Source organism: Mesorhizobium sp. ES1-3, assembly GCF_020164795.1.
Lineage (GTDB): Bacteria > Pseudomonadota > Alphaproteobacteria > Rhizobiales > Rhizobiaceae > Mesorhizobium.
This window is the reverse complement of sequence record NZ_JAIUGW010000028.1, coordinates 1-55,994: the sequence shown is the minus strand read 5'-3', so window position 1 is coordinate 55,994 and position 55,994 is coordinate 1. Positions and strand designations below refer to the sequence as shown.

General features: G+C 61.5%; 58 protein-coding genes, 1 tRNA gene and 1 pseudogene (1 of these 60 running past the window's edge). 45 read left to right on the top strand and 15 right to left on the bottom strand.

Features of this window, described 5'->3' with window-relative positions; genetic code table 11:
- The 11 genes from LB536_RS26995 to LB536_RS26945 all read left to right on the top strand — a co-directional run.
- On the top strand, positions 1-229 hold the final stretch of the coding sequence (locus LB536_RS26995; protein ID WP_224597941.1) for a Na+/H+ antiporter. It extends 1,412 nt beyond the left edge of the window; the window shows 229 of its 1,641 coding nt (coding positions 1,413-1,641); its start codon lies off the left edge, out of view; it ends in the stop codon at positions 227-229.
- Positions 230-405: 176 nt separating this feature from the next.
- Positions 406-1,719 carry a serine hydroxymethyltransferase gene (gene glyA, locus LB536_RS26990; protein WP_019857608.1) on the top strand — a complete coding sequence of 438 codons (1,314 nt, stop codon included), beginning with the start codon at positions 406-408 and terminating at the stop codon, positions 1,717-1,719.
- A gap of 80 nt (positions 1,720-1,799) precedes the next feature.
- A complete protein-coding gene (locus tag LB536_RS26985; RefSeq protein ID WP_411966596.1) occupies positions 1,800-2,378 on the top strand; it encodes a hypothetical protein in 579 nt (192 codons plus the stop codon).
- Between the two features lie 198 nt (positions 2,379-2,576).
- On the top strand, positions 2,577-3,056 hold the full coding sequence (gene nrdR, locus LB536_RS26980; RefSeq protein ID WP_015318247.1) for a transcriptional regulator NrdR: 480 nt from the start codon (positions 2,577-2,579) through the stop codon (positions 3,054-3,056).
- A 2-nt stretch (positions 3,057-3,058) separates the two neighbouring features.
- On the top strand, positions 3,059-4,195 hold the full coding sequence (gene ribD, locus LB536_RS26975) for a bifunctional diaminohydroxyphosphoribosylaminopyrimidine deaminase/5-amino-6-(5-phosphoribosylamino)uracil reductase RibD (RefSeq protein ID WP_224597935.1): 1,137 nt from the start codon (positions 3,059-3,061) through the stop codon (positions 4,193-4,195).
- 6 nt (positions 4,196-4,201) lie between these two features.
- Positions 4,202-4,819 carry a riboflavin synthase gene (locus LB536_RS26970; RefSeq protein ID WP_224597932.1) on the top strand — a complete coding sequence of 206 codons (618 nt, stop codon included), beginning with the start codon at positions 4,202-4,204 and terminating at the stop codon, positions 4,817-4,819.
- A gap of 70 nt (positions 4,820-4,889) precedes the next feature.
- A complete protein-coding gene (locus LB536_RS26965; protein WP_224597929.1) occupies positions 4,890-5,150 on the top strand; it encodes a CopG family ribbon-helix-helix protein in 261 nt (86 codons plus the stop codon).
- Positions 5,150-5,425, top strand: a complete 276-nt coding sequence (locus LB536_RS26960; RefSeq protein WP_224597926.1) for a type II toxin-antitoxin system RelE/ParE family toxin — start codon at positions 5,150-5,152, stop codon at positions 5,423-5,425. The genes LB536_RS26965 and LB536_RS26960 overlap by 1 nt, the downstream gene beginning before the upstream one ends.
- Positions 5,426-5,504: 79 nt before the next feature.
- Positions 5,505-5,999, top strand: a complete 495-nt coding sequence (ribH, locus tag LB536_RS26955) for a 6,7-dimethyl-8-ribityllumazine synthase (protein WP_224597923.1) — start codon at positions 5,505-5,507, stop codon at positions 5,997-5,999.
- Entirely contained in the window at positions 5,996-6,496 is a 501-nt protein-coding gene (gene nusB / locus LB536_RS26950; RefSeq protein ID WP_015318243.1) for a transcription antitermination factor NusB, read from the top strand. Before ribH ends, nusB begins: the two co-directional genes overlap by 4 nt.
- Positions 6,493-7,707 (top strand): MFS transporter, encoded by a 1,215-nt coding sequence (locus LB536_RS26945; protein WP_224597921.1) that lies wholly within the window; start codon positions 6,493-6,495, stop codon positions 7,705-7,707. The genes nusB and LB536_RS26945 overlap by 4 nt, the downstream gene beginning before the upstream one ends.
- Before the next feature lie 14 nt (positions 7,708-7,721).
- Here the strand turns inward: LB536_RS26945 and LB536_RS26940 are convergent, their stop codons facing one another.
- A complete protein-coding gene (locus LB536_RS26940) occupies positions 7,722-8,294 on the bottom strand; it encodes an NADPH-dependent FMN reductase (protein WP_140755382.1) in 573 nt (190 codons plus the stop codon).
- On the opposite strand from LB536_RS26940, the gene LB536_RS26935 reads away from it, so the two are divergent.
- The 7 genes from LB536_RS26935 to LB536_RS26905 all read left to right on the top strand — a co-directional run bounded on the left by LB536_RS26935 (position 8,211) and on the right by LB536_RS26905 (position 15,931).
- Positions 8,211-8,459 (top strand): hypothetical protein, encoded by a 249-nt coding sequence (locus tag LB536_RS26935; protein ID WP_224598007.1) that lies wholly within the window; start codon positions 8,211-8,213, stop codon positions 8,457-8,459. The two genes, LB536_RS26940 and LB536_RS26935, sit on opposite strands and share 84 nt — an antisense overlap.
- Positions 8,460-8,512: 53 nt before the next feature.
- Entirely contained in the window at positions 8,513-9,424 is a 912-nt protein-coding gene (locus LB536_RS26930; protein ID WP_224597919.1) for an ABC transporter substrate-binding protein, read from the top strand.
- A gap of 207 nt (positions 9,425-9,631) precedes the next feature.
- A complete protein-coding gene (locus tag LB536_RS26925; protein WP_140809160.1) occupies positions 9,632-10,795 on the top strand; it encodes an ABC transporter permease in 1,164 nt (387 codons plus the stop codon).
- The gene (locus LB536_RS26920; protein WP_224597917.1) at positions 10,792-11,730 is read left to right on the top strand and encodes an ABC transporter ATP-binding protein; all 939 of its coding nucleotides are present in this window, start codon (positions 10,792-10,794) and stop codon (positions 11,728-11,730) included. The genes LB536_RS26925 and LB536_RS26920 overlap by 4 nt, the downstream gene beginning before the upstream one ends.
- Positions 11,727-12,476: an ABC transporter permease gene (locus tag LB536_RS26915; RefSeq protein WP_224597915.1), complete on the top strand. Its 750-nt coding sequence runs from the start codon at positions 11,727-11,729 to the stop codon at positions 12,474-12,476. Before LB536_RS26920 ends, LB536_RS26915 begins: the two co-directional genes overlap by 4 nt.
- A gap of 154 nt (positions 12,477-12,630) precedes the next feature.
- Positions 12,631-13,599 (top strand): hypothetical protein, encoded by a 969-nt coding sequence (locus LB536_RS26910; RefSeq protein ID WP_224597913.1) that lies wholly within the window; start codon positions 12,631-12,633, stop codon positions 13,597-13,599.
- 190 nt (positions 13,600-13,789) lie between these two features.
- Positions 13,790-15,931 carry a sodium-translocating pyrophosphatase gene (locus LB536_RS26905; RefSeq protein ID WP_140755370.1) on the top strand — a complete coding sequence of 714 codons (2,142 nt, stop codon included), beginning with the start codon at positions 13,790-13,792 and terminating at the stop codon, positions 15,929-15,931.
- 118 nt (positions 15,932-16,049) lie between these two features.
- Here LB536_RS26905 and LB536_RS26900 read toward each other — a convergent pair whose 3' ends face one another.
- Positions 16,050-16,565 carry an outer membrane protein assembly factor BamE gene (locus tag LB536_RS26900; RefSeq protein WP_140755368.1) on the bottom strand — a complete coding sequence of 172 codons (516 nt, stop codon included), beginning with the start codon at positions 16,563-16,565 and terminating at the stop codon, positions 16,050-16,052.
- A 114-nt stretch (positions 16,566-16,679) separates the two neighbouring features.
- On the opposite strand from LB536_RS26900, the gene LB536_RS26895 reads away from it, so the two are divergent.
- The 7 genes from LB536_RS26895 (at position 16,680) to LB536_RS26865 (ending at position 21,508) form a co-directional block, all read left to right on the top strand.
- A complete protein-coding gene (locus tag LB536_RS26895) occupies positions 16,680-17,222 on the top strand; it encodes a ubiquinol-cytochrome C chaperone family protein (protein ID WP_224597911.1) in 543 nt (180 codons plus the stop codon).
- 3 nt (positions 17,223-17,225) lie between these two features.
- Complete coding sequence (locus tag LB536_RS26890) at positions 17,226-17,774, top strand: YceD family protein (protein WP_224597910.1); 549 nt, start codon at positions 17,226-17,228, stop codon at positions 17,772-17,774.
- 113 nt (positions 17,775-17,887) lie between these two features.
- Positions 17,888-18,958 (top strand): phosphate acyltransferase PlsX, encoded by a 1,071-nt coding sequence (gene plsX / locus LB536_RS26885; protein ID WP_140755362.1) that lies wholly within the window; start codon positions 17,888-17,890, stop codon positions 18,956-18,958.
- Positions 18,959-18,967: 9 nt separating this feature from the next.
- Positions 18,968-19,939, top strand: coding sequence for a beta-ketoacyl-ACP synthase III (locus tag LB536_RS26880; RefSeq protein WP_140755360.1), 972 nt, complete (start codon positions 18,968-18,970; stop codon positions 19,937-19,939).
- 101 nt (positions 19,940-20,040) lie between these two features.
- Positions 20,041-20,364 (top strand): integration host factor subunit alpha, encoded by a 324-nt coding sequence (locus tag LB536_RS26875; RefSeq protein WP_006201891.1) that lies wholly within the window; start codon positions 20,041-20,043, stop codon positions 20,362-20,364.
- Positions 20,365-20,579: 215 nt separating this feature from the next.
- Positions 20,580-21,119 carry a MerR family transcriptional regulator gene (locus tag LB536_RS26870; RefSeq protein ID WP_127280880.1) on the top strand — a complete coding sequence of 180 codons (540 nt, stop codon included), beginning with the start codon at positions 20,580-20,582 and terminating at the stop codon, positions 21,117-21,119.
- A gap of 86 nt (positions 21,120-21,205) precedes the next feature.
- Entirely contained in the window at positions 21,206-21,508 is a 303-nt protein-coding gene (locus LB536_RS26865; protein WP_224597906.1) for a hypothetical protein, read from the top strand.
- A 72-nt stretch (positions 21,509-21,580) separates the two neighbouring features.
- Here LB536_RS26865 and LB536_RS26860 read toward each other — a convergent pair whose 3' ends face one another.
- The 3 genes from LB536_RS26860 to LB536_RS26850 all read right to left on the bottom strand — a co-directional run bounded on the left by LB536_RS26860 (position 21,581) and on the right by LB536_RS26850 (position 23,817).
- Positions 21,581-22,558 carry an ATP-grasp fold amidoligase family protein gene (locus tag LB536_RS26860; RefSeq protein ID WP_181178256.1) on the bottom strand — a complete coding sequence of 326 codons (978 nt, stop codon included), beginning with the start codon at positions 22,556-22,558 and terminating at the stop codon, positions 21,581-21,583.
- Positions 22,559-22,820: 262 nt separating this feature from the next.
- Positions 22,821-23,018, bottom strand: a complete 198-nt coding sequence (locus LB536_RS26855; protein WP_224597902.1) for a hypothetical protein — start codon at positions 23,016-23,018, stop codon at positions 22,821-22,823.
- A 184-nt stretch (positions 23,019-23,202) separates the two neighbouring features.
- Complete coding sequence (locus tag LB536_RS26850; protein WP_224597900.1) at positions 23,203-23,817, bottom strand: hypothetical protein; 615 nt, start codon at positions 23,815-23,817, stop codon at positions 23,203-23,205.
- A 233-nt stretch (positions 23,818-24,050) separates the two neighbouring features.
- Between LB536_RS26850 and LB536_RS26845 the strand changes: the two genes are divergently transcribed.
- The 4 genes from LB536_RS26845 to LB536_RS26830 all read left to right on the top strand — a co-directional run bounded on the left by LB536_RS26845 (position 24,051) and on the right by LB536_RS26830 (position 26,498).
- Positions 24,051-24,335 (top strand): helix-turn-helix domain-containing protein, encoded by a 285-nt coding sequence (locus LB536_RS26845; protein ID WP_224597898.1) that lies wholly within the window; start codon positions 24,051-24,053, stop codon positions 24,333-24,335.
- Positions 24,336-24,520: 185 nt separating this feature from the next.
- On the top strand, positions 24,521-24,982 hold the full coding sequence (locus LB536_RS26840) for a YbaK/EbsC family protein (RefSeq protein ID WP_140755347.1): 462 nt from the start codon (positions 24,521-24,523) through the stop codon (positions 24,980-24,982).
- A gap of 512 nt (positions 24,983-25,494) precedes the next feature.
- Complete coding sequence (locus LB536_RS26835; RefSeq protein WP_224597897.1) at positions 25,495-26,124, top strand: hypothetical protein; 630 nt, start codon at positions 25,495-25,497, stop codon at positions 26,122-26,124.
- Positions 26,121-26,498 carry a hypothetical protein gene (locus tag LB536_RS26830; RefSeq protein WP_224597896.1) on the top strand — a complete coding sequence of 126 codons (378 nt, stop codon included), beginning with the start codon at positions 26,121-26,123 and terminating at the stop codon, positions 26,496-26,498. The genes LB536_RS26835 and LB536_RS26830 overlap by 4 nt, the downstream gene beginning before the upstream one ends.
- 209 nt (positions 26,499-26,707) lie before the next feature.
- On the opposite strand, the gene LB536_RS26825 is transcribed toward LB536_RS26830, so the two are convergent.
- Both LB536_RS26825 and LB536_RS26820 read right to left on the bottom strand, forming a co-directional pair.
- Complete coding sequence (locus LB536_RS26825) at positions 26,708-27,904, bottom strand: MFS transporter (protein WP_224597895.1); 1,197 nt, start codon at positions 27,902-27,904, stop codon at positions 26,708-26,710.
- Between the two features lie 428 nt (positions 27,905-28,332).
- Positions 28,333-28,409: transfer RNA gene (locus LB536_RS26820), tRNA-Pro, on the bottom strand.
- A gap of 315 nt (positions 28,410-28,724) precedes the next feature.
- Between LB536_RS26820 and LB536_RS26815 the strand changes: the two genes are divergently transcribed.
- The 4 genes and pseudogenes from LB536_RS26815 to LB536_RS26800 all read left to right on the top strand — a co-directional run bounded on the left by LB536_RS26815 (position 28,725) and on the right by LB536_RS26800 (position 31,914).
- Complete coding sequence (locus LB536_RS26815; protein WP_224597894.1) at positions 28,725-29,156, top strand: XRE family transcriptional regulator; 432 nt, start codon at positions 28,725-28,727, stop codon at positions 29,154-29,156.
- A 258-nt stretch (positions 29,157-29,414) separates the two neighbouring features.
- Entirely contained in the window at positions 29,415-29,729 is a 315-nt protein-coding gene (locus tag LB536_RS26810; RefSeq protein WP_224597893.1) for a hypothetical protein, read from the top strand.
- Between the two features lie 393 nt (positions 29,730-30,122).
- Positions 30,123-30,401, top strand: a pseudogene (locus LB536_RS31380) (transposase); the annotation flags it as partial.
- Positions 30,402-30,651: 250 nt separating this feature from the next.
- The gene (locus tag LB536_RS26800) at positions 30,652-31,914 is read left to right on the top strand and encodes a tetratricopeptide repeat protein (protein WP_224597892.1); all 1,263 of its coding nucleotides are present in this window, start codon (positions 30,652-30,654) and stop codon (positions 31,912-31,914) included.
- 293 nt (positions 31,915-32,207) lie between these two features.
- Here LB536_RS26800 and LB536_RS26795 read toward each other — a convergent pair whose 3' ends face one another.
- Both LB536_RS26795 and LB536_RS26790 read right to left on the bottom strand, forming a co-directional pair.
- The gene (locus LB536_RS26795; RefSeq protein ID WP_224597891.1) at positions 32,208-34,094 is read right to left on the bottom strand and encodes an adenylate/guanylate cyclase domain-containing protein; all 1,887 of its coding nucleotides are present in this window, start codon (positions 34,092-34,094) and stop codon (positions 32,208-32,210) included.
- A gap of 109 nt (positions 34,095-34,203) precedes the next feature.
- A complete protein-coding gene (locus LB536_RS26790) occupies positions 34,204-34,800 on the bottom strand; it encodes a hypothetical protein (RefSeq protein WP_224597888.1) in 597 nt (198 codons plus the stop codon).
- A gap of 92 nt (positions 34,801-34,892) precedes the next feature.
- Here LB536_RS26790 and LB536_RS26785 point away from each other — a divergent pair, with 92 nt between their 5' ends.
- Positions 34,893-36,224, top strand: coding sequence for a tetratricopeptide repeat protein (locus LB536_RS26785; RefSeq protein ID WP_224597885.1), 1,332 nt, complete (start codon positions 34,893-34,895; stop codon positions 36,222-36,224).
- Positions 36,225-36,482: 258 nt separating this feature from the next.
- On the opposite strand, the gene LB536_RS26780 is transcribed toward LB536_RS26785, so the two are convergent.
- Positions 36,483-37,064 carry an amino acid synthesis family protein gene (locus LB536_RS26780; RefSeq protein ID WP_208695157.1) on the bottom strand — a complete coding sequence of 194 codons (582 nt, stop codon included), beginning with the start codon at positions 37,062-37,064 and terminating at the stop codon, positions 36,483-36,485.
- Between the two features lie 163 nt (positions 37,065-37,227).
- On the opposite strand from LB536_RS26780, the gene LB536_RS26775 reads away from it, so the two are divergent.
- From LB536_RS26775 to LB536_RS26735, 9 genes are all read left to right on the top strand, one after another.
- Positions 37,228-39,027, top strand: coding sequence for a helix-turn-helix domain-containing protein (locus tag LB536_RS26775; RefSeq protein ID WP_224597882.1), 1,800 nt, complete (start codon positions 37,228-37,230; stop codon positions 39,025-39,027).
- A gap of 176 nt (positions 39,028-39,203) precedes the next feature.
- Positions 39,204-40,181: a flavin reductase family protein gene (locus LB536_RS26770; protein WP_224597879.1), complete on the top strand. Its 978-nt coding sequence runs from the start codon at positions 39,204-39,206 to the stop codon at positions 40,179-40,181.
- A gap of 22 nt (positions 40,182-40,203) precedes the next feature.
- The gene (locus LB536_RS26765; RefSeq protein ID WP_224597877.1) at positions 40,204-41,715 is read left to right on the top strand and encodes an aldehyde dehydrogenase; all 1,512 of its coding nucleotides are present in this window, start codon (positions 40,204-40,206) and stop codon (positions 41,713-41,715) included.
- A 28-nt stretch (positions 41,716-41,743) separates the two neighbouring features.
- Positions 41,744-42,820, top strand: coding sequence for an LLM class flavin-dependent oxidoreductase (locus LB536_RS26760; protein WP_224597875.1), 1,077 nt, complete (start codon positions 41,744-41,746; stop codon positions 42,818-42,820).
- A gap of 2 nt (positions 42,821-42,822) precedes the next feature.
- Positions 42,823-43,650, top strand: coding sequence for an alpha/beta fold hydrolase (locus tag LB536_RS26755; protein ID WP_224598005.1), 828 nt, complete (start codon positions 42,823-42,825; stop codon positions 43,648-43,650).
- A 264-nt stretch (positions 43,651-43,914) separates the two neighbouring features.
- Complete coding sequence (locus LB536_RS26750) at positions 43,915-44,748, top strand: transporter substrate-binding domain-containing protein (RefSeq protein ID WP_224597872.1); 834 nt, start codon at positions 43,915-43,917, stop codon at positions 44,746-44,748.
- Between the two features lie 54 nt (positions 44,749-44,802).
- Positions 44,803-45,777 (top strand): amino acid ABC transporter permease, encoded by a 975-nt coding sequence (locus LB536_RS26745; protein WP_224597870.1) that lies wholly within the window; start codon positions 44,803-44,805, stop codon positions 45,775-45,777.
- A complete protein-coding gene (locus LB536_RS26740; RefSeq protein ID WP_263489373.1) occupies positions 45,774-46,517 on the top strand; it encodes an amino acid ABC transporter ATP-binding protein in 744 nt (247 codons plus the stop codon). The genes LB536_RS26745 and LB536_RS26740 overlap by 4 nt, the downstream gene beginning before the upstream one ends.
- A gap of 478 nt (positions 46,518-46,995) precedes the next feature.
- Entirely contained in the window at positions 46,996-48,831 is a 1,836-nt protein-coding gene (locus tag LB536_RS26735; protein WP_224597868.1) for a hypothetical protein, read from the top strand.
- Positions 48,832-49,053: 222 nt separating this feature from the next.
- On the opposite strand, the gene LB536_RS26730 is transcribed toward LB536_RS26735, so the two are convergent.
- Positions 49,054-49,488 carry a hypothetical protein gene (locus LB536_RS26730; RefSeq protein ID WP_224597866.1) on the bottom strand — a complete coding sequence of 145 codons (435 nt, stop codon included), beginning with the start codon at positions 49,486-49,488 and terminating at the stop codon, positions 49,054-49,056.
- Positions 49,489-50,071: 583 nt separating this feature from the next.
- On the opposite strand from LB536_RS26730, the gene LB536_RS26725 reads away from it, so the two are divergent.
- On the top strand, positions 50,072-50,341 hold the full coding sequence (locus LB536_RS26725; RefSeq protein ID WP_224597864.1) for a hypothetical protein: 270 nt from the start codon (positions 50,072-50,074) through the stop codon (positions 50,339-50,341).
- 1,515 nt (positions 50,342-51,856) lie between these two features.
- Here the strand turns inward: LB536_RS26725 and LB536_RS26720 are convergent.
- From LB536_RS26720 to LB536_RS26705, 4 genes are all read right to left on the bottom strand, one after another.
- Positions 51,857-52,117, bottom strand: coding sequence for a hypothetical protein (locus tag LB536_RS26720; RefSeq protein ID WP_224597861.1), 261 nt, complete (start codon positions 52,115-52,117; stop codon positions 51,857-51,859).
- 1,163 nt (positions 52,118-53,280) lie between these two features.
- On the bottom strand, positions 53,281-53,796 hold the full coding sequence (locus LB536_RS26715) for a hypothetical protein (protein WP_224597858.1): 516 nt from the start codon (positions 53,794-53,796) through the stop codon (positions 53,281-53,283).
- A complete protein-coding gene (locus LB536_RS26710) occupies positions 53,793-54,209 on the bottom strand; it encodes a hypothetical protein (protein WP_224597855.1) in 417 nt (138 codons plus the stop codon). The genes LB536_RS26715 and LB536_RS26710 overlap by 4 nt, the downstream gene beginning before the upstream one ends.
- Positions 54,210-54,245: 36 nt before the next feature.
- Positions 54,246-54,455, bottom strand: a complete 210-nt coding sequence (locus LB536_RS26705; protein ID WP_224597852.1) for a hypothetical protein — start codon at positions 54,453-54,455, stop codon at positions 54,246-54,248.
- A 131-nt stretch (positions 54,456-54,586) separates the two neighbouring features.
- Between LB536_RS26705 and LB536_RS26700 the strand changes: the two genes are divergently transcribed.
- Complete coding sequence (locus LB536_RS26700; RefSeq protein ID WP_224597848.1) at positions 54,587-55,819, top strand: serine hydrolase domain-containing protein; 1,233 nt, start codon at positions 54,587-54,589, stop codon at positions 55,817-55,819.
- Positions 55,820-55,994 lie beyond the last annotated feature (175 nt).

Sequence of the window (55,994 nt, the reverse complement as noted above, 5' to 3'; positions counted from 1 at the left end):
TTACCGCAGGCGCATCGCGGCTTCCGACGAAGCCGACGAGGCCCGCGCCGAGGCTCGCGAAGCCGGCAGGCTGGAACTGGAACTCAGGGCGGCGGGCATCGAAGCCGAGCGCGCCGCGCTACGCGATATGTTCCGCAGCCAAGAGATCAATGATCACACGATGCGCGCCCTGTTTTCCGAAATCACCTTGACCGAGGCCTTGCTGAAGCAGCGGCGGGACAGGAAATAGCGGTCTGCCGGTCCTTTGCCGCAAACCGGCCAGCAAATTTCGCGCCGCAAACGTGGCGAGCCCAAAACAACTGTGTTAATGGCCGGCGAACGCAATGCATGTCGCCCAGAACCGTCCAGTGGTTTGGGACGACGGCATCCAAGAATTTACCCTTCCAACCCCGGGGAACTCAGGCCATGGCAACAGCAGCGGCGGCGTCCAACAAATTCGAATCCTTCTTCGAAACCACTTTGGAAGATGCCGATCCGGAGATCTTCGGCGCCATCCGCAACGAACTCGGTCGCCAGCGCCACGAGATCGAGCTGATCGCTTCGGAGAACATCGTCTCTCGCGCCGTGCTCGAAGCGCAGGGGTCGATCATGACCAACAAATATGCCGAGGGCTATCCGGGCAAGCGCTACTATGGCGGCTGTCAGTTCGTCGACGTGGCCGAGGAGCTGGCCATCGAGCGCGCGAAAAAGCTGTTCGGCTGCAACTTCGCCAACGTCCAACCGAATTCCGGCAGTCAGATGAACCAGGCGGTGTTCCTGGCGCTGCTGCAGCCCGGCGACACCTTCATGGGCCTCGACCTCAATTCCGGCGGGCATCTCACCCACGGCTCGCCGGTCAACATGAGCGGCAAGTGGTTCAAGGTCGTCTCCTATGGCGTGCGCAAGGAAGACCATCTGCTCGACATGGACGCCATCGAAAAGACCGCGCACGAGACCAAGCCGAAGCTGATCCTGGCCGGCGGCACAGCCTATTCGCGCATCTGGGACTGGAAGCGCTTTCGCGAGATCGCGGACGCGGTCGGCGCCTATCTGATGGTCGATATGGCGCACATCGCGGGCCTCGTCGCCGGCGGCGTGCATCCCTCGCCCCTGCCGCACGCCCATGTGGTGACGACCACCACGCACAAATCGCTGCGCGGCCCGCGCGGCGGCATGATCCTGTGCAATGACGAGGATATCGCCAAGAAAATGAACTCGGCGGTGTTCCCCGGCCTGCAGGGCGGCCCGCTGATGCATGTCATCGCCGCCAAGGCGGTGGCCTTCGGCGAAGCGTTGAAGCCGAGCTTCAAGGTCTATGCCGAAAGCGTCGCCGCCAATGCCAAGGCGCTGGCCTCCAGCCTCAAGGAAACTGGTCTCGACATCGTCTCCGGCGGCACCGACAACCACCTGATGCTGGTCGACCTCAGGCCCAAGAACGCCACCGGCAAGCGCGCCGAGGCGGCCCTTGGTCGCGCCAACATCACCTGCAACAAGAACGGCATCCCCTTCGATCCGGAAAAGCCCTTCGTCACTTCGGGCGTACGGCTGGGCACGCCGGCCGGCACCACGCGCGGCTTCGGCCAGGCCGAATTCCGTGAGATCGGCAAGCTGATCGCCGAGGTGCTGGATGGGCTCAAGGTCGCCAATTCCGACGAAGGCAATGCCGCGGTCGAGGCTGCGGTCAAGGCCAAGGTCGTTGCATTGACCGATCGGTTCCCGCTCTATCCCTATCTCGGTTGACCGGGCGCGAAGCGTCATCTTTTATCCACCGGCGGTGCGTCACCCCTGATCGGGTGACGCATGGAACTGGAGAATTGATGATGCGCATTTTTTGTCTTGCCTCATTCGGCGCCTTCGGCTGGCTGGCTGCTTGCGGGCCTGTTTTGGCGCAGACGCAGCCCGCCCCGGAAATGCCAGCCACCAGCACTTTCGGCCGCTGGACCACCATGGTCGATACGCTCGACACCGGCCAGGACGCGCACAAGACCTGCGCCGCCTCCACGGCGTTCTTCGACGCGGGTGGCAATTCGGGCACGCTGACATTGTCGATCTCGACAGGCGATGCGCTGCCGCCCGATGCTTATCCGGCCGTCATGATCACCATCGACAACCGGACCCTGCCGACCGACAAGAAGATCGCGGCCATTTTCGGCGATCCCGGCGTCAAGGTTTCCGCGACGGTTTACTCCAACGATGCCGTCAATGGCCGTCCCAGCTGGACGGTCGACAACCAGGCCAAGACAAGTCTCGCGCTGCTGCGGGCCATGCGAAAAGTCACGTCGCTCGACGTCACCTTCGGCAAGCAGGCCGTTGCCAGCATTCCGATGGACGGTTTCACGAAGGCCTATCGCAATCTCGGCACATCTTGCGGCTTCCCAACCAAGGACGTTGCGCCTTAACGGCTTGGCGGGCAGGGGACGATGGACATTCTCTGGAAAGGGGCATTGCCGTCTGGCTGCTTGCCGCGCTGGCAATCTTCCTCGCGCCTCGCTATCTCTGAGGCGCGGCAGGCCGTCGAAGAAACGGAACTGCTTCAATCCGCACCGGAAAGGCTCTAATCCTTTCACCTCACCAGATTCGCGAACCCAAGGCTCTCCATGCGCTGTCCCTATTGCCAGTCCGAAGATACGCAGGTGAAGGATTCGCGCCCCGCCGAGGACGGCGCGGCGATCCGCCGGCGGCGTGTCTGCCCCGATTGCGGCGGCCGTTTCACCACGTTCGAGCGCGTGCAGTTGCGCGACCTCGTCGTGGTCAAGAAATCAGGGCGAAAAGTACCCTTCGACCGCGACAAGCTGTTGCGCTCGGTCGAGATCGCGGTGCGCAAGCGCAATGTCGACCCCGAACGCATCGACCGCGCGGTGACCGGCATCGTGCGCCAGCTCGAAAGCTCCGGCGAAACGGAAGTGGCTTCCGGCGAGGTCGGCCGGCTGGTCATGGATGCATTGAAGTCGCTCGACGATGTCGCCTATGTGCGCTTCGCCTCGGTCTATCGCAATTTCCGTGAGGCCAAGGATTTCCACGAGTTGCTCGGCGAGCTGAAGGGGGACGAGGAAAAGAGCGAAGAGGACGCCGGCTGAGGATGGCAGGACGGCAACGCAGCGAGGCCGAACAAGCGGCCCTTGACCACCGTTTCATGGCCGCGGCCTTGCGGCTGTCGCGCAAGAACGCAGGTCGCACCTCGACCAATCCGTCCGTCGGCACGATCATCGTGCGTGACGACGGTTCAGGCCCGATGATCGTCGGCACCGGCGTCACCGCGATTGGCGGCCGGCCGCACGCCGAGACCGAGGCGCTGGCCGAGGCCGGCGAACTCGCGCGGGGCGCCACCGCCTATGTCACGCTCGAGCCTTGCGCCCATCACGGCCGCACGCCGCCTTGCGCCAACGCGCTGGTCAACGCCGGCATCGCGCGTGTCGTGGGCGCTGCCAGCGATCCCGATCCGCGGGTCTCCGGCAAGGGCTATGCCATCCTGCGCGAGGCCGGTGTCGAAGTGGTGGAAAAGGTGCTGGCCACCGAAGCTGCCGAACAGATGGCGGGTTATTTGATTCGTTCTCTGAGAAAGCGCCCGGAAATTATTCTGAAGCTTGCGCTTTCCAGCGACGGCAAGATCGGCAGGGAAGGCGCCGGCCAGGTCGCGATAACAGGCGACATGGCGCGCCGCGAAGTCTACCTGATGCGCGCCGAGGCGGACGCCATCCTGGTCGGCATCGGCACGGCGCTGGAAGATGATCCGGCGCTGACGGTGCGTTTGCCCGGGCTGGAGAACCGTTCACCGGCACGCATCGTGCTCGACCGCCAGATCAGGCTGCCGGAGGGCTCGAAGCTTGTGTCGGGCGTCGATCGCGTACCGCTTTACGTCGCGGCTTGCCTGGAGGCCGATCCGCAGCGCCGGGCGGCACTCGAGCGCGCCGGCGTACGCTTCATCGGCACGGAGACGCACGAGGGCGGCGTCGCATTGCCGGAGCTGCTTGAGGATCTGGCGGCGCTCGGCATGGCAAGCGTGCTGGTCGAGGGCGGTGCCAAGGTGGCGAGCGCTTTCCTGGCCGACGGGCTGGTCGACCGCATCGTGCTGTTCCAGGGACCCGAAGCGATCGGCGAAGACGGCATTGCATCGCCTGTCGACGCTGACCATATCCCGGCAGGTTTTCGCAAGCTGCGCGAGATGCGGTTCGGCGAAGACGGTTACGCCGAATGGACCAGGGATTTTCAGGGATAGCGATCGATGTTTACCGGGATTGTCACCGATATCGGCACCGTGGCCGCCATCAAGCCGCTGCGGGAAGGGGTGGGACTGCGCATCGACACCGCCTATGATCCCGAGACCATCGCCATCGGCGCCTCGATTTCCTGCGGTGGCGTCTGCCTGACGGTCACGGCATTGCCCCACAGCGGCTCGAATGCGCGCTGGTTCGAGGTCGAGGCCTGGGAGGAGGCGCTCAGGCTGACGACGGCGGCGGGCTGGAAAACGGGCACTAGGATCAATCTGGAGCGGGCGCTGAAGATCGGCGACGAACTCGGCGGCCACATCGTTTCGGGCCATGTCGATGGCACCGCCGAGCTCGTCGAGCGCAGGGATGAGGGCGATGCGGTGCGCTTCACGCTGGAAGCGCCGCGCCATCTGGCGAAATTCATCGCGCCGAAAGGCTCCGTCGCGCTCGACGGCACCTCGCTCACCGTCAACAGGGTCGAGGGCACCCGCTTCGACGTGCTGTTGATCCACCACTCGCTGACCGTGACCACCTGGGGCGAGCGCAACGCCGGCGACCGCGTCAATCTCGAGATCGACACCATGGCCCGCTACGCGGCGCGGCTGGCGGAGGCCGCGAAAGAGGGGCTGTAGGCACAGCCCCAATCTCACCTCGACTTAATCAACTTTAATCGCTATGATTAAACTTGATTGCGAGGCTTGAATGGACACAAAAGTTATCACCGCTCATGTTCCGCTACCGCTTGCGGAGAAAGTGGACCAACTGGCTGCTCGACTTGAGCGTCCGCGCGGGTGGATCATCAAACAAGCCCTTTCCGCTTGGGTCGATTTGGAGGAGGAACGTCGACGGCTCACGCTTGAAGCGCTGGCCGATGTCGACGCTGGTCGGGTTATAGACCACCAGGCCGTTCAGGCATGGGCCGAGAGTCTTGGTACTGAAAAGCCACTGCCGGTACCACGTTGATGGAGCTGAAGTGGACCAGTAAGGCTTTGTCCGATCTGGTCAGGCTTCATGACTTTCTTGCACCAGTGAACAATCAGGCGGCAGCCCGTGCGGTGCAGTCGCTGGTTGCCGCCCCAGCACGGCTAATCGAGTATCCGCGTATCGGGGAGAAGCTGGAAGAGTTCGAGCTGCGCGAAGTCCGCCGCATTTTGGTCGGCAACTACGAGATTCGCTATGAGATAGCGAACGCCACGATTCTGTTGCTGCGCCTGTGGCACACGCGAGAGGATCGATAGGACGACTAGCCCACGGGCAATCTTCCGCTTGCGATCAATCCGGCTTCGGCCTAAGTCACCGGCGACCCCGGAGACATCTATGGCTGGCACATCCCAACACGGCAAGGCGTTCATCCGTCCCAAGACGAAGGCGCACTTGCTTATCATCGAGGCGCGCTTTCACGACGACCTTGCCGACGCGCTGCTCGATGGCGCGACAAGCGCGCTCGATGAAGCGGGCGCGACTTACGACGTCGTCACTGTTCCCGGTTCGCTCGAAATTCCCGCGGTGATCACCTTCGCGCTCGACGGCATGGCCGAAGGCGGGATGGGCTATGACGGTTTTGTCGCGCTCGGCACCGTTATCCGTGGCGATACCTATCATTTCGACATCGTCGCCAATGAATCCAGCCGTGCGCTCATGGACCTGTCCTTGCAGGACTCGGTCTGCATCGGCAACGGCATCCTGACCACCGAGAACGATGCACAGGCGTGGACGCGGGCCAAGCGCTCGGAAGGCGACAAGGGCGGCTTTGCCGCGCGTGCGGCGCTGACCATGATCGCGCTGAAGGAACAGTTGGGAGCGCGATCGTGAGCGAACCCGCTTCGCCAGGACAGCCCGCGGTGCGCCACGCCAACAAGCGCGGTGCTGCCCGTCTGGCTGCCGTGCAGGCGCTCTACCAGATGGATGTCGCCGGCAGCGGTGTGTTCGAGATCACCGCCGAGTACGAGGCGTTCCGTCTCGGCAAGGAAGTCGACGGTGCGCTTTATCGCGAGGCGGACGCGCAGTGGTTTCGTGCCATCCTGACGGGCGTCGTCGAGAACCAGAAGACCATTGATCCGATCATCCGCCAGGCGCTGACCGACGACTGGCCGCTGTCGCGCCTCGATTCCACGCTGCGTGCCATTCTGCGCGCGGGCGTCTATGAACTGATGAAGCGCGAGGACGTGCCCGTGGCGGTCATCGTTACCGAGTATGTCGATATCGCCAAGGCCTTCTACGAGGAAGACGAGCCGAAGCTGGTCAACGCCGTGCTCGACCGTGTGTCACGCCGTGTGCGTGGCGAGGGCCGCGGCAAGGACGCTTCGTGACCGCCATCGCCGTCGAGGCGGGCAAGGAGGCGCGGCGGACCGCGCTGATCCTCGCCGCCTCGCAGGCGATCATTGGCTCGGCGGCTCCCATAGCCATCTCCATGGGCGCGCTGGCTGGGCAGTATCTGCTCGGCGCCGACAAATCCCTGGCGACGGCGCCCATCACTGGCTTCAATCTCGGCGTGGCGCTCGGCGCCTTGCCGGCTGCGGCCATCATCCGATGGCTCGGCCAGCGGGGCGGCTTCATGACCGGAACCGTCGTCACCGCGCTCGGCGGGCTGGTCGCCACCCTGGCGTTGTTCCACGGCAGCTTCTGGCTGTTCGCGTTCGCATTGCTCGTCATCGGCGTCGGCGGCGCCTTCGTCCAGCAGTTCCGTTTTGCCGCTGCCGACAACGCACCGCCGGCGTTCAAGGCGCGCGCCATCTCCTTCGTGCTCGCCGGCGGCATCATCACCGCCATTCTCGGGCCTCAGATCGTCATCTTCACCCGCGAATTGTTCGCGCCAGTCATGTTTGCCGGTTCTTTCGCCTCGATCCTGCCGCTGGCGGCGGCCGGGGCCATCATCCTGTCGTTCCTGCGCTTGCCGGCGAAGGCCGCGAGCAAGGTGGTGGACGTTGCCGACGGCGATGCCAGACCCCTTTCCGAAATCGTGACGAAGCCGCGTTTTGTCGCGGCGCTCTTCTGCGCCGTCGGCAGCTATGCGTTGATGAGTTTCGTCATGACCGGCGCGCCGCTCGCCATGGTCGGCTGCGGCCTGTCCGAGGACGATGCGACGCTGGGCATCTCCTGGCATGTCATGGCGATGTTCGGGCCAAGCTTCTTCACCGGCTCGCTGATCCATCGCTTCGGCGCCGAGCGCATTGTCGCCATCGGCCTGCTGTTGCTGACCGGCTGTGCCGTCGTTGCCTTGTCGGGCCTGGCGCTGTGGCAATTCTGGACAGCGCTGATCCTGCTCGGCCTCGGCTGGAATTTCGCCTTCATCGGCGCCACCGCCATGGTGGCGGCCAGCTACCACCCTTCCGAAAAGGGCAAGGTGCAGGGCTTCCACGACTTCGTCTTGTTCGGCTCCGTCGCCTGCGCGTCGCTGATGTCGGGCATGGTCTACAACGCCTGGGGCTGGACGATGCTGAACTGGATGATCTTTCCGGTCGCCGCCCTCTGCTTCGTGGCACTCGGCGCGCTGAAGATAACGAGCTTGCGACCGGCTTGACGCCGATTTGAAAATTATGCGTCCGGCGGCAGGACCTGAAGCACCCGCGCTATGAACATATGGAACTCGGCCATATAGTTGCGCAGGAAGTCCTCGGTGGATTCAACTGTCACCTCGCCCTCATCCGTGATCAGCCCCGGTGTAAACTGGATATAGGCTTCGGGCGCATTCATCTGCGGCGAGTTGCAGAAACCCAGAACGCTGCGCAGGCTTTGTTGGGCGACGGCGGTCGCGATGGCCCCCGGCGATGTTCCGATGACGGCGGACGGTTTGCGCGCGAATGAATTCTTGCCGTAGGGGCGACTGGCCCAGTCGATTGCGTTCTTCAGTCCGCCGGGGATCGAGCGGTTATATTCCGGGGTGACGAACAGCACGGCCTGAACGGAGGCGATCGCCTTTTTGAAAGCTTGGGCGGCTGGTGGGAAATTGGCGTCATAGTCGTAGCTGTAGAGCGGCAGATCCTTGAAGCCGATTTCCGTCATTTCGAGTTCTGGAGGGGCAAGTTGAACGAGCGCCTTCGCGAGCTTGCGGTTGATGGATTCCCGGGCAAGGCTGCCGATGAGATAACCGACCTTGTGTATGGCCATGACACGCTCTCCGTGTTTGCCGCCCGCACCCTCGGGGCATTATCCGCCGGAAGGCGGCCGATCGCCAGCCCGCTGTTGCCGCCGCGCCGAAATCGGCGCGTCTGGAACAAAAATATTGCGCTGATCGCCTTTCTTATGAAACCGTATGCCCCGACTGGCCGTTGAAGCCATGCTCATATGCGCCCACCGCATTCCGGTTCACAGCAAGGGATTTCACAATGTTTTCAATCAAGCATCTGGTCGGCGCCGCTGTCGCGCTGAGCCTGTCAGCCGTTTCCGCGAGTGCTCAGGTCGTCGTTTCCTCGAAGATCGACACCGAGGGTGGCGTGCTCGGCAACATCATCCAGCTCGTCCTCAACGCCAACAACATCAAGACCACGGACCGCATCCAACTCGGCGGCACGCCGGTAGTGCGCAAGGCGATCATCGCCGGCGAGATCGACATCTATCCCGAATACACCGGTAATGCGGGCTTCTTCTTCGAGAAGGCCGATGACCCCGTTTGGAAGGATGCGGCCAAGGCCTATGAGACGGCCAAGAAGCTCGACTACGACGCCAACAAGATCGTCTGGCTGTCGCCGGCGCCGGCCAACAACACCTGGGCGATCGCCCTGCGCAAGGAAGTCGCCGAAACCAACAAGCTCGCCACGCTGTCCGATTTCGGCAAATATGTCGCCGGCGGCGGCAAGATTGTGCTGGCGGCCTCGGCCGAGTTCGTCAATTCGGCCGCAGCCCTGCCGGCCTTCCAGACCACTTATGGCTTCACGCTGAAGCCGGACCAGCTGATCACCCTTTCGGGTGGCGATACGGCAGCGACCATCGCCGCGGCCGCCAACCAGACCAGCGGCGCCAACGCCGCCATGGTCTACGGCACCGATGGCGGCATCGCGCCATCGGGCCTCGTCGTGTTGACCGACGACAAGGGCGTGCAGCCGGTCTACCAGCCGGCGCCGATCATCCGCGAATCCGTGCTGAAGGAGCACCCGGAGATCGAGACGCTGCTGAAGCCGGTCTTCGCCAAGCTCGACCTCGTCACGCTGCAGGAACTGAACGGACGCGTGCAGGTCGGCGGCGAGCCGGTCAAGAGCGTCGCCGAGGACTTCTTGAAGAAGAACGGGTTTTTGAAATAGTCAGCCTGAACTCGTGACACCGGTGCGAGGCGCCCCCCTCTGGCCTGCCGGCCATCTCCCCCTCAAGGGGGGAGATTGGCAGTTTGTGCGCCTCGCTTCTTTTTACAGCGCCGAAGATTGGCGAAGGCCGTCACGACATCCGATCTCCCCCCTTGAGGGGGAGATGTCCGGCAGGACAGAGGGGGGCGCCTCGCGCAAACGCGCCTTATGACCCTGCGTTTCGACAAGCTCGGCGTAGTCATCGCCGTGATTGCTGCCTATGCGGCTTTCGCGGCGCCGTTCGCCACGTTGCGGGCCAACCGCATCGTCCCCGGCCAGGCGCGTTCGATCCTCGAAGCGCTGCCGGCAATGATAGGACCGTTCCTGCTTGCCATCATTGTCGTTGCAGTGCTCGTCGCGCTGTTCAAGACGCCGCTCATCTTGCGCCTTGCAGCCAGCGCGATCGCGCTTGTCGCGCTTGCGCTGCTCATCGGTGTCGCCGGCACGTTCCTCACTCCGGCCGGCAATAGCTTTGCCCGGGTCTCGCCAGCCTCCGGCTTCTGGATTCTCATCTTCGCCTTCACGCTTTTGCTCGCCGACGTATTGACCCGGCTCAACCTGTCGCCTTGGGCGCGCGTCGGCGTGCTTGTCGTTGCGGCGCTGGCCATCGGCTTGCTGCTGATTTCGGGACGCTGGGACAGCCTCTCGATCCTCAAGGAGTATTTCAACCGCGCCGACAGTTTTTGGGCCGAAGGCTCCAAACACGTGACCCTGGCGCTCGGCTCGCTGCTTGCCGCCGTGATCGTCGGCTTGCCGCTCGGCATCCTGTGCCACCGCGTCGAGAGCCTGCGGGCCGGCGTCCTCAACGTCTTGAACATCATCCAGACCATTCCTTCGATCGCGTTGTTCGGCCTGCTGATCGCGCCGCTCGGCTGGGTCGCAACCCACGTGCCGGGAGCCGCCGCGCTCGGCATCAGGGGCATCGGCACGGCGCCCGCCTTCGTCGCGCTGTTTCTCTATTCGCTGCTGCCGGTGGTGGCCAACACCGTGGTCGGCCTTGCCGGCGTGCCGCGTGCCGCCAACGATGCGGCGCGAGGCATGGGCATGACCGACCGCGAGCGCCTGTTCGGTGTCGAGTTTCCGCTGGCCTTTCCGGTGATCCTCACCGGCATCCGCATCGTCCTGGTGCAGAACATCGGCCTTGCGACCATCGCCGCGCTGATCGGCGGTGGCGGTTTTGGCGTGTTCGTGTTCCAGGGCGTCGGCCAGACGGCGATGGACCTGGTGCTGCTCGGCGCCGTGCCGACCGTGGCGCTGGCTTTCGCCGCCGCCATCATTCTCGACGCGGTGATCGAAATGACCGCCACCAAGCGCAGGGTTGAAACGGCATGATCGAGATCGAAGGCATCACCAAGCGCTATGACGCGACGACGGTCGTCGACAACGTTTCGATGATCATCGAGCCACGGACCATCTCCGTTATTGTCGGCACCTCGGGCTCCGGCAAGACGACGCTGCTGCGCATGATCAACCGGCTGGTCGAACCGACATCAGGCACCATCAAGCTCGACGGCGCCGACAATCGATCAGTGCCCGGTTACGAACTGCGCCGCAGCATCGGCTACGCCATCCAGGGCCACGGCCTGTTTCCGCATCGCACCGTGGCGCAGAACATCGCCACCGTGCCGGTGCTGCTTGGCTGGGACAAGGCTCGCATCAAGGCCCGCGTCGATGAACTGATGACGCTCTACCAGCTCGATCCCCTGGAATTCGGGCCGCGCTACCCGCACGAACTCTCCGGCGGCCAGCAGCAGCGCGTCGGCGTGGCCCGTGCGCTTGCCGCCGAACCCAACGTGCTTTTGATGGATGAGCCGTTCGGCGCGCTCGACCCGATCATCCGCACCAAGGCGCAGGAGGATTTGCTGGCGATCCAGAAGCGCTTCGGCACCACCATCATCCTCGTCACCCATGACATGGAGGAGGCCGTGCACATGGGCGACAGGATCGCGGTGATGGATGCCGGCAAACTCGTGCAATATGCGAGGCCGGCGGAGGTCCTGGCGAAGCCGGCCAACGCCTTTGTCGAGACGTTGGTCGGCGCCAGCGAAAGGCCATTCAGGCTGTTGTCGCTCGGTCGGGTGCGTGACGCGGTGGAGCAGGGCGGAGCCGAAGGCGAAGCGATCCCCGGCGACGCCAGCCAGCGTGACGCGCTTGCGGAACTTCTCTGGTCCGGCAGGCCGGCGCTGCCGGTGAAGGGCGCCGACGGCAAGCCGATCGGCCGCGTCACCGTGGATGGCCTGGTCAAGCGGGCGGCGAGGCCGGCATGAAAGCCTGGCTGCCTCTGCTGCTCAGGCTTGCGCTGGTGGTGTTGCTTGCTGCCTTCATCACCAGCCCGGGTTGGTTCGAGCCGTTGCTGAAGCCGCTGACCGAAAACAACGCTCCCGCGATCTACAACCAAGGCAGCCTGCTGACGCTGACGCTGCTGCATCTGCGCACCGTGTTGATCGCGACCGTCGCGGCCACCATCGTCGCCGTGGCGCTTGCCATCCTCGTCACCCGGCCCGCAGGCGCCGAATTCCTGCCGCTGTCGCGCAGCCTGGTCAATATCGGCCAGACCTTTCCGCCGGTGGCGGTGCTGGCGCTCGCCGTGCCGGCGGTCGGCTTCGGCGAGAAGCCGACGCTGATCGCGCTGTTTCTCTACGGCCTGCTGCCGATCTTCGAGAACGCGCTCACCGGACTGACGACGCTGCCGGCCAATGTCGTCGAGGCGGCGCGCGGCGCGGGCATGACCGGCTGGCAAAGGCTCACCAAGGTCGAACTGCCGCTCAGCGCGCCGATCATCCTTGGCGGCATCAGGCTGTCGGTGGTGATCAGCCTGGCCACCGCCACCATAGGCTCCACGGTGGCCGCCAGGACGCTCGGCGAGGTGATCATCGCTGGGCTGCTGTCGAACAATCTGGCCTTCATCTTGCAGGGCGGTTTGATCGTCGCGGCACTTGCCGTGCTGATCTATGACGGACTATCCGCGGTCGAGCGCTACGCGGCGCGCCGGATGGGGCGTGAGGCGGAATAGCTGTCAGCGCGCGTTGGCAGGGCAAAGTGGTCGAGAATTGCCGCCAGGGGGGCCGCCTTCTCAAGGCCCTTGCCATTGTCTTGAAAATCGCAACGCTTGGTCAACCAAGGTGAGCGCAAGGCACAGGCTCAACGGCACCAGGTGAGGCAGGAAGATGGATTGGCTAGCAGGCCTCGGTCGCAGGCTTTGGCGCTCCGGTGAAGCAAGGCCGGCGCGGCCAGTCGGCTTCCCGATTGCGATCTTGTCGTTCGACAGGCCGGGCTATCTGCGCCAGGTGCTCTACAGCCTTCGCCCGCAGATCGCCGAGCCGGACAGGGTGGTGCTGTTTCAGGATGGCGGCTGGAACCGCTGGAGCGGCCGCCAGAAGGGCAATGCCGAACTGATTGCGCAGTGCGTTGCCGCCTTTCGCCGGATCATCCCGTGGGGGGAGGTAGTCGAGGCGCCGGAAAACCTCGGCATCGCGCTGAATTATGAGCGCGCCGAGCGTTACCTGTTCGAGGATTCGCGGGCAGAGAAGGCGCTGTTTCTCGAGGATGATCTGCTGCTTTCGCCCAACTATCTCGGCGTTGTCGGGCAACTCCTCGATCTCGCCGAGCAAGACCAGCGCATCGCCTATGTCGCGGCCTATGGCGATCTCTGGGCCGGCCGGCGCAGCCAGCGGCACCGAGCACACGACCTCATCCCGATGCACGAGAACTGGGGCGCCGCGCTCACCCGATCCGCCTGGCTGGCCGAGCGGCCTTTTCGCAAGCAATATCTCGAACTGGTCGGCGATTGCGACTATTCCAGGCGCGATCACGAAGCGATCAAGGCTTTCTATTCCGGACGCGGCTGGAAGAATGAGATCACCAGTCAAGATGCCGCCCGCTGGATAGCGTGCGCCGAACGTGGCGCGGTGCGGGTTACCACCTTCGCCTGTCACGCCCGCTACATCGGCATGCACGGCGAACACTCCACTCCCAAGCTGTTCAAGGCGTCGAAGTTTGACAAGACGGTGGTGTTCAGGGGCACTCCGCCTGATTTGACCGCGCCGACGGACGATGAGGTGGCGTTGTGGCTGGGTACCGAGCGCCAGCGCTTTCAGGGCGGCGGCAAGCCGTTCTATGTCGGGCACGGGTTGTGATCCGAATTTAATCGGTTTGCACGAAGCAATGCGGCGAAAGCCGGGCAAAAACCGAACAATATCTTGACGTTCGCAGCCCTGTTTCGCATACACCGATGCGAAGAGGGGGATTCCATGCACGGGATTCCGTCTTTGTCTCAACGGCCCAGGGAGGGGTTCTTTTGGGCCAACAATCGAGGAAAACCCGGCAATGACCATAATTTCCGCCGTCATCGCCTGCGGCTTGCTTTCTGTCCTTTACGCCATATGGGCGACACGTTCGGTCCTTGCGGCCGACCAGGGCAACGCACGCATGCAGGAAATCTCCGCCGCCATTCGCGAAGGCGCGCAGGCCTATCTGGCGCGCCAGTACAGCACCATCGCCATCGTCGGCGTGGTCGTGCTCCTGCTCGCCTGGTGGCTGCTGTCGATCACCGCCGCCGTCGGCTTCCTGATCGGTGCCGTTCTGTCGGGCGCAGCCGGCTTCATCGGCATGCATGTTTCGGTGCGAGCCAATGTGCGCACCGCACAAGCGGCTTCCAACAGCCTCGCCGCCGGCCTCGACATCGCCTTCAAGTCGGGCGCCATCACTGGCATGCTGGTTGCCGGCCTGGCCCTGCTTGGCGTTTCGATCTACTACCTCATCCTCACTCATTTCCTCGGTCTCCAGCCTAACGACCGCATCGTCATCGACTCGCTGGTCTCGCTCGGCTTCGGTGCTTCGCTGATCTCGATCTTCGCCCGCCTCGGCGGCGGCATTTTCACCAAGGGGGCCGATGTCGGCGGCGATCTGGTCGGCAAGGTCGAAGCCGGTATTCCGGAGGATGATCCACGCAACCCGGCCACCATCGCCGACAATGTCGGCGACAATGTCGGCGACTGCGCCGGCATGGCCGCCGACCTGTTCGAAACCTATGCGGTGACGGTCGTCGCCACCATGGTACTCGCCGCCATCTTCTTCGGCGGCACCGCTGTCCTCGGGGCGGCGATGCTGTATCCGCTCGCCATCTGCGGCGCTTGCATCCTGACCTCGATCGTCGGCACCTTCTTCGTCAAGCTCGGCTCCAACGGCTCGATCATGGGCGCGCTCTACAAGGGCCTGATCGTGACCGGCCTGCTGTCGGTCGTTGGCCTCGGCGTCGCCACTTCGGCCACGCTAGGCTGGGGCGAGGTCGGCACCGTCGCCGGCATCACCATCACCGGCAAGAACCTGTTCATCTGCGGCCTTATCGGCCTTGTGGTGACCGGTCTCATCGTCGTCATCACCGAATACTACACCGGCACCAACAAGCGCCCCGTCAACTCGATCGCCCAGGCGTCGGTAACCGGCCACGGCACCAACGTCATCCAGGGCCTCGCGGTCTCGCTGGAATCGACGGCGCTTCCGGCAATCGTCATCGTCGGCGGCATCATCGCCACCTACCAGCTCGGCGGCTTGTTCGGCACGGCGATCGCCGTCACCACCATGCTCGGCCTCGCCGGCATGATCGTGGCGCTCGATGCCTTCGGCCCGGTAACCGACAATGCCGGCGGCATCGCCGAGATGGCGGGCCTGCCCAAGGAAGTGCGTCACTCCACCGACGCGCTCGACGCGGTCGGCAACACCACCAAGGCGGTGACCAAGGGTTACGCCATCGGTTCGGCCGGCCTCGGCGCGCTGGTGCTGTTCGCGGCCTATTCGAACGACCTGAAGTTCTTTGCCGCCAATGGCGACAAGTATCCCTACTTCCAGGGCATGGGCGAAATCTCGTTCGATCTCTCCAACCCCTACGTCGTCGCCGGTCTGATCTTCGGCGGCCTCATACCCTACCTGTTCGGCGGCATCGCCATGACGGCCGTCGGCCGCGCGGCGGGCGCCATCGTCGAGGAAGTGCGTAAGCAGTTCCGCGAGGATCCGGGCATCATGGCCGGCACCTCGAAGCCGAACTATGCGCGTGCCGTCGACCTCCTGACCAGGGCGGCAATCCGGGAGATGATCATCCCGTCGCTGCTGCCGGTGCTGGCGCCGCTCGTCGTCTATTTCGGCGTGCTGCTGATCTCGGGGTCGAAGGCGTCCGCCTTTGCCGCGCTGGGCGCCTCGCTCCTCGGCGTCATCGTCAATGGCCTGTTCGTCGCGATTTCGATGACCTCGGGCGGTGGCGCCTGGGACAACGCCAAGAAGTCGTTCGAGGACGGTTTCACCGACAAGGACGGCGCCAAGCACCTGAAGGGTTCCGAGGCGCACAAGGCTTCGGTGACCGGCGATACGGTCGGCGATCCCTACAAGGACACCGCCGGCCCGGCAGTCAACCCGGCGATCAAGATCACCAACATCGTGGCCTTGCTGCTGCTGGCCGTGCTCGCGCACGGCTGAGACCAGGACTTAAAATCAAAAACCCGCGAGGAGCGATCCTCGCGGGTTTTCGGTCGCCTGAGACTTTCTGTTCCCCAAGTCGGGGAAGCAGGATCTAGGGAAGCAGGAATCCTGGGGATTAGGGGGTGCCGCCGCCGGGAATGCCGGGCGCCAGCTTGCTGGCACCGTTGATGATCTGGCTGAGGAAGTTCTGGTCCTTGCCGCCGGTCGGTGTGGTGCGCGAAATGAAGTCGAAAATCTTGCCGTCCTTCAAGCCGTAATTGGCGATCTGGGTGACGCGGCTGTCCGGGCCGAAATAGACCGCCAGCACCTTCTGGTCGACCAGCCTCGGCTTGTCGAAGGCGACGTAGCGCTTGCGCGTCTGCGAGATATAGTAAAACGCCTCGTTGTCGAAAGTCGCCGTGGTCGACGGCGTGCCGAGCGCCAGAAGCACCTGCTCGCGGCTGGAACCGACCGGCACCGAATCGATCGCCTGCTGATCGAGGACATAGCCTTGCGTGAACGTCTCGCTCGGATTGAGGTCGCCGATCATCTTATTGGTGTGGCAGGCAGACAGCGCCGCCACGATAGCCAGCAAAGAGATCGCACCGGCAGGCCTCGAAATGAAAGTCGACTTGAAATTCAGCGCGCGCAACAACAATTCTCCATTCCATCGCCGCAACTTGCGCTGGGCCGCAAAACCGGTAAACCAGCTTGCTTGCCGATGCAACAAGGCCAATTCAACAAACGGTCCCCGGAGACCATCCCCATGTTCCAGCGCCTTTTTGGCCGCGAACGCCACGCCAACCGCGCCATCACCGAGGCGCTTTACGCACAAATCGTGGCGGCGGCGCGGCAGACTGTTTTTTATTCCCACTGGAATGTGCCGGACACGCCACTTGGCCGTTTCGAGATGCTTTCGCTGCACATGTTCCTGGTCCAGCACCGCATGCGCGGCGAGGACGGTGTAGCACAGGAGATCGCGCAGGTGCTGATCGACGAGTTCTTCCTCGACGTCGATCATTCGTTGCGGGAACTGGGCATTGGCGATGTCGGCGTGCCAAAACGCATGAAGAAACTGGCGAAGATGTTCTATGGCCGCACCGCCGCCTATGATGATGCGCTGGAACGAAACGATCATGACGGTCTGACCGCGGCACTTGCCCGTAACGTCCGTCCCGACGCCGACGCCTGGCCGGAAGCATCGCGTTTGGCCGGGTATGTCGCCAGCGCCAGCCGGCAACTGAGCGCGCAGCCGACCGAATCGATCGCTGCCGGCACTGTGGCATTTCCAGAAGCCAACGGAGGCTGATCGATGAAACACGCCGATATGCAAAGTCCGGTATCCTTTTTCGCCAATGTCGCCCGGCTGCCGCAGAAGGGGCTGCCCGTGGTGATCGACGCTGACGCTGCCCAGCGCGCGGCACTCGCCGAGGCGCACGGGCTGCTGTCGGTCGAAGCCTATCGCGCCGAACTGCTCGTAGCGTCGTGGAAGCGCAATGGCGTCAAGGTCAGCGGCCGTGTCGAGGCGGACATAACCCAGGCCTGCATCGTCACGCTCGACCCCGTCCAGGCGCATATCGATGAGCCGGTCGAGGCACTGCTCTTGCCCGAGGATTCCAAGCTCGGGCGGCAGGGATTCGAAGGCGGCGGCGAGATCCTGCTCGACGCGGACGGGCCCGACAGTCCCGAGACATTTTCGGGCGACATCATCGATGTCGGGGCGCTTGCCGAACAGTTCTTCGGATTGGCGATCGACCCCTATCCACGCAAGCCAGGCGCGTCGCTTGGTGCCGGTGACGACACCGGATCGGCCGAGAATGAATTTCAGCAAAAACTGCGATCCTTGCTGGGAAAATCCTGAAAACCTCGCCCGCGACGGAAAAGTCGGTTGTGCGACAGCCTAAAACCGCTATTTTCGCCGAACCTTTGCGATCGCTAAAACGACTTGCCGCCTAACCGTGAGATGAATACCGCGTGATCAGGATTTCCATCGATGCTATGGGCGGCGATCACGGACCAACCGTGGTCATTCCAGCGCTCATGACGGTCGCGACCCGCCGTCCCGACATCCGCTTCGTCGTCTACGGACGTGAGGAACTGGTGCGCCCGGAACTGGCCAAGTTTCCCAAATTGGCCGAGGTCAGCGAGTTCTTCCACTGCGAGATCGCGGTCAGGATGGACGACAAACCGAGCCAGGCGCTGCGCCATGGCCGGTGGAAGTCGTCGATGTGGAAGGCGGTCGAGGCGGTCAAGTCGGGCGCCGCGGATGCATGCATCTCCGCAGGCAACACCGGCGCGCTGATGGCGATGTCGAAATTCTGCCTGCGCACCATGGCCACGATCGAACGTCCGGCGATTGCGGCATTGTGGCCGACATTGCGTGGCGAGAGTGTGGTACTGGACGTGGGCGCCACCATTGGCGCCGACGCGCACCAGCTCATCGATTTTGCCATTCTCGGCACCGGCATGGCGCGTTCCGTATTCGGCGTCGCCCGGCCCACGGTCGGCCTGCTCAATGTCGGCGTGGAAGAGATCAAGGGCCAGGAAGAGGTCAAGGAAGCGGGACGCATGTTGCGCGAGGCCAACATGGCCTCGATGAACTACCATGGCTTTGTCGAAGGCGACGACATCGGCAAGGGCACGGTCGACGTCGTGGTGACGGAAGGCTTCGCCGGCAACATCGCGCTGAAGACGGCGGAAGGCACCGCGCGCCAGATAGCTGGCTATCTGCGCGCCGCGATGAGCCGCACGCTGATGGCCAAGATCGGCTATGTCTTCGCCAAGGGCGCCTTCGACCGCCTGCGCGAAAAGATGGATGTCGGCCGCTCCAACGGCGGCGTGTTCCTGGGGCTGAACGGCATCGTCGTCAAAAGCCACGGCGGCGCCGATTCGGACGGTTTCGCCGCGGCGATCGAACTCGGCTACGATATGGTGCGCAACAATCTGCTCGACCGCATCGAGGCCGACCTCGATCTGTTTCATGCGCGCAACCCGCATGCCCTGACAGCTAGGAAATCCGACGTCGTTACCGACGCAAAGGAATAGGAAAGAATTTTGATCAGATCAGTTGTGCGCGGCACGGGCGCCGCGCTGCCCCGCCGCATCATGAAGAATGCCGATTTTGAAGGCATGGTCGAGACCTCCGACGAGTGGATCGCCCAGCGCACCGGAATCCGCCAGCGCCATATCGCGGCCGATGACGAGACGACGGCCTCCCTAGGCGAGGCCGCGGCGCGCGCCGCGCTTGCCGATGCCGGATTGACCCCGGACGATATCGATCTGATCGTGCTGGCGACCTCGACGCCCAACAACACGTTCCCCGCTACCGCTGTCGAGATCCAGAACCGGCTCGGCATGCAGCACGGTTTTGCCTTCGACTTGCAGGCGGTATGCTCAGGCTTCGTCTATGCGGTGACGACAGCCGACCTCTATATCCGCGGCGGCCTGGCAAAGCGGGTGCTGGTGATCGGCTCGGAGACCTTTTCGCGCATCCTCGACTGGAGCGATCGCTCGACCTGCGTGCTGTTTGGCGACGGCGCCGGCGCGGTCGTTCTGGAAGCGGGCGAGGGGGCCGGCACGATCGCCGACCGAGGCGTCCTGGCGGCCAGCCTGCGTTCCGACGGCGCGCACAGGGAGAAGCTTTTCGTCGATGGCGGGCCGTCGACGACGGGAACGGTCGGCCATCTGCGCATGGAAGGCCGTGAGGTCTTCAAGCACGCGGTCGGCATGATCACCGATGTCATCGAGACGACCTTCTCGGCCGCTGGCATTACCGCCGACGATCTTGACTGGTTCGTGCCACACCAGGCCAATAAACGGATTATTGACGCTTCAGCAAAAAAGCTTGGGATAGCAGAGCAAAAGGTGGTGGTGACCGTCGATTTGCACGGTAACACCTCGGCTGCCTCCGTACCGCTGGCGCTGTCGGTGGCCGTCGCCGACGGCCGCATCAAGAAGGGTGACCTGGTGCTCCTGGAGGCGATGGGCGGCGGCTTCACCTGGGGCGCCGTTCTGGTTCGCTGGTAAGTGGAGAACGGTCCGGTTTCGGTCCTTGACCTTGCCGGATCAATTACTTAGGCTCTGCTGTTGTTGTGCCGATTTTATGTTTGAACTGATGGGACGGTCGCATGGGGGGAAAAACACTTACGCGCGCCGACCTGGCCGAGGCCGTCTACCGGAAGGTCGGTCTGTCGCGCACTGAATCCGCCGAACTCGTCGAGGCGGTACTTGACGAGATCTGTGAAGCGATCGTGCGCGGCGAGACGGTGAAGCTGTCGTCCTTCGCGACGTTTCATGTCCGTTCCAAGAATGAGCGGATCGGGCGCAATCCCAAGACCGGCGAGGAAGTGCCGATCCTGCCGCGTCGGGTGATGACCTTCAAATCGTCCAACGTGTTGAAGAGCCGAATCTTGCGTTCTCACCAGAACAGCAAGGCCAAGGGCGGCAAATAGTCCTCATTGCACGGTTGAAAACCGGTGCCGCGATGACGGCGGGCTTGAATATTGCTTCACAAACCGCTGAAATAAGGCCCGATTCGGCGGTATGGCCGGATTGGTGTTCTGGCGTATGATCGATTCCGCGATGGCGGAACAAGCTCTTCTCTTCGTTGAGCGTGATCTCGTCTGAAGACCGTTCCGGGCCACGCTCCAGCGTGAGGATTTCGCCCATGGACAAGAGCCCTGACGCCTTCCGCACCATCAGTGAGGTCGCGGAAGACCTCGACCTGCCACAGCATGTGCTGCGTTTCTGGGAGACGCGCTTCAATCAGATCAAGCCGATGAAGCGCGGCGGTGGCCGTCGCTACTACCGGCCGCAGGATGTCGAACTGATCAAGGGCATCCGCCATATGCTCTATGACCAGGGCTACACCATCAAGGGCGTGCAGAAGCTGCTGCGCGAAAACGGCAATCATTTCCTGGTCGCCATCGGCAATGGCGACATGGCCGCCGTCGAGGCGATTTCGCAGCGCAAGCAGGCCGATCAGGTGCCACTGACGCCGGCAGCCCAGCCGCGCGGGGGAGATGACGAACTGGTTGGCCAGCCAAGGGTCAAGCCCAGCCGCCGCTTTTTCGGCCTGGGCAAGAGCGACGAGGAAGGTCCGGTTGCGCCGGATGCGTCGAAACTCTCGCGTGACAATCGCGCGCTGCTGCAGGAGGCGTTGTTCGACCTCCTGGAATGCAAGCGCCTGCTTGACCAGGTGCGCTGACCGCGAGTGGCTTCGACGTCCCGAAAACCGGAACCGGCGGTCGGGTGAGGCGTTACGTTTCCTTCTGCGAAGCAAGGAAACGGATGATGGTATCATATTCGACCCTTTCGGACATCGACCTGGAAAAGCAGGTCGCGGCTCTCTCGAGGGAACTCGCGGCGTTGCGCAAGGCAGTGTCAAAGCGGGGTGGCGCTTATTATGAAGACGGCCGTGATGCCGCTCTTGATACGTATTCGGATCTTGCGGGGCGCCTGCGCGATGCCATGCCGGCAATCCGCAAACAGGGCAGGGTGATCGAGAAATCGGCACGCGACCATCCGGCCGCGGCCGCCGCGGTCGGCCTTGTCGTGCTCGGCCTGGTCGCCAGCCTGCTGCTCGGCCGGCGCTGATTGCTACTCCAGGACAAATCTAGAGAGAAATGGCGGCTCGCTTTTCCAGGCCGGCCGCCATTCCCATTCATATCAGCGATTTGTCGTGCCGCGTCGGCATCTGGCGCGAAGCGCGTCGGCATAGAGGCGCACGACACCGGCGTGCGGCCGGCGCAGGAAGGCGGATTGATCGAGCCGCCACAGCCGCTCGATTTCCGCGGCGATCGTCGGGTTTGTCCATGTGCCATATCCGGCGGCCGAGTAGACGGTGATCTCGCCGGCATGGAGACGCTCGTCGGTGACCAGGAAATCGATCCTGACATAATCGAGGTCGCCGGCTATGGCGGGCGCGATCGAGATCGCCTGGCGGACATGGGCGATGAGCCGCGCGTTGACAGGCAAGACCTGATCCTCGCCGGGATAGTCCGGATCGCGGCCGGGCAACGGATTGGCTTCCCGGTCGAACAGCAGCGAACGCTTGGCGTGCTTATCCTCCACCCAGACATGGCATATCACCCCGCTGCAGACATGGACCTTGATGTCAGTGGCGATCGTCCCGCCGCTGAGCGCCAGCCGCTCCTCCACGAAAACAGTCGGTACGACAGGCCAATAGGCCCATTCGCCATTGCGCCGGCCGTAACGCTTTTTGAGCCAGCGGCTCGCCTTGCGCACGATGGCAGTGCGATCTGGTTCTCCGTCGGAGACGAATATGTTCATTGCGCAGCCATGGTTTGCCTTGACCATGACGTCTCCAACGAGCAGGCCCGGTGGGATGTCCGTGGCGTCGCGCCCGGACCAAAGCGTCTTTGGCATTGCGATCTCGGGACAGGCGTCCCGGATATGGACCTTGGCCGCGAGCTTGTCGGTCAGCGTCACGAACAGCGGGTTGCGATCGAGGATTTTTCGCCAGAGCAACAGCTCATGGTAGCGGCTGGGTACGGCGGTATTGGGCAGATAGCCCAGTTTCATGACAAATCGTACGACGAGGACAGGGTGGCGCAGCGTCAGCCACAATCGCGCGACCGACAGGACAACGCGGTCTGTCCGGGAAAGATAGGCCTTGGCCGTCATTGGGGATACCTGGCCTGTTGGCGAAGCCTGATCCGGTGCAGCATGCCGCTCGGAAATATCCTTGCCGTATCGCGATTGGCGTCGCGTGAAAGATTTCTCCTGTCGTCGCGGTATCGGCAATTGGCGCCAGAAATCCCGCACGCGCTGTCATTCGGCGAAAATCGATAGGTCCCATTCATGTCGGCTTGGCATTGTACGACCAAGAGAAGACCAGCCCTGAACAATGAGCCAAGGCGGTCTTCTCGTTGGCAGTCTGGTACGCTCAGTATGCCTTCTTCACAACCTTCTTCATGTGATGGCGATGATGGCGATGGTGGTAGCGGTGATGGTAGCGATGATGGTGGTGGCGATGATGATGCTTTGCCATCATGGCCGCATCCGCGCTCGTCGCACCGATGACCGGCGCCGTGAAAACGAGGGCAACTGCAAGCCCGATGGCCGAGAGGAGGGACTTCTTCATGGATCGTTTCCTTTCTTCGCAGGCAGGTATCAATCGGGCCGATATCCCGACCGCCGCGAATGGAATTACGCTCCTGAATTTTTTCGTCAGTATTTCCCGATTGTAGAATCTTGTTTCTGAACTGTTTCGGAGGAAACCGGCTTCCTGCTCCGTCATCGCCAGGGTCGAAAGCCGGCTGTTTGGCTTACATCGGCGGGATCACGCCATTGTTGCCCACAACGACGCGGCTGGCGCTGAGCGTGCCGTCAGCCTCGCGATGCGCGGGAACGAAGACCGTCGCGCTTGGCTTGAGATCGGTCGGCGCGGCCGGCGCGAAGGTGACGACGGGCGTGCCGTCGGGTAAGGAGATCTTCTTCGTCTGCCCATTGTCATAGGTCAGCATCACGGCCCGCCCGTTTATGTCGGTGACGTCGGCGACGGTGCCGTTGGTCATGCGGCTGTTCGGCCCCAGGTCCCAGGGGCGGTCCCCCTCGCCAATCCCTTTCAGGGCCGCGGGAAAGATCACCACTTCCAGAGCGCCGCTGCCGCCGTCGGCCTTGGAGACAGAGGCGATGCCGAGGAAATCGCCCTGCTTGATGTCCTTTACCGACGCGTTGGCAACGCCTGAAATCTTCCAGCCGTCTTTCAGTTTGACCGCGGCGGTATCGCCCTGACGGGTTTTCACGGTGAGCAGCGACGGCTCGAAGCTGACCACCGTGCCGCGCACGCGCACTGCGTCCGCTGCCTGCGCGCCGGCCACGCCGACGCCGGAAAGCATGGAAATCGTGCCGAGCACGAAGAGGGATGTCTTGAGGTTCATGGGGGTATCCTTTTGGGAAAGGCTGGTGGAAAGCGATGGTTTCACGCCAGCGACGTCGAGATAACGAACGGGTGGGGCGAAACTGCCGGGCAAAAAGCCGGTCGGGCGTTCAAAACAACTTGATCGGGGCAGGGCGTGGCAGCGCTTGGCAAATCGCCGGCGAGAGGGCATCTTCCTGCTCGTCTCAGGCAACATCCATTTTGATCAAACGCTTTCAGCCAACGGAGTTGCCAATGCCCAACAATGCAAAAAGCCACGCCCTCTCCGAACCATTAGCCAACGAGATCGGGCCAGATTACAACACCCTTAGGGCAATGCGGGAAACGCGCGGATACAGCCTCGAAGCGCTTTCCCTGACCTGCGGCCTCTCGGTCGATGAGATCGAGGACATCGAGAGCGGCCGGGCGGCCGACCCGGTGAAGCTGCGTCGTATCGCGTCCGCGCTTCGTTTGCCCCAGGACGCTCCCATTGCTTCCGCCGCACCGACACTGGCCGCACAAGGCCGGCCTCAGGCATAGATCGGCGACAGGCATGCCCAAGAAACCCGCCAAGGCCCGCTTGGCGGGTTTCTTGTTGACGCGATGGCATTCTCCGGCAAGCCGGGCTTGCCGATTTGCAGATCGCACGGGTTCATACGTGCGGCCCCCAAATCCGCGCCGATCGCATCTGCCATGCATCGGGCCTGAACCGTGAGTTTTTCGATATGAGCCTGGACTCCGTTGGTGCCTTCTTCACGGCTCACGCGCCTGATATCGAGGTCATTGTCACGCAATCCAGTTCGGCGACGGTGACGCTGGCGGCGGAAGCGCATGGCGTCCTGCCGGCGCAGATCGCCAAGACGATCTGCCTTCGCGTCGGCGAGCGCACCATGCTGGTCGTGACCAGCGGCATCGCCAGGCTGGACAACCGCAAGTTCAAGGACCAGTTCGGCGGCAAGCCGCGTATGCTGGACGCACAAGAGGTTGTCGCTGCCACGAGCCATCCGGTGGGCGGTGTCTGCCCGTTCGGCCTGCCGGCGCCGCTGCCGGTCTATTGCGACGTCTCGCTGCGCGAATTCGCCGAGGTCGTACCCGCCGCCGGCGCCACCAACGCCGCGGTGCGGATTGCACCGCAGAGGATGGTCGAACTGGTTGGCGCGGAATGGGTGGATGTGTGCCAGGCCTAGTGCCGGATCCAATCCTGAGTTGAGCCGGGCAGGATGGGCAATTCGAGAATGAGGGGCGGACTTGTGGGGGCAAGTCCCTGCTTTAAAATGGTCGGAGTGGCCGGATTCGAACCTTATCCGGAGTCCGAGTGTCCACTGAGAGTGTAGATTGGTTTTTCGCAAGCTTCCGAACTGCGCTCACGACAAAACGCGCCGTCCCGATTAGCCAGCGCTGACTTCCGTTTCGGAAGAGTATCCACATTTCGCCCCCCCCGCAGCCGCCATTATCGCTTCACGTCACAGGTCGTGGGAGACGATCCGGCGGGCGCTGACGGCGACTTGGTCGCTCGGCTTGGCATACGCCCTGACGAGCCACGGGGCCTAGGGCAGCCAGTGTGCCCATCACCGTCCCCGTCTAAGACGGCCTTGCTGACTCCGATTTGAGCAAAATCAAAGACTGCCTTATCGAACACCGATATTGATGCCTCTGACCATTCCGGCGCTTCGCATGCCGAATGACAACGGAGGTTCTGATGGAAATCACCACTCGCGATCTAATGACGGTGCTCCATGGAATGGGCTTCGGCGCTCTTTTCATGCTCGCATTTTCCGGTGCCATTGCCGGTCTCTATAGAATGTCAGCCCCAGGGGCGCCGCCAATGAGTTCAAGGGAACAGTCGCTGCTCAACTTTTGGCTTGTCGCGATGGTGGTTCTCTCATGGCTCACGGTGTTCTCTGGCGCCTACGGCGTCTATCCGTGGTATCGCGCTGTTCCGCCGGCCGGGGTGACCGATCTTGCGGAGTATCCGCGGAGCCTTCTCCTGTCGAGCCCAAGAACATCTGAGTGGCATTCTCTCGGCATGGAATGGAAAGAGCATGTCGCCTGGCTGGCGCCAATCGCAATGACCATGGTGGCCTATGTCACCATGAAGTACGGACGAGCGATCATTCAGCACCGGAACATGCGCATCTCGGTCTTGGCCTTTGCGGTCGCGGCCTTCTTCGCCACGGGCGCAGCCGGTGCACTGGGCGCGTTCCTCAACAAATACGCTCCCGTCCGCGGCGGCCAGTCGATCGTATTGATACAAGGAGAGCAACCGGAAGGAGCTCAAACACCAGGAGTGCAGCGACAGGCCGCGCAGCCAAAGGGAGAACAGCCATGACCATCTCGCAGAAGCCGGTCGTCGGCAAAAGCCAACCCGTTGAAACAATCGCTGAAACCATACCCAATGGTCCCGGCGGGGCAGCCATTCTCGCCGCAGGCATCGGATGCGCTGCCATCGGTATCCTGGCTCTCGCCGGCGATGCCTCGAAGGCCATCAACGGCTTGCTGAACTTCTACAATCCGACAGGAGCTCTCTCCGGCGTGACGACCGTGGCCATCATCGTCTGGCTGGTGGCGTGGTTCATCCTCTCGCGTCGTTGGGCGACCAAGACCGTGGCGATGAGCAGGGTAAATATCGCCGCTTTTGGGCTGCTCCTCGTCGGTGTACTCCTCACCTTCCCACCGTTCATGGATTTCCTGCAGGGCAAATAGTTGGCCTGAGGCAAGCGCTGCGTCGGGGATACCGACGCAGCATACCTTTCATCTTCACCAGCCCGCTCGAACCGAATAGCCGCTGCTTGAACGGCAAGGCATCCGACACCTCCCCGGTGGAACATAGTGTGGCATTCGTCGCTGCGCTGCCTACGCGCGCTGCACAACGCGAGCCCTACCAGCTTAGATGAAGCGTGCGTTTCGACAGTCTAGCTGGATCGGGTGCTTTTCGGGCTGTCCGATGGGACTAGGATCAGGGTTGCCGCAGCACCAACCACGGCGAAGACAGCTCCGTAGATAAATACGGCTAGGTGCCCAAGTCGGTCCCAAAGAAGGCCTGCGATTAGGCTCGCAAGGAGCTGGGTCAGCCCGACGAGCGAACTGTACCAGCCGATGCCGCCCGCGCGCAGCTCGCTCGGCACGAAATCGGCGGCGAGCGCCTTACCGACAGTGCGGAAGGTTCCTTGGTAGGCGCCGTAACAAACAAACAGAATGGCAACAATCCAGACGTTGGCGCTGAGTGCAAATCCCCCATAAGCGACAAAGAACACTGCGAACGCAGCGAGCAGAAGATTGCGGCGGCCGAGGTGATCGGACAGAAAGCCCGTCGGATAGGAGACCAACGCAGCGACAAGGTTGAACCCGGCATAGACGAGAACCGTGTTCTCAACCGAGGCACCCGCGGCCTGTGTTTCAAGAATAAGGAAGGCGTTGCTCGAGTTGCCGATGCAGAACAGGCCAGTCGCCATCAGGTACTTCCAGTAGGCGCGAGGAAACCGCCGGAGGCTGATATCAACCTTGGCCTTAGCGGCGAAATCGACATGCTCCTCGCGCACGAACAGCACGATGGCGAAGGCGAGCAGGCCCGGGATGACGGTGAGGTAGAAGATTACGCGCATATCGAGTCGAAACGCACCGAGCAGCAGCACGGCGATGAGTGGCCCGAGAAAGGCGCCTAGATTGTCGCCGACTCCCTCGAGGCCGAAGGCTTTCCCGCGGTGTTCCTCCGCCGCGGCTGCGGCGATAAGTGCATCGCGCGGTGCGGAGCGGGTGCCGGCGCCGACACGATCGAGGAACCGTGCACCGAGCACCATCGGCCATGCCGATGCAAGTCCGGTTAGGGGCTTGGAAAGGGCCGAAAGGAGATAGCCGGCCAGGGCAATGGGCTTGCGGCGCTGCATCCGGTCAGACGCCCACCCGGAGAAGCCTTGCACGATGTTCTGTGTCGCCTGCGCGACACCGTCGATCAATCCGACTACGCTGCCACCCGCCCCAAGAACTCCGGTCAGGAAGAGTGGAAGGATCGGGTAGAGCATCTCGGTCGAGATGTCGGCAAACAAACTGCAAAACGACAGCAGGATGACGTCGCGTGTCAACCAGGACGAACGGGTGCGGACATTGGGCATGGGTTTGGCCGAAGATCTGACGAGGAAACGCCAAGCACTGACCGTCGTTCAGCGAGTCTGACGCAACGTATTTCGAAAAGGTAGGTCAACCGTCGAAGACGTCCATACGTTGCCAGAATCCGCCCCCTGGATTGGTCTGGCTGATGTCCTTCATTGTGCCCCGGGCGGCGAAAACGTGATCTATGCATGATTTCGCAGATTGACTTCAACGCCTACAAGCTCAGCCCGAAACACGCCACGGGTCATGGATGAAGCTGCCGGAAATTCACGGGCTTTGGACAGTTAGGCAACCATGGAGACTGATGCGCGAGGGGGCGATAATGCACGAACCCGGCTCCGCGGCGGCCGCTGCAAGCGGTGCGGGGAAAATCCAGGTCCTTCGGAGTCAAAGCTGGATCGCCACATTGGGGGATGAGGCGTCTGTGAAATGGTCGGAGTGGCCGGATTCGAACCGACGACCCCTTGACCCCCAGTCAAGTGCGCTACCGGGCTGCGCTACACTCCGGACCGCGCAAAGCCCTATATTCTCAAGGGTTCAGAAGCAAGAGGTGAATTCGCTGAAATTGGCGAAATGGGAACAAACGGTGTCTTGGTGTGCCTTTGGTGACCGAAAGTCACACCGAAAATCACACCGGATGTTCTGGGTATGTTCGGGCCCATTCGAGCAAGCGTGAGCGCGTCATTGCCTCCTTCAGCGCACGTTTTGAACCTCAATCGCACTGGCCTGCGGAATGGCCCGAGAGGGCTCTCGAGCCTTTGTAGATCCCAAGAAATCCCCATCTGGCCGTCGCTATAAAGAAACTAGCAGCGCATCGATGCTGTGATTTCAGAGGAAGTGACGATGAGTAGCCATCAGGGAAAACCCTATGCGGGCACCAGGCTCGCCAAGTATCTTGAGAAGCGCATTTTGGAACTGCGCCCAAAGAAGACCCAGATCGCCATCGCGAGTGAAGCCGGGTTCGTCAATCCCAACATGCTCGCCATGATCAAGGCTGGAACGGCCAAGTTGCCGCTCGACAGAGTTGCGGCTTTGGCAGCCGCGCTGGAATGTGATTCGGTGCTTCTCTTCCAGCTGGCGATCGAACAGCTTGGCGGTGATACCACCGAGCTTGCCATCAAGCAGATCTTCGGCACGCTCGTTACCGAGAACGAAGTAGCATGGCTCGAGGAAATCCGCCGGGCTTCCGGCAATACCAATCCGAGCCTGACTTCGAAGGCGAGGTCGGCCATTCGCGGGATTTTCGGCAAATGACTGGCGAGCACGAGTTGGACGCTGAGAGCTGGCGCCGCATTGCTCAAATCCGCGACCGCCAGATCACGCCTAACGAGCGCTTTTGGCTTGAAACGATCAGGGTCGCATCTTGGGATTCCGATCCTGCTCCCACGCTTGAGCAGGTGCAAAAGCTTCGAATGATCTTCCAGACTCGAACATAGCGCGTAAATCGCGGTCAATGCCGGCGTCCAGTGATGAACCGGCCGCGTTGTCGAACACCCAACTCGGAACCACATCATGCAAGACGAGAACGGTTTCGATCCCCGTTGGAACGGCAAGTCCATTCCCAAGAAGCACTGGCACTTTCATCAGCAGCTCTTGGCCCGATACGGCATTATTCTCGCTCCTGGTGAGTTCTCCCAGATGCTCCGCGATATCGAGACCGGCCGGGCAACGGTAATCGAGCGCAGGTCGGCCTCCAAGGTCATATACATGATCAGGAACACCCGCTTGTGGGAGCGGTATTTCGTGCTTGTGACGAACGGCTACGTCGTGACGGCTCTGCCTCCGAGCAAGAAGTTCAAGCGGGTGAGACGCGAGATGCCGGGATAGAACCGAATGACCGACGTGCCAGGTCACAATCGCAGACGCTGGCATCAGCTTAACGGCTTCCCAGATATGTCAGCGTATGGCGGTCGTGCACCACAGAGAGGCGGGGCCATCTTTTCGGTGACGAAAAGCACTGGTTTTCCGTCATGGGCCGCTGCCGCGATGATGTTGGTGATGGTCTGCGACTTGTCAGTTCCCGGCGGTCCTTGGACCACCAGGCTCGCACCTCTTCGATTACTTTGGTCTGCGAGGCATCGGCGTCGATCACCTGGATGATTTGCGCCGGGTCGGATAGCTTTGCCGAACGCTTATTCACGAGCCTTCGGTGGCGAGCTACGCGATCGTCGCCGCCGTATCGTCGCTAGCAGGTCAACGTCAACCCTACTCCTGCGGTTCGAGCAAAAATACTATGTGTCGAACCTACCGGCCGATGCGAGCCTCAAGATGCTCGCCGCCACGATCAAGGCCAGGTGGGTTTGTGAGCAGGCACATCAGCAATTGAAGGAGGAACTCGGCCTCGACCACTTCGAAGGCCGATCATGGACTGGATTACATCGACATGCCTTGATGACCATGATCGCCTACGCCTTTCTCCAAGCCCGCCGCCTCAAAGCAGCGGGACGAAAAAAAAAGAGTCGGCGGACCACCGCCACAACCGAGCATGCCAGCTGTTAGACAAGCCATTCTCGACCTCTTCACGCGATCGCCACCCCGCAGATGTCCTCACTGTCAGAAGCTGACCGCACACGCCCTCAAACCTAAACTGCCAAAGTAGTGCTAGTGGCGTCGAACCCGCCCCGTGCGTTGCGCTTCGAAGCCGCTAAGAACCGACCAAGGCGGTCCGTTCGCCTCCCAATGAAGCTCTTGCGGAACTCGGCGAGAGCATATCAAATGGGGACATTTCGCCGGATTGCCGGAGTAGACCGTGGCCGAACGGGCCGTTATTTCATCCGACCCACTTTACCTGAGCGCCCTCGCCAGCCTTGGCGCAAGCGTTCCGGCAAGTCTCAAGACTCTTGTCACTCATAACAGCATCGCGGTGCTGCCATTTGTCAACATGAGCGGTGAGCCTGGCCAGGACCACTTCACCGATGGTCTAACGGAAGACATCATCACCGACTTATCGAATGTTCCTGGCTTTTTCGTCATCGCCCGTAACTCCACCTTCGCCTATAAAGGCAAACCCACCGACGTTCGAGAAATTGCCCGCGACCTCGGCGTTAAATACATCCTCGAAGGAAGCGCGCGGCGCTCAGACAAACGGCTGCGCATCAATGTGCAGTTGATCAATGGGTCGGAAGGCGGCAATCACATCTGGGCTGAGCGCTTCGACCGCGAAATCGCCGACATCTTCCAGGTTCAGGACGAGGTCACGCAACGCGTTGTTACAGCGATTTCTGGCAAGCTTGCTGACAAGAATATCGTCGCCCGCTCCCGACCGTCAAATCTAGAAGCCTATGATCTTTGTGTTAGGTCGCGAGGCAAATGGGACATTTCGAGGTCAACCACCATTGAGGCGTGTGCTGATCTAGAACGTGCCATTCAGATCGATCCCAACTACTGCGAGGCCCACAGCAATCTTGCCGTCTCACTGCTACATGGCTGGCTGATTTGGGGACGGCCGCAGATACCCGGCCGCGCCAAGGCACTGGTGCACGCGCAACGAGCCGTGGAAATCGAACCCGGCGATTCTCACGCTCGCGCGATCCTAGCTTACGTTCAGCTTTATGAGCGCAATTGGGATGAAGCAAAACTCCAACTAGATGCCGCTGTTCGGCTAAATCCCAACGATGCACATGCGGTTGCGTTGACCGGTGAGCTTCAATTCTACTTAGGCAATCCGCAAGCGGCGCTGGCAGCTTGTGCGGAGGCACTGCGTTTGAATCCTCGTCCACCGGGTGGGTATTTCTGGACCTTGGGAATGGCGCAAATTTCCTCAGGTCAATACGAAGAAGCTGTAGCGTCCTTGCGCCGGGAAGAAACCTATGGGACCGGTTCGAGAGAGGCTCTGATTGCTGCGCTTGCCCTTGCCAGCCGCATCTCTGAGGCACAGGAGGAAGCCCGCCTATTTCTTGCGGCCAATCCAAACTGGAGGTTCGGTGATCTGGCGGCTAACTCACCCTTCAGAAGTGCGAGCATTGGGCAGCCGTTTGTTGATGGCTGGCGTCTGGCGGGCCTGCCAGATTAGACGGCATTGGTCCCTACCAGGGCCTGGCAATGCATATGCTGAAACGCTCAGACAGCGTGTCGGGTAGTCCGCTGCCCGTCATTTTTTCGACTTCAGCAGCAAAAATAATCCGGCCCCTCTTCAAAGCCTGGCCCAGCCCTTAGTTGCCGATACGCAAGAGTGATCGTCCACTGTTTAACCATCGCATTCAGTCTAGGCGAAGATCGAGACGAAAGCAGCCATTATCGCCGTTGCCTTGTGCTAGAAGGCCACAAGCCGACTCCAGCATGGTGGCTCCGTCTAGTAAAAATTGGTCATTCCGGAAAGCCAGCCTTACGAAGGCCTTCAAGGTACCTGTCTCGCAAGGTCAGGTCGCGATAGGGCTGGGATTCGACCCAATGGCTAATCTTGAAATGGGGGTTTGTTGCCATATATAGCCTAGCCTCTTCACGCGCTTCCTCTAACCTGCCGAGCACCGCCAGAATCGATGCCAAATTAACCCTGGATTCGGTTCGATATGTTGCGTCATTTCTCAGAGTCTTCACTGCTTGCTCATACTTACCGGCAGCGGATTGGGCTTCTCCGAGTAACCAAAAATACCAGCTCGGCGGGCGCGGATTCAGTCGCAATGCCTTCTCGAGGCAGGCAATGGCCTCTACCCCGTGACCTTCATAGGTCTTCAGATCTCCGAAGTTTGCCCAAGCATCGGCATCGTTCGGGTTGAGGCGGAGCGAAATCTCGTACTCTTTGGCAGACTCATCCCATTGGCGCTCGAGGAGGAGTATGAACGCGAGCACCCAATGCGTGCCAGAATTGTCGGGATCGAGTTCAACCGCCTTTCTTGCCGACGCCATAGACTGTTGACGAAGGGGATTCATCGGATAGTTCCTAAAGAGCCAGGCCTCGCACTGACTGACGGCCAACCAGCGATAGGCATCCGCGTAGTTGGGATCGAGCGCGACAGCCCGCTCGAACAAGGAAATGGCCGCAACGCCGGCCTCCGTGGAGTGTGACCATTCAGCCCGCCCCCGTAGATAGAGATCATAGGCCGTCAGGTTCGTTGGCCGATAACGCTCCTTCAGGTTTGCCGCAGCCAATTTGCCGGCGAGCGCCTCCACAATCTTGCCGACGACTTCGTCTTGCGCCGCGAAGATATCGGCAATATCCCGGTCGAAGCGATCCGCCCAGATGTGCCCACCGGCGGGTGCATCGATGAGCTGGGCATTGATCCGCACGCGGTCCGCTACCCGTCGTGCGCTACCCTCCACTACATATTTCACGCCCAGTTCGCGAGCGATCTGGCGGGTGCCTACCGATCTGCCCTTATAGGCAAAGGATGAGTTCCGGGCGATGACGAAGAGCTCGGGCACTTTGGAGAGGTCGGTAATCAGGTCCTCCGTCAATCCATCGACGAAATACGCCTGCTCGGCGTCAGCACTCATATTCACAAAGGGGAGGACCACTATTGACGGCTTGACGGGAAGAGAAAGTTCACCGGCGGAGACGGCCGCCGCAGCTTCATCCTCACCCGCGAGCCCGGGCAGCACGGTGAATTCCGTTACGTCCGCTTGATGAACAGAGGACGATCCTTGGTGGGCCGCTATGCGGTAGACCCGAACCGAATCGGCCACGTTTTTGAGCCTCTGCTCGCCCATGTCTTCGAATTGTACGTCTATCTTCCGGCGAACCTGACGGTAGGCATCGTCCGAAAGACAGATGTCGCCGCTCTCAGCCAGTGACTCCAAACGTGTTGCGATGTTCACTCCGTCGCCGTGAATGTCATCGCCCTGGACGATCACGTCACCCAAGTTGATGCCGATGCGAAAGATCAGCCTGTTGTCGCTGTCCGTCGCAACCTCTCGCTCTGCTACCCCCTGTTGCCAAGCCATTGCACAGGTGAGTGCATCCACGACGCTCTCGAACTCAACCAGAAGACCACCGCCAAGTTGGATGACGCGACCTTGATATGAGGCGATAAGCGGTTCTAAAAACTGTTTGCGAAGGGCGGTAAGCCGCCGGAGCGTAGCAGTTTCATCCTGGCCCATCAGGCGGGTGTAGCCGACCACATCGGCGGCAAGAATGGCAGCAAGTCTGGGTTTAGCGGCGGCCCTGTTGGTCTCAAGTGCTGCTAGCGCCGACAAATAGATGGGATCGGCATGAAGGCCGACGATGTCAGGCGGAAACTTGGCGTCAGGCGGCATCTCAGCTAACGGCTCCCGGTGCATCAAACAGCGGCACGGAATTGCCGTCAAGCCAACTCTTTGGTGGCGGCCGTGTGCGTGCGAGGATGCGGCCGAACTGGGCAATCCTTTAGATGGGCTTTTCCAGGGCTGTCATTTCGCTCAATAGGCTGCTTTTTAGCATTTCGGCCTCAACCGAGAGCTTGCGGAGTGACTCCTGCACCGACTGCATTATCCGCCCCGCCAGCCCCGCCTCGATTTCGGGTACCTGATCCTGAGCCTGCATAGAATAGGATTTGAATTGCCCGTATAGTTTCGACACCTCATAGGACAGCGACCGGTTCAGAATGCCGATCTTGCCTACCAGACTGTCAAAAACCGGCGTAGCGAAATGGAAAGCAACCCTCGGTTGCGTCTTCCGCCCGCTGCCCTGCCGCGCCAATTCCTCCGCAATGCCAACCTGCGCCTGCAGGATGCGGATCGCGCCCTCGATGCTGAATTGCAGCGCCGAAAGCTCACCCACGATGGCGTTGAGGAAGGACTCAAGCTCATTTCGGCGCTCTAGTGCGGCGAAGCGTCCAGCCGCCTGCTCATCATGAACCCTCTCATCATGGGCCATCCTGGTCAGCTTCCGCTGTGAATAGATGACTCCCCAGAAACCGATCAGCGCTGCCGCCAGCGTGGTTAGCGTCCCGATAAGATCTTGGTATTGGTGGAATAGACCCATTGGCCGCCCCCCAAAGCGTCAGCGGTCAACTGTAAGGTTAGGACACCAATGTCGCAATGGCGAACGGGGGGAAGGTCTTTACTGAAAGTCATTTGGCGCTCAATATTGGCATCTTCGTCGGTGTAGCCAGAGAAATGCCAACCGATCCAAAATTGCCCCTCGACGCCGGCGCCATGCACGCCGACCCGCTCTATCTCACCGCGCTAGCGAGCCTAGGGGTAAGCGTGCCGCCTGGTCCGATGGTCGTCCCTGGCGACAACAGGCCATCGATTGGAGTTCTGCCCTTCACGAACATGAGCGGCGACCAGGAGCAGGAATACTTCGCCGATGGCATCACCGAGGACATCATCACTGAACTGGCGCGCAATCGTGGCCTGTTCGTGATCGCACGGAACTCGTCGTTCATGTTCAAGGGAGCTGCCGTGGACATCGCGCAGGCGGGGCGAAAGCTTGGCGTGCGTTACGTGGTGGAGGGCAGCGTTCGCAAGGTCGCCAAGCGCGTTCGCATCACCGCCCAGCTGATCGAGGCAGCGACCGGAAGCCACGTCTGGGCGGAACGCTATGATCGTGACCTGGAAGACATTTTCGCGGTTCAGGACGAAGTGACTCGAAGCATCGTCGCCGCCGTGCCAGGTCATCTCGAATCCGACATCGTAAAGGCATCACGACGCAAACCCACCGAGAGCTTGGGTGCCTATGACCATTATCTACGCGGTATGGAGATCGTTAACCGATGGAGTGATGAGATCCAAGAGGCCAAGCAGGAATTCGAAACGGCGGTCAGGCTTGATCCGAATTTTGCCCGCGCTCACGCTCTGTTAGGACAAACATACCTTCGCGCCTGGTGGCAGACCGACGCTCCGCATTCATTTCAACTGGCAGACAAAGAAACGGAATTGGCCGTCCGGCTCGACAGCGAGGACAGTACTTGTCTGAGCTTGCGAGGGGTTTTCCTCGTGAATAGCGGAGACTACGACGCCGCACGCGAAGTTTTTCAACGCGCTTTCAGGTTGACCCCTGATGATGTCAATCTCAATGAACGGATGGCTTACTACTTCGTTTGCACAGGACAGTCTGACCAGGCGATTGAAAGCTGCATTAGGACTATCCGTGCCAATCCGATGTTTCTGCCGGCAACTCTGCATGATACCCTTGGTACGGCGTTCATGCTGACACAGCGATACGAAGAGGCCGTCAGGTCGTTTGCCGCGATCAGCAGACCCGGCTTCTATATCCACGTTCGGGCGGCTGGATGCCTGGCTAAGCTTGGCCGTGTCGACGATGCGCAGGCGCAGTGTCGCTTGGCATCCAAACTCAAGCCGGACTGGCCAAGCGTGGATTGGGGGCATGACTACCAAAGCGAAGAAGATAGAGCGATCGAGCGCGAGGTTGTTCAACTGGCTATCGAAGTATCAGGGAATTGATTTTGGGCGCGGAAAGGCTTCCCTGATCGCGTGGGGTGAGAGCTTTGTGCGTTGATAAAGGCACGCGTTTTATTAGCCACAATGTCAGCATCAACCATCCGCCGGCTGCCGCCGACAGCGGAGCTCTTGCCGTACGAGGTCCTCGTATCTCAAAGCGCGAACGACCGCTTTGCGCCCGATGTCGGCCTTTGAGGCCAGCTGCGCCGATTCTCGAAAGCGGACATCATCGACGACAGCGCAGGGGATGCAGCGCAAGCATCACATCGCTGCTTCCTGCTCCATCTCTTTCATGTCTTGAAAGCGGTCCGCAATCCGGGGGTGAACCCGTCCGCCGTCTGCTGCGCCAATGGCCACGACGATCTCGTCCGCGGCCGGTCCGTCGGCGATCTGAAAATTGGCGGTTATGAAATGCGAGCGGCGGCCGTTCTCGCTCTTGTGCATCATCGGCAGCGACAGCAGCGCGCCAGGCGCGTTGCGTGTGTTGCAGAATTCGAGATAGGTCGTGCCGCCGACGGCGTCGCGGAAGACATTGCCGAAGCGCAGCGTGTGGATCATGGCCGAGGCGTGCTCGATCTCGCCGGCGGTTCCGACGGCGGCCGCCTTGCCGTAGCTTTCGATGCGTTCCGCCGGCATCAGCCCAATCAGGCGGCGCGTCAATTCCTGCCCGAGTCGGGGTGCGATGGCGACAATCTCTGGCCGCAAATCCTCGACGAAGCCGCGCCCGGCCCATGGATTGCCCAAGACGGCGGCGACGACGATCGATGTCACCGGCCTTGCGGCCGCCCTGCTGCCTTCGAAGTGTACTTCCTCGATGAAGGTACAGATCTTCCGCAATTCCATGATTTGGCCTCTTCAGTGAAAGCTCAAATCTAGTAGGCGCCGATCGGCGGGTATTCCTCCGGTTCGTAGGAAGAATCGGCGTGCGCCCCGCTTGGAAGCGGTGTAGCGTTGGTACATCCGCGACGGCTAAAATTCGCCCTTCGCGAGTGGCGGAAGATCAGGCGTGGACCACGAGTCGCAAATTCTCTCCTTGCGGGACGCCGCCAGCCTCATCAATTCGGGCGGCGATCTCCAGTCCGTGCTGCGCGACCTCGTGCTGGCGGCCTGCCGTCATGCCAAATGGACGCTGGGCTCGATCATGGGCATCGATGCCCCGCATGGCCACGCCTATGTCATCGTGCGCCACGATCCGACGCTCATTCACCGCACGCTGCCCGACCGCTGGGAACTGGCCACCAGTCCCTCGATCGTCGCGCTCAACCGCAATGAGCCGGTTTATATCAGGGACGCGCGGGTGTCGGAGGAGTTTCCGGGCTATCGCCGCGAGGCCTTCGAGCGCGACTACCGCAGCGTGCTCGTCATGCCGATGAACTGCGTCGACGAGGACGGCCGGCCGATGGTGCTGACCGTCGTCTCGCGCGAAATCACCGAAGTGACGGCGGAGGATATCGCCTTCATCGGCATGATCGTGCATCTGGGCGAGATCGCGGTCGAGAAGCAGCATCGGCTGCGCCAGGAGAAGCAGGCCGGCGAACGCCTGCAACGCGCGCTTTCGGCGCACACCTCGCTTCTGCAGCAGGCCTTGTCGGACGGGTCGGTGGTCTCGCTCGCCGAAAAGGTCAGCGAGTTTCTGCCCAATCCGGTGGTGGTGATCGATTTCCATGCCAATCTGGTCGTCGCCGGTCGTTCCCCGAGCGAGGTGCATTTCGACATCGCCTCCTGGCAGCAGGCGGTGAGCGGAACGCTCAGCCGACAGATCTTCAAGATTGCGCGCGGCGCGTCCGACGGGCGCCACGCCGAGACGCTGTTTGTCGATGACGGCAAGCGCCAGCTCAAGCTCTCGGTGCGCATCGAACCGCTCACCATCGACGCCGAAGTGGTTGGCGCGCTGATGATTTTTCCGACGCCGCAGGCATCGGGCCAACTCGACCAGATGCTGCTCGACAGCACCAAATTCGCGCTCAGCGTGCAGATGATGCGCAGCTTCGTGCGCTTCCGTTTCGAGACGCGTTCGTTGACCGAGCTTTTCCTGGAGGTGGCGGAGCGCCGCTGGCGCGACGAGGCCGACATCGTCAATCGCGCCCGCCGGCTTGGGCTCGACTTGACCGTTGCGCAGAAGATGATCGTCGTCGATCTCGCCGAGCAGGTGAAGGATGGTGCCATCGGCCTTGCCGATCCGCATCATGCGCTCGTGCGTCTCCTGCAGCAGGCAGGCATTGCCGGCACGGCAATCGCGGTGGAGGATGGGCTTGTCTGCCTGGTTCCTGCCGATGCCGGGCAGGACGGCGCGCGCTTCGCGAAATTGCCGCACAGGATCGCGGCCGAGCTCGGCCGCTATTTCGAGCGCGAGCCGGTGGTGGTGCTCTCCGAGGCCTGTGCCGCGCTGGCCGATTATCCGATCGCCTGGGAGCGGTGCCGCCGCATGATCCGGATCGGCCGTTCCTTCGGCCGCACCGGTGTTTTTGCCGGCCAGGATTTCGGTCCGCTGCCGATATTGGTTGCCGCCGCCGACGCTCCCGACGTGCGCGGCTTCGTCGAGGACAGTGTCGGCGCCCTGATCGCGCACGACCGCGAGCACGGCACGCCCTATCTGGACACGCTGTTTGCGTATCTGCGCGAGGGCTGCCGCAGCCAGGCCTGCGCCGACGCCATCGGCCTGCACGTCACCACCTTGCGCTATCGCCTGTCGCGTATCGAGGAACTGTTCGGGATCCGTCTCGACACGCCCGAACAGCGCTTCGCGGTCGAACTTGCGATCCGTCTCAGCGGCATCATCGATAGCCGCGTGCCGGCAGCCCGCTAGACTTCCTTGACCCCGCCACCCCTGTAGCGACACGGCAGCCACCGCAAGCACAGGCTTGTCGCACCTGCATTTGCTCGGGATAACAGCAGCACGCCGCGCCATCTTTCCTACAGACCGGAGGAAGAACGCCGGCCGGCTCCTGCCTAGCTTTCCATCCGACACTTAGGAGGAAAGCAATGGCGGACGCGGTGGCACAAAGGACGATCGATCCGATCGCCTTGCGTCGTGCCTTCGGCACCTTCGTCACCGGCGTCACCGTCATCACCACACGCGACTGCGACGGCAATCCGCGCGGCATGACCGCCAACTCCTTCACCTCGGTCTCGCTTGAGCCGCCATTGCTCCTGGTCTGCGTCGGCAAGGCGGCGGCGAGCTTTCCCGCCTTCAACGAAACACGGTCCTTCGCGGTCAATTTCCTGCATGAAGGCCAGGTCGATGTTTCTTCAGTGTTCGCGTCCAAAGCGGCGGACAAATTCCAGTCGGTCAACCATGACCGCGCCCACACTGGCGCGCCGATCCTCACCGACAGCCTGACATGGTTCGACTGCACCGTTCACAACCGCATCGAGGCCGGTGACCACATCATCCTGATCGGCCAAGTCCAGGCTTTCGGCACCAGCCCATCGGCGCCGCTCGGATTTTGCCGCGGCCGTTACGCCAGCGTGAAGGATCCGCTGCCTGCCGGCTGGCTGGCCTCGCAGGACATGATCATCGGCTATCTGGTCGAAGCCGGGAACCGCATCCTCTTGCGCAGCGACGGCAAGGGACGCTGGGTGCTGCCGACGGCGCGGCGCCGCAAGGCCGACAGCCAGCTCGTCCTCGATGGCGGCGATGCGCTGAGCCTCGTCCCGGAAAACACCTTTCTCTATTCGGTGTTCGACGTCGCCGACAGCGACCCGGGTTATCTCATCTACCGCGCCGAACTGAGCCGTGAGAGCGCTGAAGCCGCGCTGCCGGATGGCCACGCCTTCTTTTCCGTCGACGCGCTGCCCTATGAGCGGATCGCCACGCATGAACTCCGCGCCATGCTGCGCCGCTATGCGCGCGAGCGCCAGGACAAGCGTTTCGGCATCTACATCGACACCGGTGACGGCGGCCGCGTCGCCATGATCGACGGCCAGTCGCAATCGTGGACGCAGGCCGCGTCCGAATGATGCTCCACGCAGGACAGACAGTATGAAAACGACGGTCGGATCGCTCGAAGGCTCACGCCAGAACCTGTTCATCAACGGTGCGTTCGTGGCGCCGAAAGGTGGGCAGTACATCGGCAGTTTCGACCCGACCACCGGCAAGCCCTGGTATCAGTTCGCCGAGGCCGGTGCCGAGGACGTCGGCGCGGCCGTGGCGGCAGCGCGCGCTGCCTTTGCCGCTCCAGCCTGGCGGCGCATGACCCAGACCGACCGCGGCAGACTGGTGCATCGGCTGGCGGAGCTGGTGCTCGAGCACGCAGACGAGCTGGCGCTGATCGAGACACGTGACAATGGCAAGCTGCTCAAGGAAATGCGGGCGCAGATGCGCGCCATGCCCGACAGCTACACTTATTTCGCCGGGATGGCCGACAAGCTGCTTGGCGACACGATTCCCGTCAACAAGCTCGACATGCTCAACTTCAACCTGCGCGAGCCGATCGGCGTCGTCGGCATGATTACGCCATGGAACTCGCCGCTGATGCTGCTGACCGGCACGCTGGCGCCATGCCTTGCGCTCGGCAACACGGTCGTCGTCAAGCCGTCCGAGCATGCCAGTGCTTCCACGCTCGCTCTGGCCGAGCTGATCATGGAGGCCGGCTTTCCCGCCGGCGTGGTCAATGTCGTCACCGGCACCGGCGCCGTGGCCGGGGACGCGCTGACGCGGCATCCAGGCGTTGCAAAACTCGTCTTCACCGGTTCGACGGCGACGGGCCGGCGGATTGCTGCCAATGCGGCGGAGAACCTTATTCCCTGCTCGATGGAGCTCGGCGGCAAGTCACCGCATGTCGTCTTCGGCGATGTCGACATCGACCATGCCGTCAACGGCGTCGTCTCCGGTGTCTTCGCGGCGGCGGGGCAGACCTGCGTCGCCGGTTCGCGCTGTTTCGTCGAGGCCAGCGTCTATGACCGTTTCGTCGAGGCGCTGGTCGAGCGCACGAGGCGCGTGCGGGTCGGATTGCCGACGCTGGAAGAAACCGACATCGGTCCACTGGCGCTGTCGGCGCAGCTTGCCAAGGTGGAAACCTATGTCGCCTCGGGCGTGCGCCAGGGCGCCAGCATCGCAGCCGGCGGCAGGCGGCCGCAGGCGGCCGAGCTTGCCGGCGGCTGGTATTTCGAGCCGACCGTGATGACCGATACCGATAACGGCATGGACTTCATGCAGGAGGAACTGTTCGGTCCTGTCGTCGGCGTCATGCCGTTCTCGTCGGAAGACGAGATGATCCGTCTCGCCAACGACACACGCTATGGGCTCGCCTCCGGCATTTGGACGCGGGACATCAACCGCGCGCTGCGCTTCGCCAGGAATGTCGAGGCCGGCACCGTCTGGATCAACACCTACCGCGCGTCCTCCTTCATGTCGGCCAATGGCGGCTTCAAGGAGAGCGGCTATGGCCGGCGCGGCGGCTTCGACGCCATGGAGGAGTTCTCGCGCCTGAAGAACGTCGTCATCGACTATTCCGGCGCCATGCAGGACCCCTTCGTTATCCGCCTTCGCTGACCAAACCCGACGCACCGGGGAGACCGACATGAAATTCGCCGTTTCGCTGACCATGGAGCGCTTCTCGCCCGACATGCCGATGTCGAAGGTGAAGAGCAATCTGCTCGACCTGGCGCGCCTGGCCGACGAGGGCGGCTTCGAGACGCTGTGGACGGCGGAGCATCACACGATCGAATGCACGATCTCGCCCAACCCGCTGATGACGCTGACCTGGCTTGCCCAGCATACCGAGCAGATCCGGCTCGGCACCTCGACGCTGGTCGCGCCCTACTGGAGCCCGATCCGGCTGGCAGGGGAGGCGGCACTTTGCGATCACCTGACCGGCGGGCGGCTGGAGTTCGGCATTGCGCGCGGCTCCTACCAATACGAGTTCGACCGCATGGCCGGCGGCATGCCGCAGCAGGAAGGCGTTGCCTATCTGAAGGAGTTGGTGCCGGCGGTGAAGAAGCTGTGGGCGCAGGATTATGCCCATGACGGCCACTACTGGAAGTTCCCGCTCGCCGCCGGCGTGCCGAAGCCGCTGCAGAAGCCGCATCCGCCGATCTGGGTGGCCGCGCGAGACCCTGGTACTTTCGACTGGGCGGTCGGCATCGGCGCCTCGATCCTGTCGACGCCCTTGTCGGCGCCGGCGGCCGAGATCGCCGTGCTCGGCGAGAAATTCCGCAAGGCCGTCGCCGATCATCCAGAGGTGCCGCGCCCGCGCCTGATGATGCAGCGTCGCACCTGCGTCTACGAACGGGCGCAGGACTGGGAGATCGCGGTCGGGCATGCCATCGACTACGGCCGCGCCTTCGAGAACCTGTTCCAGAACATCGGCACCGTGCAAAACGGCTTTCCCGAAGCCGTCCCCTACGAGAGCGTCAAGGGCAAGGACAACTACAATCCCGAGAACATCCGCCGCAACCTGATGTTCGGCACACCGGACGAGGTGATCGAGAAACTGCTCGACTATGAAGCGGCGGGCGTCGACCAGTACTGCCTCGGCCTGACCTTCAACCTGCCGTTCGAGCTGCAGAAGAAGACGATCAAGCTGTGGGTCGACGAGGTGATGCCGGTTTTTGTCGCGCGCGAGCGCGACAGGGCGCGTCAGGCGGCGAGGGCGTGACCATGGCGCGCTCCGGCCAGCTCGATGTCGAGGGCGTGCTGCTCAACTGGCGCCTTGAGGGTGAGGGCGGCGTGCCGTTGGTCTGCATCCATGGCGTCGGCTCCTATCTCGAAGCCTGGAATGGCGTGGCGGGCCAACTGAGAGATCGCTTCGCGGTTCTCACTTTCGACCTGCGCGGCCATGGCCGCTCTAGCCGGGTCAAGGGCCGCTACGAGATCGACGATTTCGTCAAGGAGACGCTGGCGCTGGCCGACCATGTCGGGTTTGCCGCCTTCAATCTGGCCGGCTTTTCACTGGGTGGCCTGATCGCGCAGCGCCTGGCGCTGACGCATGCTGAGCGCCTGCAAAAACTGGTGCTGCTGTCGACGGTCGCCGGCCGCACGCCTGAGGAGCGGCACGCGGTGCGTGGCCGGCTGGCGGCGCTGATGGCGAGCGACGCCTCGGCGCATCATGCAGCCTCGCTGTCGCGCTGGCTGACGGAGGATTTCCAGGACAAGAACCCGGACGTCATCGCCGAGTTGCGCCGGCGTGACGCCGAGAACGACCGCGACTGCTATGCAGCGGCCTATCGCGTTCTGGCCGAGACCGATTTCGGCGGCATTCTCGACCGCGTCACCTGCCCGACGCTGATCGTGACCGGCGAGGACGATCAGGGTTCCAGTCCGCGCATGGCACGGCTGATGCACGAACAGGTGCAAGGGTCGCAACTCGCCATCCTGCCCGGACTTCGCCATTCGATCCTGATCGAAGCGCCGGCTCGGGTTGCCAGCGTGATGGGCGATTTCCTGCTGGACGCTGACCGCGGGAAAGGGGTCACCGCCGATGAATAGCAGCCTTCGCGATGCGGCAGAGAATGTCGGACAGCAGGTGCTGTACGAGGGCTCGCAGGCAACAGGCCGGGACCTTCCCTGTGATCGGGGGAACGGCGACGGCAAACATCCTCCGCGACATCGGAAGACCGGACCGGCCGCGACGTCGCTAAATCCGCGTGCCTTGGGAGAGGACGTCGACCTGGTCGGCACGAAATTGCGACATCACGACCGGCTGAACGGAAGTGACAGCAAGGGACTGAACAACAACAGGGGAATACGCATATGACAATCTGGAACAGACGACTCGTAACGATGGCCGCGGTGGCGCTTGCCCTTGGCGCATATCCTGCTCACGCAGGCGCGGCGCTCGACCGCGTGATGGCGGCCGGCACGCTCAAGGTGGCGACCGATGCCAACTGGGCGCCGCAGTCCTTCGTGAATGCCAGCAACGAGCTGGACGGCTTCGATGTCGACGTCGCCAAGGCGATCGGCAAGCACCTCGGCTTCAAGGTCGAGTTCATCACGCCCGGCTGGGACATTATCACCGCCGGCCATTGGGCAGGGCGCTGGGACATGCATGCCGGCTCGATGACGCCGACCAAGAAGCGCGCCGAGATCTTCGATTTTCCGGCAGTGTACTATTACACACCGGCGGCCGTTGCCGTGCACAAGGACAGCAAGGCCAAGACGCTGGCCGACCTCGACGGCAAGGTGGTCGGCGCCACCAGCACCTCCACTTTCGAGGCCTATGCCAAGAAGGATCTGACGCTCGACGCCGCCGGCGCGCCGCCATTCGAGTACAAGCTCAACCCGAAGGAGGTCCACTCCTACGAGAATTCGACGACCGCCTTTGACGACCTTCGCCTCGGCGACGGCGTGCGCCTCGACGCGGTGGTCTCTTCACTGCCGTCGATCCTCGATGCCGAGAAGGCCGGCTACCCGATCAAGCAGGTGGGCGATCCGGTCTTCTACGAGCCGCTTGCGATCGCCATCGAACGCGGCGATCCCGAACTCTCCGCCAAGATCGCCGACGCCGTGAAAGCGATGAAGGCGGACGGCACGCTGAGCAAGCTTTCCGAAAAGTGGTACGGGCAGGATTATTCGAAGACAAACTAGCCCCTCAAAAGGCGGCGTGCCCCCGGCAGGCCGCCGAACAGCCGGTGCTCAAAAATGCTCTATCCGGATACCGTCGAAGCCGAAATCCTCGTCCACAAACCCTGGTTCGTGGCGACGATGTTCGGCGTCGTTCTGCTGCTCTTCATGGCTTTCAACATGTCGGGCACCAGCTTTGCCGAACTGATGCGTCCGGTGATCGGCGAACCGTCGGTGAGTGGCTTCTACGGCCGCTTTGCCATTGCCTTCGCCATAGCGGTGATCTTCACCTTGAACGTCGTGCTGATCGGTTTCGCGCCGCTCAAGTTCCAGATCGGCATCGTCTGGCTCGAACTGCTGCTCCTGTTCATCGCCTTCTTCGAGACGTTCCATCTCAGCCTGCCCTTCATCAGGGAGAAGCTGCCGTTCCTGATCAGCCAGGGCGTTGTCACCACGCTCTACGTCTCGGCGATTTCCATCGTCATCGCCTCGGTCATCGCGGTCGCCGGCGCGGTTGCCAAGCTTTCCAGCAATGGTTTCGCTTACGCCATCGCCAGCTTCTACACCTCCTTCTTCCGCGGCCTTCCGCTGCTCATGCAGGTGTACCTGATCTATCTCGGCTTGCCGCAACTCGGCTTCGTTATCAACGCGGTGCCTGCCGGCATCCTGGCGCTGTCGCTCTGCTACGGCGCTTACATGACCGAGATCTTCCGCTCCGGCATACAGAGCATCGATCGCGGCCAATGGGAGGCGTCGCGCTCCATGGGCTTCGGCTTCACACTGACCATGCGCCGCATCATCCTGCCGCAGGCGCTGCCGGTCATCATTCCGCCGACGGGCAATCAGTTCATCTCGATGCTGAAGGATTCCTCGCTGGTCTCGGTCATCGGCGTGTGGGAGCTGATGTTCCTGGCGCGCACGCTCGGCCAGAAGACCTTCCAGCACATGGAGATGCTGATTTCGGCCGCCATGATCTACTGGATGCTGTCCATCTGCCTCGAACTGATCCAGGCGCGGATCGAACGGCATTACCACAGGAGCAAGGTGCGATGAGTGCTCAGGCCATCATTGAAGCCAAGGCGGTCTCCAAATGGTACGGCCAGTTCCACGCGCTGAAGGACATCAACCTGACGGTCCACAAGGGTGAACGTATCGTCATCTGCGGCCCATCTGGCTCGGGCAAGTCGACACTGATCCGCTGCTTTAACCGCCTCGAGGCGCATCAGTCCGGCGACATCGTCGTCAACGGCGTTGCCCTGCATGGCAAGATGAGCAATGTCGCCGCCGTGCGCTCCAACGTCGGCATGGTCTTCCAGCACTTCAACCTGTTTCCGCACATGACGGTGCTGATGAACTGCATGGCCGGCCCCATGTGGGTGAAGGGCGTGACGGAAAAAGAGGCGCGCAAGACCGCGCTCAAGTTCCTGGAACGGGTCCGCATTCCCGAGCAGGCTAACAAGTTCCCCATCCAACTGTCCGGCGGCCAGCAGCAGCGCGTGGCGATCGCCCGCAGCCTGTGCATGAAACCCGATGTCATGCTGTTCGACGAACCGACCTCAGCGCTCGACCCGGAAATGGTCTCCGAGGTGCTCGAGACGATGACGGGGCTGGCGCGCGACGGCATGACCATGGTGTGCGTGACGCATGAGATGGGCTTTGCCCGGGCGGTGGCAGACCGGGTCATCTTCATGGACGCCGGCCAGATCGTCGAGGAGGGCACGCCCGACGAGTTCTTCAGCCGCCCTTGCCATGATCGAACGAAGTTGTTCCTCAGCCAGATTTTGAAGCATTAGCCTTCCTGGAAATGGCTGCGTTTCGACCTGAAGTTCGGGAAACGGAAGGTCCGCTTTCGGCCCCCAAGCCGACATGGCCGCTCTGCACCTCACAACGATCCGATGGGAGAAGCGGGTGGTGGCGAGATGAGTAGGATGTCCGGGATCCTCTTAACGTGTTGTTCATCAATCCTATAAAAGTCTTGGGTTAGAATAAATATACGAGCTTGCTAATGTGTAATTCGTTACCGCAATAATCCGACCTGAGATTTTCATTTATTGATGCGCAATAATTTTCATCGGGGGGTACTCAGATGACCGATGCAGTCTTCCTACCTGCAATCGAAGGCGACGCATTGTTCCGCTACCGTACAGAAGTCACTGGCGAGAACGGTGGGACGCCAACAGACCCGTCCTACTCACCACAGGACGGGACGGTCCCTTTCTATCGCCTCAGAGCGAACAAGACTGACCGCTTCCAGGCGGCTGGATTATCGTTATGACTTCAACCATCGAGCTTCAGGTCAGCGCCCAAAAGTTCACCGACCAGGTGCTCCAGACGCTGCTCGCGACACCGCGCCCGCTCCCAGACTCCTACCTCGGGATGCAGCTACAGCGGGTGCGCTACCGCGGTGTGAGCCTCCGCCGCGACGTGGTCGCGTCCTACCGCCTATTGCATGTCAACGCCAGCCACGACCAAGGTCCCGGGTACTACGATATCAGCGCTCGGCAGACGCAACTGGCTGTCGACGTTACCGTCGAGATAACGGCCGAGGCTAACATTGCAGCACATCCGAACCGTCTCGCGACTCCCGACGTAACCGTTGATGGCACGCTCGTCTTCGATCTCGAAGTCAAGCAGTCCTCGATCGGGGTGCTGGCGCTCGATACGACGTTTCGCGACCTTGAAGTCGGCATCTCGTTCCCGTCGATCGCGGGCGTCGCCGACCCGAAGCAGTGGGCGATGGACCAACTGAAATCGCATCTCGACCTGAAGCCGATCAAGCTAGATCTCTCCGACACGCTCGCCAAGGGCCTGCAGTTCTGGAATCAGGGGATCGCCCTCGACGCGACGGGCAACGCGCTGATCATCCGCGCCGAGGTGGCCGACGACGGCAATCCCTCTCGCTGGACCGACTTCTACAACGGCGCGATCACGGAGAGACTCGGCGGCGACGACTGGGCCGTTGTCGCACTCCCGCAGGACCTGAGCCTCACGATCCAGACGCAGATCTGGGGGCGGCTCACGCAGGCGCTCGGCCAGTACCGGGTGCGCACCGTCGATGTGCAGTATTCCGGCCACGGCGACCGCGCCTCCTTCACGATCACGCCGTATCTTGAGGTGTGGGAGGACGGCGTCGAGGTGATCGTCAACGTCGTCTCCGCCTCGTTCGGTATCTCGGTCGGATTCGAGACCGGCAAGGTAGTAATCGAAATCGACGCCTCCGCGGCCGACGACCTTGCCGACGGGATTCGCGCCGTGATCGCCGGCCTCGTCGCAGCGTTCGTGCCGCTCGCCGGCTGGCTCGCGGCTATTGTGCTCAACGAGGTGCTAGGCGTCCTGCTCGACGAGGCATCCCAAGCCATCGCCCAAGCCGCCTCCGGGATCGACGGTCTTCCGGAGGGCACGATGGTCGAAGAGATCGGCCGCTTCAAATACCGCGCCCGCATTCCGTTCACGGCACCGAGCGCCCTCCCTGGCGCGATCACGACGTTCTCGGCCGATGCCGAAGCGGTAACCGTCGGCGGCACATGGAGCGTGTCGAACCTAATCCCCGGCGAGTTGAAGGTGACCACGTCGCGGTTCGCCCGAAATGCTCCGTTCGTGTCATGCGGGGTGCTGGGCTACTCCACACTCGAGGCATTCGACGCCGACCCAGCCGGCTCGATCAGCATGCACTCCGAGGCTGAGCTCACGTCGACCGGCACGGCGCCCGTATCGGTCGACAAGGTCATTTCCGTGCGCATGCCCGCCACGGACGGCAGCACCGGGCTCACCTTCATCCCCGGCGGTAGCGCGCTGCCCTCGAAGCTCGAGCTCGACGGGCCAGGCTCGCTACAGCTCGCCGAACCGATCGTGGTCGAGGTCCGCACCAGCATCGGCGTGGTGCGGCTGAAGTTCGACCAAGTCGCCAGCACAGTGATCACCCCGCAAGAACTGAAGCGGTTGCGATCGCAGATCAAGGCGAACCTGGCCTACTGCGACGCCGAGGAGTTACCGATCTGGTGGCTGAAGAAGCACGATCTGATTCCGGGCGGCCCGGACCTCACGGCCGAGGAGATTAAGGCGAAGCTCCTGGAGGAGACCGTCACCACCATTCCCGCCTATTACTAATCCCTCCTGGTCGCAGGCGCTCGTTCCGTCTCGCAAAAGCTCCCCTGCCTTCAAACCCGCTCCGCGAGCAGCACTTGCCGGAATGACGATCACGCCATATGAGCCAGCTTCGCGGGTGGCGATGCTGCTGGTGGCCGGGAACTAGTTGTCAGTCAGCGCGCGCCCTCAAGGATCCGATCCCTGAGTAGGAGGCCCGCTTCATAGCGGACCTCCAGAAGTGCACTATTCGAAAGCCATCTCAGCAAGGCCGCGACGGATCGACGTGATACGGTCAGCTTCAACCGGAGTGTCGTCCCTGGATTCAAGATCGAACCGCAGCCGATCCAGAATCGCAATGGCAGCAAGCCGATTGCCGCGAACGAGCTTTTCCTCGTCGGTCAGTTCGTCCCAGTCGTCGCAATCAGGGAGAATATTGCCCCTCCCGTCACGTTCGAACGGCATATAAGGGTGCTCATTGATATGAGGCCAGTGGGAGGCGGACTCGAGGAGGCGCGCCGCAAACTGCGGATTGTCGCCCTCATGGACCTTCGCAAAATGCTCATATAAATCGCGGATGCCGATCGACCAACTCCGAGAGTTGGTCCTCTTGTAGACTTCATCGCAATGCGGGAAGACGAAAACGCTGCCGTATTCGCAATAGTAAGCGTTGGTATCCATGTTTTATTCTCTCCTGAGTTACTCAAGGCTGGCGCTCGGCCAGAGCCTTGTCATCGGATGGACGCAGGAGGGTAGGGCCGAGAAGGACTGGTTCCGCGCCCGAGCGAAGTAATCCCTGCAATGATTTGTGCTGAAACCCTCGGAAAGATGCGCAAGGGCCGGTGTCGGCTGGACGATCGCGACAGAAGAGGGCGCCGGACGGGTGGTCATCGAGTGTATCCTGTGTGAATGCCGCGCTATGCGGCTCGAGCGTTACCTCCTTTATAGCGGACAGTCATCTGCAGTGCGGCATTTGCCTCTGCCGTGCGCGGTAATCGAGCTGACGTTTGTCTCCTGGCGACCGTCGAGAGGGAGACTGTCCACTTCCCCGAGAAAAACCGTCCGCATTCCAGTTGAGCTGCTTTCTATAAGTGGCACGGCAACCAAAAAATGGAGATTTTTATGAGTTGTCGTTCCCCCAACAAGGTCACTGGCAAGTGGTTCCGTGTGCCGTCGCAGCGGGATCAGCAGGATACCTACACGGGCTTGGCCGCTTTCATCGCTGAAGTGAATACGGCAGGCTTTGCTGCAGGGCGGTGCATTGATGGAGTGGCGGGTCTACTCGTACCTCAAGTTTGTGCTTGAGAAGACTGCGCTGCCTACCGATCGGTATCGCAACTGGATCCAGTATGATGAAACTCCCGGACTGGGCGACTGCGCCCGCGCTCTGGCAGCCTTCAACATTTCGCATGCGAGGGCGCAGACTATTCTCACTGCATTGGAGGCGATCGAACCCTATCCTTCGAAGAAGCCGGTCGAAGAATATCAGATCGGAATCATTCTGCGGGAAGCCGGGATCACGCCGGTCGGTTAAGGAAGAACCAGTCTCGCTCACTGCTGTTCGGAGTGGGTGAGCTATTTCTGAGATGTCAGCAAAGCTGTAGCAGCAGGAACATGCACTGCGCGACGCAGGGGCGGCCACCGGTGAGCGCCGCATCTTAAAAGCACGAGGAGTGCAGGGATGCCGGAACGCTTTCTGGTGACGCTCTACCACGAAAATCCGGGTGGGACCGGAACCCCATTCCCGTCCATAGCGCGTCTATTGTTTATATATGTATCTGTATATCTACGTATTAAACAAAAGGACGCGATGCGGACGGGAATGAGGGCGCTCCGGTCCCACACTTGCGTGCCTAATGCGCCACACGTTTCACGAGCACCGGCACCTCTTGAATCGACGCGTCACAATGAGGCACAAACGCCCCTTGTTTCACTAGCTGCTTTCGAATTAAACGCCGGACGTGCCGCGCACCCGCTCTGGGTATGACAACTCTAAACTTCTTTCAGTCTTGTCACATGAATTCACCGGTCCCAATCCCATTCTTCGTCTTTGCGTATGTTTCACGGAGACCGCGGTCAATCGACGAAGGCGTCAACCTCCCGGCCATTCAACGGCAGCTTTTGAACCTTAACAGCCGTGCCACCGCCTTAGGACGAACTCTTGGGCGGCGGTTCATGGTAACGACGACTTATCGTAAAAAGGCCTTCAGCGATCATAACGCGTTCCACGAGGCTGTGAGCTTTGCGCGAGAGGACAACGCTGCGCTCTTTGTCGGAAATCTGGCTGACCTTCTAAGCGGAGTTCCTCTTGAGCAGTTCCCGAGTTCGGTACAACGTCTCGACGCTCTGGATATCGATGTATACGACGCCGCAACCGGTCGCTTGTGGCGGGATTTTGAGCCAACGACTAGAACCGCCATTCACGGGATGACTATCGCGCGTCACCAACTTGGGAAGAAAAGAGCGCGACGCCGAAAGAAAGCACCAAAGGCCAAGGGAAACATATCCCGAAATCAGGCTCTCGGCGCCTATGCGAACAAGCGACGATCTTTGCGCACTGCTGAACGGATCAGGCCAGTCGTTGAGGAGATGAAAGCAGGCCTCGCGAGTGGTGAGCAACTGTCGCCATCAGCACTCATGCATCGCCTTAACGATCTAGGGGTTAAGGGTCCGCGATCCGACCGATGGTCCTTGAACGCGTCGAAGCGCTGTCTGCAAATACTCGCTGGCAGGCCTGTAGCCGGCAGATAGCTGGTCGGGCATCGCTCGTGATGATCGCACGCGTCGCTCGAGTCAGGAATATACCTGGGTGACACACAGGTCGTCACCAGTGCGTTCCGAAGCTCTCATCGCAGTCACTGGCTTGTGCGCGCTCGGAACGCACCTGAGAGCTCCCCGTAGCGAGGGCACGTTACGCCTATCAAGTATGCCATTGCCAATCTTTGGACCGCCCATCGCCGAAGTTGATCTTCATTGTTGCTGAAAGGGGCTACGGACGGAACGCATGCTGAAGCGCCGACACATCATTCGAACATGGTGAGGCTTTTGACTAGCCTGGCGAGATAAACCGCTGTTGCTGTTCCGCAGCGATTTGGTCGCGTACCAGAGCGCCTACAACTTCTTTTTTTGCAGATCTTCGACTACGCCAACCGCCGTTCAGAAGCATTTTCTGTTCTATCCGCGCCTCACGCCGCTGTTTGAGGTTTGGGCGGGAGCGCTCGAAAGTCACGCAGACACACAAGAAACGAAGAGCAACGTCGTCAGGACGATTTCCAGATTTCCAGATGCCGAGGCCGGTCTTGCGCGTCAAGGCTTGCTCGCGGAAAGCCTAGTCTCACGCACAGGCCACAATAGCTCGGGTGGTTAGCTGCGGGTGTCTTCCCTCCGGATAATTGCGAGTTCATGGGAGGCGAGGGGGGCACCAGTCTGGCCCAAGCATGACGAGGGCAGGCCGAAATGCCTCCTTTGCAGAATTCGAACGTTCAGTCGAATAGGTCGTTGGTGTCGAGATATGCTCGCCACCGCGATAGAACACCACCCGTTGGAAGCGATTCTTTAGAGCCAGGGCCGCTGTGGTTTCATTGGAGCCGCGGTAGCAGAAAAATACATATTCGGCCTTGCAGGGTAAGGCGTTCAGTCTTCTCGCAGGGCACGTCAGCAGCGCGTTCCGATAGTTGTGCGCAGCTTTGTGCGCTGAGCGTGTTCCCGTCGCTGTATGAGCTTGCCAGTGCGTTCTGTTCATCGATCCATTAGAGATCTGACATGTTGACACTAAGCTCAAAAAGCTGATTTCGAGTGAAAAGTGCCAACCAAACGTAAAACTCTGTCAACATTCCGCAACATGGAGGGTCATTTTGGGCCCTCGATATTGTCGGGTCAGACCTCGCACGTAAACATTTGAATGGGTTCACGGGGAGTTTTGTTGCCACCTTCAACCAGAATGTTGTCGTTCAGCAGGTCCAGTGACAACATTCAAGCCAGGATCGGAGGTGTGAATCTCAGTTCCGATGGGCTGGCGGGGGGGAATTGCCAGTGGCGTCTCGCTGCAAGCGGTAGAGGAGGTTTGGGGCCAAAAATTGCGGTGGTTGCAAAAAGCATCCCCATCGCATCTGCTCGTCCATCCTAGGACATCGATGGAACTCCACGGGAGATGCTTTTCTCGTGCACCTGAGGATAAAACGCTGGCCATTCCCCGATTTTTATCGAGCCAGTTTCCCGATTCGGATGGCGGCGATGCCCCGGCTGGCTGACCAGTGCGCGTTGTCTTCGCTTTTTTGGGTGCGAAAATGACGAGCAATTGCTGTCAGAGCCGGCGGTGAGGGCAGCCATGGCAAAGACACCGAATTCCTTAGAATTGTCCTGCTAGCCCGCGCCTTAATGCTCGGGCGCAACCGTAAATGGTTAATAAAAAGGATCACATGAAACACCTGGGATGGCTAGGCAGCTAGGCAGCTATCAAACAGGTGAGCGCTATTAAGGTTTGTGCCAAGGCGCTCGCTCAACTGCTTCCAGATTGCTGCCGCGGTCGATCAGATCCCTCACATCATCCGCGTCGAGACCAAACCTCCGGGCGAAAACCGCTACCTCGTATTCCTCGTTGTCGAGGAGCACGGATGAACCTAGTGCGCGGAGAACAGGTGCATAAACACGCCGATGCAGAGTCCCCATATAGCCGCGAGTCGCGGGAACGGGGATAAAGAGGTCCTCGGGAAGGGGCATCGCGCGATCCTCTACGCCGTAGAACGCTCGCACTGATGAACGTGGAGATTTGTCCCCTGCGGGCTTCTCTTTGCGATCGGCTACCTGCTCGGCGAAAATGCGAGCATTGCGGTTTCTGATCCGCTCCTGAAGCTCCAACATTCGAGTGTCTAGAGCCTCTTCCGCCTTGGTTATTTTAGTGAGGCGGCGGGAGGCCAGAATCCGACTTATGAGTGCCCAGGCACCAATCGCTACCAGTGCAGCCATGAAGATCAAGAATGGCGTGCTCATCGCAGGAATACCTCGTTGAGGACCGCTCTACCCACTGAATGTAGGACGAACGCCAGCCCTAAGCAACTTATGGTGGCTACGACGAGCTCTGAGCCGGTCAGCGCAGCCATCAGGGTAGTGTGGTAGAGCACCCCAACTCCGGGCCCGATGAGGCCCAAAGTCAGTAGGGATGTAGACGCTCGATCAAGGGCATTTGCGGTGAACTTTGCCAGCTCGCGTTCACGCTCCCTCTGTTTCCTTAGGGCTTCCACTTCTCGCTCGATCGCTACTCCCTCGTCCGTGATAGCTTGGAGCTCGTCCGGGGGCTCATCTTCGTTGCTTGCGGTCTCTGGGGCTCCCCGAAACCCTGCCAACAAACCTTCCTCGGCTTCCAGCACCTTCCTTCGCTTTGGCGGATCCTCGTTCTCTGCCACCTTCGCCCCCTTTAAGCCGTTTCCTTAGGTGTTAACCTAGAACTCGATCGTGGGGAACAGCTTGCCCTCAAGGGCAAGGACGCGTGCCTCGGCAGCGTCTTCCTCGGTCAGCTCAACCAGCTCGGTGACGGCCTTCTCATCCTCGACCAGGAACTCCAGCGGGGTGATGTCGTGCATGAGGCTGTGGGCGCATGCCTGCTTGGGGTCATCGGCTTCCACATGCGCGGCGAAGAGGATTTGCGCCAAGCATCGTTGCAGGACTTCAGAGAGGAATAGCCTGCCCGCTCGTCCGTTTCATTTATATTAGCGCCGGTGTATATAGGTATAATGCGAGTAGCGTGCCAAAGGGCCTTTGTTTTCGAAAGGACATTTGCGCGATGAGTCATTTGGGCGGCGAGCCGGTTCGTGATCCTGCAGACCTCGGCTTCGACAAGGCGCGGCTGGAACGCCTGAAGCTGTGGATGCAGCGCTATGCCGACACCGCGCGCTGGCCGGGCGGTGCGGTGCTCATCGCTCGCCACGGAAAGCTCGCCTTTTTCGACTGCGCCGGGCACGCGGACGTCGAGGCCAAGCGCCCTTGGCGGCGCGACCTCATCGTCCGTATCTACTCGATGACCAAGCCTGTCACCGCCGTCGCGCTGATGATGTTATACGAAGAGGCGCGAATTCATCTTGATGATCCAGTCGAAGCTTACCTACCGGAATTCAAAGGTAGGCAACTTCTGATGCCAGGCGCAACGTCGCTCGACCAAACCGTGCCCGTCAAAACGAGGATGACGATCCACCATCTTCTAACCCATACAGCTGGCCTAAGCCTTTTTACGAACCCCGGATTGCTCGGTGAGGCGTATGCCAAAGAAAAACTCGGCCTTGCCTTGGCCTACGGCGGGCTCGACAAGATGGTGGGCAGGATCGCTGAGCTGCCATTGGAATGGGAGCCGGGAACGAGATGGCAATACAGCACCGGGTCCGATGTCATCGGCCGCATCGTCGAAGTCGTTTCCGGAATGACGCTCGACAAATACTTCGCGACGCGGATCTTTGAGCCCCTCGGCATGAACGACACCGGCTTCTCTGTGCCGGACTCTGGGATCAGCCGTTTCCCTCCGCTCTATGAGGCTACGGCCGGTGGGATGGCCTTGCACGAAGCGCCGGAGGTTTCGGCGTGGCGTCAAGGCAAGGTTGATACGTTCTGCGGCGGAGGCGGACTAGTCGGAACCATCGACGACTACTGGCGGTTCGCCGAAATGCTACGTGCTGGAGGTGAACTCAACGGCGAACGCATCCTTAGTCCCCGCACTTTGAGATTGGCGGCGTGCAATCACCTGCCGGGCGACCTTGCCTCGTTGGCAACCGAGGTTTGGGCTGAGACCCAATTTGATGGCGTCGGGTTCGGTTTGTTGGGCTCCGTCGTCCTCGATCCGGCCAAGGCACAAATTTCGGCCCAGGTGGGAGACTATGGCTGGGGCGGCGCGGCAGGCACTTTCTTCTGGGTGAGTCCGGTCGAGGACTTGGTCGTCATTCTCTTCACGCAGCTGCTGCCTTCGAGCGCCATTCCGGTGCGCAAAGAGCTGCGCGCCCTCATTCATGGCGCGTTGACAGGGGCCTGAAGACGCAGGCGCGGCCGTCGATGACCTCGAGCAATTCGTTGCGGCTGGTCATGGATTGCTGCCTTTCTGCAAGTCTTCTCGCCTTGGTCTCGGCTATGTAGTCGCCGGTGAACTATCCGCAAGGCTTTGATCTGGTTTCCTAATCGGTGAGGAATGCGGGAATAGCGTTGCAACA

What these genes read in the sequence shown, in the direction of transcription:
- glyA (WP_019857608.1), top strand. Translation starts at nt 406, where the DNA reads ATGGCAACAGCAGCGGCGGCGTCCAACAAATTCGAATCCTTCTTCGAA.
- LB536_RS26985 (WP_411966596.1), top strand. Translation starts at nt 1,800, where the DNA reads ATGCGCATTTTTTGTCTTGCCTCATTCGGCGCCTTCGGCTGGCTGGCT.
- nrdR (WP_015318247.1), top strand. Translation starts at nt 2,577, where the DNA reads ATGCGCTGTCCCTATTGCCAGTCCGAAGATACGCAGGTGAAGGATTCG.
- ribD (WP_224597935.1), top strand. Translation starts at nt 3,059, where the DNA reads ATGGCAGGACGGCAACGCAGCGAGGCCGAACAAGCGGCCCTTGACCAC.
- LB536_RS26970 (WP_224597932.1), top strand. Translation starts at nt 4,202, where the DNA reads ATGTTTACCGGGATTGTCACCGATATCGGCACCGTGGCCGCCATCAAG.
- LB536_RS26965 (WP_224597929.1), top strand. Translation starts at nt 4,890, where the DNA reads ATGGACACAAAAGTTATCACCGCTCATGTTCCGCTACCGCTTGCGGAG.
- LB536_RS26960 (WP_224597926.1), top strand. Translation starts at nt 5,150, where the DNA reads ATGGAGCTGAAGTGGACCAGTAAGGCTTTGTCCGATCTGGTCAGGCTT.
- ribH (WP_224597923.1), top strand. Translation starts at nt 5,505, where the DNA reads ATGGCTGGCACATCCCAACACGGCAAGGCGTTCATCCGTCCCAAGACG.
- LB536_RS26940 (WP_140755382.1), bottom strand. Translation starts at nt 8,294, where the DNA reads ATGGCCATACACAAGGTCGGTTATCTCATCGGCAGCCTTGCCCGGGAA.
- LB536_RS26930 (WP_224597919.1), top strand. Translation starts at nt 8,513, where the DNA reads ATGTTTTCAATCAAGCATCTGGTCGGCGCCGCTGTCGCGCTGAGCCTG.
- LB536_RS26925 (WP_140809160.1), top strand. Translation starts at nt 9,632, where the DNA reads ATGACCCTGCGTTTCGACAAGCTCGGCGTAGTCATCGCCGTGATTGCT.
- LB536_RS26920 (WP_224597917.1), top strand. Translation starts at nt 10,792, where the DNA reads ATGATCGAGATCGAAGGCATCACCAAGCGCTATGACGCGACGACGGTC.
- LB536_RS26915 (WP_224597915.1), top strand. Translation starts at nt 11,727, where the DNA reads ATGAAAGCCTGGCTGCCTCTGCTGCTCAGGCTTGCGCTGGTGGTGTTG.
- LB536_RS26910 (WP_224597913.1), top strand. Translation starts at nt 12,631, where the DNA reads ATGGATTGGCTAGCAGGCCTCGGTCGCAGGCTTTGGCGCTCCGGTGAA.
- LB536_RS26905 (WP_140755370.1), top strand. Translation starts at nt 13,790, where the DNA reads ATGACCATAATTTCCGCCGTCATCGCCTGCGGCTTGCTTTCTGTCCTT.
- LB536_RS26895 (WP_224597911.1), top strand. Translation starts at nt 16,680, where the DNA reads ATGTTCCAGCGCCTTTTTGGCCGCGAACGCCACGCCAACCGCGCCATC.
- LB536_RS26890 (WP_224597910.1), top strand. Translation starts at nt 17,226, where the DNA reads ATGAAACACGCCGATATGCAAAGTCCGGTATCCTTTTTCGCCAATGTC.
- LB536_RS26875 (WP_006201891.1), top strand. Translation starts at nt 20,041, where the DNA reads ATGGGGGGAAAAACACTTACGCGCGCCGACCTGGCCGAGGCCGTCTAC.
- LB536_RS26870 (WP_127280880.1), top strand. Translation starts at nt 20,580, where the DNA reads ATGGACAAGAGCCCTGACGCCTTCCGCACCATCAGTGAGGTCGCGGAA.
- LB536_RS26865 (WP_224597906.1), top strand. Translation starts at nt 21,206, where the DNA reads ATGGTATCATATTCGACCCTTTCGGACATCGACCTGGAAAAGCAGGTC.
- LB536_RS26860 (WP_181178256.1), bottom strand. Translation starts at nt 22,558, where the DNA reads ATGACGGCCAAGGCCTATCTTTCCCGGACAGACCGCGTTGTCCTGTCG.
- LB536_RS26855 (WP_224597902.1), bottom strand. Translation starts at nt 23,018, where the DNA reads ATGAAGAAGTCCCTCCTCTCGGCCATCGGGCTTGCAGTTGCCCTCGTT.
- LB536_RS26850 (WP_224597900.1), bottom strand. Translation starts at nt 23,817, where the DNA reads ATGAACCTCAAGACATCCCTCTTCGTGCTCGGCACGATTTCCATGCTT.
- LB536_RS26845 (WP_224597898.1), top strand. Translation starts at nt 24,051, where the DNA reads ATGCCCAACAATGCAAAAAGCCACGCCCTCTCCGAACCATTAGCCAAC.
- LB536_RS26840 (WP_140755347.1), top strand. Translation starts at nt 24,521, where the DNA reads ATGAGCCTGGACTCCGTTGGTGCCTTCTTCACGGCTCACGCGCCTGAT.
- LB536_RS26835 (WP_224597897.1), top strand. Translation starts at nt 25,495, where the DNA reads ATGGAAATCACCACTCGCGATCTAATGACGGTGCTCCATGGAATGGGC.
- LB536_RS26830 (WP_224597896.1), top strand. Translation starts at nt 26,121, where the DNA reads ATGACCATCTCGCAGAAGCCGGTCGTCGGCAAAAGCCAACCCGTTGAA.
- LB536_RS26825 (WP_224597895.1), bottom strand. Translation starts at nt 27,904, where the DNA reads ATGCCCAATGTCCGCACCCGTTCGTCCTGGTTGACACGCGACGTCATC.
- LB536_RS26810 (WP_224597893.1), top strand. Translation starts at nt 29,415, where the DNA reads ATGCAAGACGAGAACGGTTTCGATCCCCGTTGGAACGGCAAGTCCATT.
- LB536_RS26795 (WP_224597891.1), bottom strand. Translation starts at nt 34,094, where the DNA reads ATGCCGCCTGACGCCAAGTTTCCGCCTGACATCGTCGGCCTTCATGCC.
- LB536_RS26790 (WP_224597888.1), bottom strand. Translation starts at nt 34,800, where the DNA reads ATGGGTCTATTCCACCAATACCAAGATCTTATCGGGACGCTAACCACG.
- LB536_RS26780 (WP_208695157.1), bottom strand. Translation starts at nt 37,064, where the DNA reads ATGGAATTGCGGAAGATCTGTACCTTCATCGAGGAAGTACACTTCGAA.
- LB536_RS26770 (WP_224597879.1), top strand. Translation starts at nt 39,204, where the DNA reads ATGGCGGACGCGGTGGCACAAAGGACGATCGATCCGATCGCCTTGCGT.
- LB536_RS26765 (WP_224597877.1), top strand. Translation starts at nt 40,204, where the DNA reads ATGAAAACGACGGTCGGATCGCTCGAAGGCTCACGCCAGAACCTGTTC.
- LB536_RS26760 (WP_224597875.1), top strand. Translation starts at nt 41,744, where the DNA reads ATGAAATTCGCCGTTTCGCTGACCATGGAGCGCTTCTCGCCCGACATG.
- LB536_RS26755 (WP_224598005.1), top strand. Translation starts at nt 42,823, where the DNA reads ATGGCGCGCTCCGGCCAGCTCGATGTCGAGGGCGTGCTGCTCAACTGG.
- LB536_RS26750 (WP_224597872.1), top strand. Translation starts at nt 43,915, where the DNA reads ATGACAATCTGGAACAGACGACTCGTAACGATGGCCGCGGTGGCGCTT.
- LB536_RS26745 (WP_224597870.1), top strand. Translation starts at nt 44,803, where the DNA reads ATGCTCTATCCGGATACCGTCGAAGCCGAAATCCTCGTCCACAAACCC.
- LB536_RS26740 (WP_263489373.1), top strand. Translation starts at nt 45,774, where the DNA reads ATGAGTGCTCAGGCCATCATTGAAGCCAAGGCGGTCTCCAAATGGTAC.
- LB536_RS26735 (WP_224597868.1), top strand. Translation starts at nt 46,996, where the DNA reads ATGACTTCAACCATCGAGCTTCAGGTCAGCGCCCAAAAGTTCACCGAC.
- LB536_RS26730 (WP_224597866.1), bottom strand. Translation starts at nt 49,488, where the DNA reads ATGGATACCAACGCTTACTATTGCGAATACGGCAGCGTTTTCGTCTTC.
- LB536_RS26725 (WP_224597864.1), top strand. Translation starts at nt 50,072, where the DNA reads ATGGAGTGGCGGGTCTACTCGTACCTCAAGTTTGTGCTTGAGAAGACT.
- LB536_RS26715 (WP_224597858.1), bottom strand. Translation starts at nt 53,796, where the DNA reads ATGAGCACGCCATTCTTGATCTTCATGGCTGCACTGGTAGCGATTGGT.
- LB536_RS26700 (WP_224597848.1), top strand. Translation starts at nt 54,587, where the DNA reads ATGAGTCATTTGGGCGGCGAGCCGGTTCGTGATCCTGCAGACCTCGGC.